We start from the raw sequence: 57,671 nt of genomic DNA on the forward strand, positions 1-57,671 counted from the left end.
CCGCTACGCACCCCGAAACCGGAAGAGCCGCTATGGCCTGCACGACCCCTCGCACCTCTCGCGCATCTTCAAGGCGGAGTACCACGAATCACCGAGTGCGTATCGTGCGGCGGCTAGCGGTTAGTCACGCAGCTTGTTGATGACCTCGCGAGCAGTGGAAATTCCGGTTTCAATGGCTCCATCGACAACCACTCCACGCCAACCGGAAGCCCAATCAGCTCCCGCGAAATGCAACGAAGAGGTAGAGATACGGAAGTGGTGCCAACCTTCGGTGAACTGTCCGCGGCGCAGCGTGGCCCAGGCCTGACCGGAGTACTCGTCAGCAACCCAGTCATGTCCGGTAACACCAACAACTTCGAGGTCTGGACGCCACTGGTCAACGACCTTTTGAGCATCCTCAATACTCTCTAAATCGATCTTCTCATGGTCGGAGCCGAAGGCCACACAAATGGTCGTGTCGTCATCTTCGAAGTACTCAGAGCGCAGCACAGACACAACGGCCGGTTGGGGCGCGTAGCCAAAGATATTGTGGTGACCCTTAATCTTGATCCAAGCCTTGAAACCAGTCGAATTCCATTTCTGCTCGACAGTTTTCTGCGCGCCCTCGGGCAGGCCTGGCGTGAACTTAATGTTTCCCAAGGCACCGACCGGGACCGTGACAATCACCGCGTCCGCCGTCTCGGAGGTTCCGTCCGCATAGGTAACCGTTGCGGAGTCATCACCGTGCTCGATTGCGGTCACAGCAGTGTTCAAACGAATCTCGCCGGTCAGGTCCTTCGCAATGTTGCCATAGATACCCCGCATACCATTGACGAGTTTGTACCGCAGCGTTTGCTCGTCCACCAAAGAAAGACGGTGATCACATAAGGCTGCCCACTGCTTAGCCATCAAAGAGGAGCCCTGCTCTGGGTACCCGATGTATCCGGCCGACCAGTATGCATTGCACAGGTCCTTTTCTTCCTGCGTAAAGTCACCGTCTTCCAAAGCATCAAGGACGCCTGCTTCATCAGCAGCCAAGAAGGCATCCTTGAGCTCCTGGGAGGCGCCGAATTTCTCATCCAAAACAAGAAGTGGCTTGTGTGGTTCTGGGAAAAACTCACGAGAGTTCTCAAAGATCTTCTCCATTGGCCGCGCCAGTTTGGCATCCATTTCAGCTTCTGTGCCGGACTTCAGCTCACCACCGGCATACCAATACGCAGTATCCACTACCGGCGAAGCGATAATGTCTTGGCCGTAACGGGTGATTTCGGACCAGACATGAGGCTGATGCCAGTGCACCCAGGTAGCACCAATTTCCAACGGACGTCCGAGCCTATCGTCTGTCCAGGCACGGCCGCCAATACGGTCACGCGCTTCTACGATGTGATAGTCAATTCCAGCGGTTTGCAGCTCACGCGCTGCCGTCAGTCCTGCGAATCCCGCACCAACGACGATTACCTGCTTCTTTTCCATGATTGCCTTTCCTATGATTTAGATTTGGTCAAGATTGTCGTGAAGACTTGCGTAGATGTAGGGCTTTTTGTGCTTTAAATACTCACCCCAAAACAACCCAAGAATTCCGGAAGCGATAATGATCCCGGGCATCACCCACACGAGAGCATCTGGGCCGGTTCCACCGATCATGAGCGGGAAATTCATCAGCACCAGTACGAAGACAGCCACGAGGCCGCACGCTGCAACAAACGGTGCGATGACCCGAGTGAAGAGGTTGTAGCTCTTCTCTTGCTTGTTGAGCCATGCCATGATGGACACGCTCACCACTGCGAGCAGGAAGACTAGGCCAAACGCCGCGGCGTTGGTCAACCACGTAAAGAGCGTGAGGACTGGGAACAGTTCGCCCATCTCGCTGCCATTTCCGGCCAGTGCAAAGCCTCCCACTACGACGAAAGCAATGGAAGTCTGAGTGAGGGACCCGGCTATAGGAGCCCCTTTGGACGATGACATCGCAAACTTCTCGGGAAGGACACGTGAGCGCCCGAGGGAGAAGAAGTATCGCGCTGCGGCGTTATGGAACGCGACAAGGGCAGCAATAAGAGAAGTTACAAACAAGCAGTTCGCTATGTTGGCAGCAATCACTGAATAGTCGCCCAACCACACGAAGACCAGATCGGGACCAAGCTCAGTCGCCTTATCGATGACGACGGACGGCCCTACCCCCTGAGCAAATGCCCACGCCGAAAAAGCGTAGAAGAGGGCGATGGTTCCCACGGCAATATAAGTAGCCTTCGGAACGGTCCGCTCTGGGTCACGAGCTTCTTCCGAATAGATTGCACCAGACTCAAAACCCATAAAGGCAGCAATTCCGAAGGCGAGGAGAACGCCAATACCATCGGTGAAAAACTGATTCGGCCGCATCGTCTCCACAGAGATCCCTTCAGGAGCAACACCAAGGGACAAGAGCGAAACTCCAGCTACGACGATGAATTCAAGGGCTACCAGAACTCCTAGGATCTTGGCCGAGAAGTCAACGTTGCTGACGCCCATGACAGCTACCAAGAGCCAGCCAGCCAAAGCCGCGATCCACCACGAAATGCTCGTGCCAAACCAACTATTGATCAGATTGGCGAGGGAGAAACCGAAGATTCCATACAGACCAACCTGCATCATGTTGTAGGAAACCAGGGCCAGAATTGCGGCTGCGATTCCTTGCCGGTTGCCCAGCCCCTCAGACACATAGGCGTAGAAGGCTCCTGAGTTCTGAATCTTCGAACTCATAATTCCGTACCCAACTGCAAAGAACACGAGGATGATCCCAAGCGCTAAGTAGCTCCAAGGGACCCCTAACAATCCGGATACCGCGAAGTTGGTCGGTACTCCTCCCGCGAGCACAGTAAGAGGTGCCGACGCCGCGATAATCATGAAGACCAGCGACGTTGTTCCTAGGCGCCCGGCGCCCAGGCCGCCCTTTGGTTTGGTGGGAGCCCGGTGCCCGGGCTGTACATTTCGAGCGGGTAGCACTGGTGACTGCGTCGATGTGTCCACGCCAACTCCTCCTTACTAGCTATGTCGGCCCGATAATCCACCGGACGTGTCCGGTGGCTTTCGGTGTATAGCTAGTAATTGTGTCGCACCACACATGCAAATAGTTGTTTGTGTGTGCTCACGATTTGACTATGAGTGCTGTCACATCACACCCTCGCGAATACTATGCATAAAAAGATAATGCTGGCACCTCCTGTAAAGGAGATGCCAGCATTATTAGCAGCGAATTTAATGCACTATTTATGCATTCGCATAAGGGTTAGGCATGGCAATGTACTGCAGCGACGTGTACTCTTCGATGCCCTCGGCACCGCCCTCGCGGCCCATGCCGGACTGCTTGACGCCGCCGAACGGGGCGGCGGCGTTGGAGATGACGCCAGCGTTGAAGCCCATGAGGCCGAACTCGAGGCCGTCGCCAACGCGCCACATACGGTTGGAATCCTCGGTGAACACGTAGGAGGCCAGGCCGTACTCCGTGTCATTCGCAAGCGCGATGGCTTCCTTCTCATCGGAGAAGGTCAGAATCGGAGCGATCGGTCCGAAGATCTCCTCCTGGGCCACGCGGGCATCACGGGAGACATTCGTGAGAACGGTAGGGGAGTAGAAGTAGCCCTTGCCCTCGCCCGGCTTGCCACCGATGAGGACCTTGGCGCCCTTGGCCACGGCGTCGTCGACAAGCGCGGTGATGTTATCCAGTGCCTTCTTCTCGACGAGCGGGCCGCAGGTAACGCCCTCATCGAGGCCGTTGCCCACCTTGAGCTCACCGATGCGCTTGGCGAACTTCTCCGCGAACTCGTCAGCGACGGACTCGTGGACGATGAATCGGTTAGCCGCGGTGCAGGCCTCACCGATGTTGCGCATCTTGGCGCCCATGGCGCCCTCGACGGCCTGGTCGATGTCGGCGTCCTCAAAGACGATGAACGGAGCGTTGCCGCCCAGCTCCATCGAGGTGCGCAGGACGTTGTCGGCGGCTGCCTTAAGCAGAGTCTTGCCCACCGGGGTAGAACCAGTGAAGGAAATCTTGCGCAGGCGGGAATCCGCCATGATCGGCTCGGAGATGGCAGAGGCCGACTTACCGGAGACCACGTTCACCACGCCTGCCGGAACGCCGGCATCAATCATGGTCTGTGCGAAGTACTGGGTGGTCAGCGGCGTCAGCTTGGCCGGCTTCACCACCATGGTGCAGCCAGCGGCGATGGCCGGGGCAATCTTGCGAGTAGCCATAGCCAGCGGGAAGTTCCACGGGGTAATAAGCAGGCACGGGCCCACGGGCTTACGGCGGGTAATCATGCGCAGGGTGCCCTCCGGCGCCGGCAAGGTGCGGCCGTAGTTGCGTACAGCTTCCTCACTAAACCAGCGCAGGTACTCAGCGCCGTAGGTGACCTCACCATAGGACTCCGCCAGCGGCTTGCCCATCTCAAGGGTCATCAGCGCAGCGAACTCATCCTTGCGCTCCTGCACCAGGTCAAAGGCGCGGCGTAGCAAGTCGGAGCGCTCACGCGTCGACGTGCGTGCCCACTCATCCTGCACGGCGCAGGCGGCATCCATAGCCTTCTTCGCGTCCTCAGAAGTAGCGGAAGCAAGGGTGGCAATAACCTCACCGGTTGCCGGGTTTTCTACATCGAAGGTGGAGCCATCGGAGGCGTCCACCCACTCACCGTTAATCAGCAAGCCGGTCGGAACCTTGGCCAGCAGCTCGTCAATATTGACCTTGTTGTTTTCACTCATGGTTCTTTTTTACCCTCCCAAATGGAATTTGTCTGCCAGTTGGCGCGCCGCACCTGAAAGAAGCTGAACATCAGCCCCAACCAGGGCAAATGATGCTCCAGATTCTAAATATTTCTGGGCCTGCTCAAGGTTGAAAGCGTTGACGCCTACCTTCTTTCCGGAAGCGCGGACTGCTTCAAATGTGTGATTGACCGCCTCGAGTACATCCGGATGGGTCTGCTGGCCCAGAAGCCCCATCGAGGCCGCTAGGTCCGAGGGCCCGACGAAGATGTTGTCCACACCTTCGACGGCCACGATGTCTTCCACGTTCTCCACTGCGGTCGCAGACTCGATCTGCACCGTGAGGCTCACCGTGTCCGAAGCGTTGGTGAGGTAGTCCTCCACGCCGTTCCACCGCGAGGAGCGGGCCAGAGCCGAGCCGACGCCGCGTACACCGCGGGGCGGGTAGTGCATAGCCGCGACTGCCGCCTCAGCTTCCTCGGCCGTATCAATCATGGGCACCATGAGGTTTTGTGCGCCCAGGTCCAGGTACTGCTTAATCAACGCCGTGTTGTTCACGGGTACGCGAACCACGCGCGTCAGGCCATAGGCATCGGTGGCGCGCAGCAAGGAGAGGATGGTTTCGAGGCCATAGGGCGAATGCTCACCGTCGATCAGCGTCCAGCTAAAGCCAGCTGAGGCGATGATCTCCGCCGCGGCCTCCGAGCCTGAACAAATCCATGCGCCGACGAGTGGCTCTTCGGCTTTTTCAAGGACATCCGTGAACGTGGGCGGCAATTTTACTGGAATCGGCATGTGATGGACCCCAACTTTCCATAGTCAGCGTGGACGGTATCGCCCGGTTCGACCCACATGGGCTTGGTGAAGGAACCGGCGAGGATGATGTCGCCGGCGGCGAGGCTATCGCCGTGCGCGTGGAGTTTGTTGGCAAGCCATGCCACGCCCATTGCCGGGTGGTTGAGCACGGCAGCCGCCACACCCGTATCTTCGATGGACTCGTTGCGATAGAGCAGCGCGGACACCCAGCGCAGGTCGACGTCCGCGGGATCCACCGGGTTGCCGCCGTAGATCATGGCGCCGAGGGCTGCGTTATCCGAAATGGTGTCGACAATGGTGCGTCCCTCCATCTCGATGCGGGAGGAGAGGATCTCCAGAGCTGGGACGACGTACTCCGTCGCGCGCAGCACGTCGAAAATGCTGCAATTCGGTCCCTTCAGCTCTTCCTTGAGCACGAAGGCCAGCTCGACCTCGATGCGGACGTTGGAGAACTGCGCGTGCTCGATAGTGGAGCCGTTCTCATAGACCTGGTCTTCAAAGATTGCGCCGTAGTCTGGCTCGGTGATTCCCGTGGCCTCCTGCATAACCTTTGAGGTCAGGCCAATTTTGCGGCCCACAAGGCGGCGCCCGCTTTCCTCACCGCGGCGTACCCATTCGCGCTGCACCGCGTAGGAGTCCTCGATGCTCATCTCCGGGAAACGGGCAGTCAGCAGCGGGACCATCGTGCGGTCCTTTTCGGCTTGCGCCAGTTCATCTGCGATAGCGATGTGCTGTTTCTCATCCAGCATGTACTTCGCTCCTTAAGGTGTTGTAGAACGTATTTGTTCTGTTTAACAGGTTTGTTGAACCTGAAGGTTTCACGTGAAACGACAACGCGGCCCCGCGTTATGTGCGCTTGCTTCTCGACGCCACGGGGCCACGTTCATCAACCTGAGTACTTAGGTCGTTTTAGAGCTGGTGTCCCAGCTTGTACTCGCCTTGCTTCCACTCCGGCATCTCCTCCGCATCTTCCTTGCGGGTGTAGGAGAAGCCATCCGCGCCAATGGTGGCCTCCAGCTCGGACTCATCCTCACGGGCAACCAGCGGCACCGGGTTGCCGTCCAAGTCGAGGACGGTGGAGCCATCGCGGTACCAAGAAGGAACAACCGGGGTTCCCCACCAGTCGCGGCGCTGGTTATCGTGGACATCCCAGGTCACGACCGGGTTATCCGGGTCGCCGGTGTAGTAGTCCTGGGTGTAGATCTCTACGCGGTGGCCGTCCGGGTCGCGCAGGTACAGGTAGTACGCATTGGAAACACCGTGGCGGCCCGGGCCGCGCTCAATACGGTCGGACTCGCGCAGCGCACCCAACTTGTCACAAATCGCGATGATGTTGTGCTTCTCGTGGGTAGCAAACGCGATGTGGTGCATACGCGGGCCATCGCCACCGGTCATGGCGGTGTCGTGCACCGTCGGCTTACGGCGCATCCATGCGGCGTAAACAGTTCCCTCCTCATCGCGGATGTCCTCGGTGGTGCGGAAGCCGAGCTCCTCCATGTACTTCACAGCGGAAGGAACGTCCGGGGTGATCTGGTTGAAGTGGTCGAGGCGTACCAGCGCACCAGGGATGTGGGCGTCGTATGCCCAGGCAAGACGCTCGACGTGCTCTACCTCGTAGAAGAACTCGTACGGGAAGCCCAGCGGGTCCTGGACGCGGACGGAATCACCGATGCCCTTGACAAAGCCATCCTTGTTGCGGCGCACCTCACAGCCGCGCGCCTTGTAGAATTCCTCCGCGAGGTCCAGGTCTTCCGGGGAACGGACGCGGAAGGAGAACGCAGCGACGGCAGCGACAGGGCCCTGACGCAGCACGAGGTTGTGGTGGATGAACTCCTCGTAAGTGCGGAGGTAGATTTCGTTCTCGTTCTCCTCGGTGACGACAAGACCGAGGGTGTCAACGTAGAACTTTCGGGATGCAGCGAGATCGGTAACGATGATCTCCATGTAGGCACAACGCAGAATGTCGGGGGCCTGAATGTCAGCCATGATGGCTCCTTAGTTAGCTAGTGGTGGGGGAGTAGAGAGTGGAAGGCTTAGTCCTGCTTGCCAAAGACCGGGTTGTGTACCTTGTCCAGGTTGATGTGAACGGCCTGCTGGTCGGTGTAGAAGTCGATCGAGCGGTAGCCGCCCTCGTGGCCCAGGCCGGAAGCCTTGACGCCGCCGAACGGGGTGCGCAGGTCACGGACATTGTTGGAGTTGAGCCACACCATGCCGGCCTCAACATTCTGAGCGAAGTTGTGGGCGCGCTTCAGATCCGAGGTCCACACATAGGCGGCAAGGCCGTACTTCGTGTTATTTGCCAGATCGAGTGCCTCTTCGTCGGTATCGAACGGGGTGATAGCAACGACGGGGCCGAAAATCTCTTCCTGGAAGATGCGTGCATCCGGCTTGACGTCAACGAAGACGGTCGGCTGAACAAAGTTGCCTTCCTCGAAGCCTTCTGGGCGCTCACCGCCGGCGGCCAGGGTGGCCTCCTGCTTGCCAATCTCGATGTAGGAGGTGACCTTCTCGTAGTGCTCCGGGTGCACCAGAGCACCAACCTCGGTGGTCGGATCGGAGGGCAGGCCCACCTTCACGCGCTTAGCCTGGGCGGCGTAGCGCTCCACGAACTCATCGTAGATATCGCGCTGAACCAGGATTCGGGAGCCGGCGGTGCAACGCTCGCCGTTGAGGGAGAAGACGCCGAAGATGCAGGCATCAATCGCGGTCTCCAGGTCGGCATCGCTGAAGACGATGGCGGGGGACTTGCCGCCCAGCTCCATCGACAGACCCTTGAGGTGCGGGGCCGCATTACCAAAGATGATCTGGCCAGTGCGGGACTCGCCGGTGAAGGAAATCAGCGGGACGTCCGGGTGCTTGACCAGCGGGTCACCGGCATAGCCTTCCTCACCGAAACCGTTGACCAGGTTGAAGACGCCCTTCGGCAGGCCAGCCTCCTCAAAGATTCCTGCCCACAGCTGTGCGGAAAGCGGAGTGAACTCGGCCGGCTTGAGGACGACGGAGTTGCCGGTAGCGATGGCCGGTGCGAGCTTCCAGGACTCCAGCATGAACGGGGTGTTCCACGGGGTGATCAGGCCCGCCACGCCAATCGGCTTGCGGTTGACGTAGTTGATCTGGCGGCCCGGTACCTTGTAGGCGTCGTCAGCCTGGGCGACGATTAGGTCAGCAAAGAAGCGGAAGTTCTCCGCTGCACGCTTAGCCTGGCCGTTGGCCTGGGTGATGGGTAGGCCGGAGTCGAAGGATTCCCACGCGGCAAGCTTGTCCGCGCGGCTCTCGACGATATCCGCAATTTTGTTGAGCACACGGGCGCGCTCACGCGGCAGTGCCTTGGACCATGGGCCGTTCTCGAAGGCCTCCTTCGCAGCAGCGACAGCCTTGTCAATGTCTTCCGGCTTGCCGGAGGCGGCCTTGATGTAGGTCTTATTGGTTACCGGATCCAAGACCTCGAATTCATCACCGTCGATCGACGGGACGAACTCGCCGTTGATGTAGTGAAGGATCTTCTCGGGGAGATCGGTGGGCTTAGCAGCATCGTTGTTGATAGCCATGGGTGATTTCGACTCCTTAGTCATTTTTCTTGCGATAGGTGCTGAGAGTGGTCAGTCGGTGTTGCCTGGCCACTTTTTCTATGTAGGCGGGTTCCGCACCAGCCTCGATGAGGCTGAGCAATTGCTCGTGCTCGCGCGTTGACTCTTGGGCTCTCTCGGGCACGTACCGAAAGGTGGAGACCCGGTGGTATTCCAATTGCTTCCATTGGTCCACCACCAAGTTCTTCAGCCTCTCGTTCGGGCACTTGGAGAAGAGAACGCTATGAAATTCTTTGTTGAGCTGGGTAAATACCTCTGGATCGTGGTGGATATCAAGCTCCCGCATGCGCTGATTAATCTCCCGCGCCTGGGCAATATCCTCTGGGCCAAGATGCGGAGCGGATTGCGCCGTGGCGTTGGCCTCCACGGTGGCAACGATGTCCATGGATTCGTAATAGGCCTCGCGGTTATACGTGGTAACGCTGGCACCGACGTTGCGCTCGTAGGTGACCATTCCTTCCGCCTCAAGCTGGCGAATAGCTTCGCGGACGGGGACCACGCTGATGCCCAGATCATCCGCGATTGCTGCCAGCACAAGACGGTAGCCAGGTTCATACTCGCGAGTACGAATCTTTTCACTTATCCAGTTATAGGCTTTCTGGGACTTGCTCTCCCCAGCTGGTGCCGCGGGTTCCGTCATTGACCACCCGCCTTTCCATCACGGAACGCGATGTAGGCTTCCTTGTTCGCTCCGGTCGGCGGGAAGAGGCCATCCAAGCTGGCGCCCGTCTCCACCTGGGTAGCAACCCACTCATCCTCGTGCTCCTTGGCCAGAGCGGCCTCGGCAACCTCGGCTGCGATGTCGCGGGGAATCACCACGACGCCGTCATCGTCGCCGACGATGATGTCACCGGGAAGGACGGTGGCGTTACCGCAGGAGACGGCGATGTCGCTATCCCACGGAACGTGTTTGCGTCCGAGAACGCAGGGGTGCGCGCCCTGGGTGAAGACGGGAAGGCCAATCTCCTTGACGGCCTCGTAGTCGCGCACGCCGCCATCGGTCACGACGCCGGCAGCACCGCGCACCTTGGCGCGCAGCGCCAGAATGTCACCGAGCGTTCCGGAACCGGATTCCTGGCGAGCCTCGATGACGATGACCTCACCCTCCTTGACCGTGTCGAAGACCTTCTTCTGCTCGTTGAGGCCGCCCCCGTGAGACTTGAACAGATCCTCACGGCCAGCCACGAAGCGCAAGGTGCGGGCGACGCCCACCATCTTGGTTCCCTTGGCTTGCGGGTACACGCCTTCGATCACGGATTGGTTGATTCCGCGCTTGCGCAGCTGAGCGGATAGGCCGGCGGTCGGGGCCTTCTCCAGAGCAGCCTTAAGCTCCGGGTCGAGGCCGCCCTCATCCTTGGGGGGAAGGCCAGCAGATTCGCGGTCACCGTAGGCATCCTCGCGCTGCTTATCGTCAACGTAGGGCAGATTGCCCAGCTGCGGATCGAAGGAGGCGGGGACTTCCTTCACGGTGGTCTTCAGCTTGCCGGAGCTCACGCCTCCTGGAACGTCGACCTCAACCTCCACGACGTCACCAGGCTCGATAACGGAAGATCCAGCAGGGGTGCCGGTGAGGATGATGTCACCGGTCTCCAGTGTCATGTGCTGGGAAAGGTCGGCAACAAACTGGGCGAGAGGGAAGATGAGGTCTTCATCGGACGAGGTTCCCTCCTGAACAACCTCGCCATTGACCCACGTGCGCAGGCGCAGGCCCTTGGGGTCGATCTCCTGGGCGTCGATAAGCTCCGGCCCAATGGGGGTGTACCCATCGCGCGACTTGGAACGGGTGTTGGAGCCCTTGTCCTGAACCTTGTAGTCATACAGGCCAATGTCGTTCGAGGCGGTCACGTAGGCAACGTGCTTCCACGCATCCTCGAGGGATACGTTGCGGGCCGGAGTGCCGATGATGAGTGCGATTTCGCCTTCGAAGGCCAACAGTTCGGTTCCTTCGGGGCGCTCGACTACCCCGTCCGACTCAGCCAGCGTGCTCGTCGCCTTGAGGAAGTAACTCGGGGTCTTGGGCCAGCGACCGCGCTGTGCCGCGCGGGACTCAAAGGCCACATGGACAGCGATCATTTTGCCCGGTTTAACCGGCAAGAACTCAGGTACAGCCATGAAGAATCCTTAATTGTGAACAAATCCTTGCCCAGATCGTATATTATCCTTGGCACCACCGCAAGTGGTTCAACTCACACGTTTTTCCGTATATGGCACACCCCATGCCGAAAGGAATCTCACTATGTCGCACGCAACTGTCACGCCGACAATTTCGACGGCCGAACGCCGCCGCGTCGTCGCCGCGACGACCATCGGTACCGCCATCGAGTGGTACGACTACTTCCTCTATGCAGCAGTGGCCGGACTCGTGTTCAACCACCTCATGTTCGGTCCGCTCGAAGGCGGCCTGGCCACCATCATCTCCTTCCTGACCGTTGGCTTGTCCTTCCTGTTCCGCCCGGTCGGCGCCTTCCTGGCCGGGCACTTTGCCGACCGCTTCGGACGCCGCGTGGTCCTCATGGTCACGCTCATCGCCATGGGCGGCGCAACCACCCTGATTGGCGTTCTGCCAACCTATGAAACCGCCGGCATCTGGGCGCCGATTCTCCTCATCACCTTGCGCATCATCCAGGGCATCTCTGCTGGTGGCGAATGGGGCTCCGCGGTGCTCATGGCAGTGGAACACGCCCCGACTGACAAGCGCGGCCTCTACGGCGCAGGCCCCCAGATCGGCGTGCCCGCCGGCCTGCTGCTCTCCTCCGGCGTGGTGTCCATCATGAACACCATCGCGCCTGGCGACGCCTTCATGGACTGGGGCTGGCGCGTTCCCTTCCTCCTCTCCTTCGTCCTCGTCTTGGTGGGCTACCTCATCCGCATGGGCGTCGACGAGTCCCCGGTGTTCGCGGAGATTGCGGAACGCGAAGAGGAAGAAGCCACCAACCCCATTGGCACGCTGTTTAAGAAGTTCACCCCGCTCGTCCTGGTCGCCGCGCTCGTCTTCGCAGGTAACGGCACCGTCGGGTACATGACTACGGGCGGCTACATCCAGCGCTACGCCACCGACCCCGAGGGCCCCGTCGCACTCGACCGCGGTGATGTCCTCAACGCCGTGACCGTGTCTGCCTTCTCTTGGGCCTTGACCACCTTGTTCGCCGGTTTTGTCTCGGATTACATCGGCCGCCGAAATACCTACCTCCTGGGATTCATCTTGCAGGGCATCGGCGCTGCCGCCCTCTTCCCGCTGGTCAATACCGGAAGCCTAGGCCTCCTCTACGGCGCACTCCTCTTCCTCACCGTGGGTCTGGGCCTGACCTACGGCGCGCAATCCGCGATGTACGCAGAACTATTCCCCGCCTCGATTCGCGCCACGGGTGTGTCCATCACCTATGCCCTCGGCTCGGTCCTGGGCGGCGCCTTCGCCCCCATGATTGCCGCTTCGCTCGTCGAGGCAACAGGTACCACTTTTGCGGTGTCGGGCTACCTCGTATCTGCTTCGATCGTCGGCTTCATCTGCACCTTCATCCTGCGTGAGCGCAAGGGAATCGCGCTCGGCGCGGAACACGAGGCCGAGCAATCCCGAGGACACTTCATTTTCAGCCCGCGCTAGACGACGCCCCTCCACATGAGCCCTCACAGTTTCGCAAGGGCCATTGTGCGAGGCGGGCATATCATATATGATTCCCTTCTAAGACCCAGCTCACATCTCAGAGACGCCTTGAACTGAGTCACCACCCACAAGAGCAAAGATCACATGGCAGTAGGGGAGTGGCCGCTACCCCCACCACCCCTTCGTTCTCGTTCATTACAACCGCTGACTAAGGAGTCCACAGTGCAGTTCCACCACAATGGCTACGTTTCGGAAGACCCCCGCGTGCACGAGCCCGCCGGGTACGGCGTCGATCGCGCTTCTGAACTTCCAGATGAAATGGACGTTCTCATTGTGGGCTCCGGGCCCGCAGGCATGATCGCTGCGGCACAGCTCGCGATGTTTCCCAACGTCAATACGCGCATCATTGAGCGTCGCCCGCATCGCCTTGAGCTCGGACAAGCTGATGGCATCCAGTCCCGCTCTGTAGAGACCTTCCAGGCCTTTGGCTTTGCTAAGGAAATCACGGAAGAGGCCTATGAAATTACGGAGATGGCCTTCTGGAACCCGGATCCGAATGATCGCTCCAAGATTGTCCGCGGTGCCTGCCCTGTTGATGACGAACAAGGAATCTCCGAATTCCCGCACCTCATTGTCAACCAGGCCCGTGTGTTGGACTACTTCGCCCGCTATGCACACCGCGCGCCCGGCCGCATCACCCCGGACTATGGCTGGAATTTTGTCTCCCTAGAGGTAGGGGAGGGCGAATACCCGGTGACGGTGCACCTCGAGGACGTCGACGGCAACCCGCGCGACGTTCGCGCTAAGTACGTCGTCGGTTGCGATGGCGCTAAGTCACGCGTCCGCAAGTCCATCGGCCGCTCGCTCAAGGGCGACCAGGCTAACCACGCGTGGGGTGTCATGGACGTTGTCGTTGACACCGATTTCCCGGACTGGCGCACCAAGTGCGCCATCCACTCCCAGGCCGGTTCTATCCTCCACATCCCGCGCGAGGGCGGCTACCTCTGCCGCGTGTACGTCGATCTCGGCGTGGTGCCAGAGGATGACAACCACAAGGTCCGCAACACGCCGATTGAGAAGATCATCGAGAAGGCGAACGAGATTTACGCCCCCTATTTCGTCGACGTCAAGATGGTGGCGTGGCATTCCGTCTACGAGGTGGGCCACCGCCTTGTCGACGCCTTCGACGATAACGACGACGACCCACGCGTCTTCCTCACCGGCGACGCCTGCCATACCCACTCGGCAAAGGCGGGACAGGGCATGAACGTCTCCATGCAGGATGGCTTCAACATTGGATGGAAGCTCGGCCACGTCCTCGACGGCCGCGCGCCGAAGGAGCTTCTCAGCACGTACCACGGTGAGCGCCAGCCGGCCGCCCAGAACCTCATCAACTTCGACCGCGAGTGGTCGACCCTCATGGCCACCCCGACGGAAGAGCTCGATGATCCGGAGGCAGTGGAGAAGTACTACGTCGCCGCGGAGGAGTTCGCCGCCGGCATGATGACGCAATACGAGGAAAACCTTATCGTCGGCACTATCCAGCACCAAGACCTTGCTACCGGCTTCCCGGTGGGCAAGCGCTTCAAGTCCTTTGAGGTCCTGCGCCGCTGCGACGCCTACCCTCAGCACCTGGGCCACCAGCACACCGCAGATGGCCGCTACCGCATCTACGCCTTCGCCGATGCCCCCAAGGCCGGCGAGGACTCCACGCTGAGCCAGTGGGCCGAGAAGGTCGGGCCCATCCTGGCCAAGTTCACCCCCGAAGGGGCTGACGAGAATACCTACTTCGATGTGAAGGCCATCTACCAGCAGACGAACCACCACGACTACGAGATTCTCGACGCCCCTCTTCTCTTCCGCCCCCGCAACGGCAAGTTCAATGTTCCGAATTGGGAGAACGTCTTCAACGCACTCCCCGGGGACAAGGACATCTTTGAAGGCCGCGGCATTTCCCGTTACGGAGCCGTCGTCATCGTTCGCCCGGACCAGTACGTCGGTGCCGTCCTCCCACTCGATGATCCATCAGCGGTCGAGGACTACTTCTCCTCCGCGCTCATCAAGCTCAAGTAGTTCCGCTCTCAAGCTCACGTAGCTTCACACGTGTCAGGGCCCGGCATCGTGCCGGGCCCTTTTTGCCGCCTTGCCGAAACCGCCCTCATGGACACAGGGGGTTGGGACCGCCAAGTACAGCACCTAGGTTTCACGTGAAACACTCACGCATCGGTCCCTTCAGCTCGTCCATCCGCTCACCACGGGGGTACCCGCCAGTGCATTATCTGTACGGCGGAAGGTATCGGTGTTAGAGTCAGTGATATGAAGAACACAGTTAACCTTTGGTGGTGGCGCGCGTAACCCGCGGGCCTCGTTGTTCTCCCATATTTAAGGCCCGCAGCTGCGGGCTTTTCGGCGTTTTGCTCTCTTGCGAAGCTCGCGGCAGCACACAAAACCGTTAAAGAAAGACAGAATATGCCGTACACAGCCACACGCGAGGTCAGGTACACATCCGACGCCAGCGCACTCTTTTATGCCCTCGCCACCCCACAGAACTCCCTGCTCTTAGAGTCCGCGGACATCGAGTCCAAGAAAAACCTCACGTGCATCGCCATCACCAAGGCCGCACTCAAGGTGGTGTGCCGGGGCCAGGAGGCCACCGCCACCGCGTTGACACCATCGGGTCACCTTCTTATCGACGAACTCCGCGCGGACTTCCAATCACGGATCATCCACAGCTCAGAAGGCAGCGTCACCTTCCGCTTCGCTCTCCCCACCGAGCACGACGAGCGCGCCCGCCTCCGCGCCACCTCCACCGCCGATATTCTGCGCACGTTGCAGTTCAGCCAGCTCTACTCCGGCGAGTCCCTCCCGTTCCTTGGTGGCGGATTCGCCTTCGACTACGTCGCGACGTTCGAAGAACTGCCACCGGTACCGGACGGCCCAAACGCGTATCCGGATTATGAGTTTCTCGTCGGCGAGCATGTCCTCACGGTGGACCACCTCACCAAGAGAGCAAAGATTGAGGGGTGGGGCGTCGACAAGCGCGCGCTCGAAGGGGAGCTCGACCGTGCCGCTGCCACCGAGCCCGTCACCCCAGAATCCCCGGCACCGCGCGAGACCATCAGCGCACGCGCCAGCATCGATGACGCTGCTTTCCGCCGCCACGTCGAGTGCCTCCAGGGCAACGTCCATGCCGGCGATATCTATCAGGTCGTTCCTTCCCGCGCCTTCAGCCTCGACTGCCCCGATGCCTTCGCTGCCTACCGCACGCTGCGCGAGACCAACCCCTCGCCGTACATGTTCTACCTGCGCGGGGAGGAACACGAGCTTTTTGGTGCATCCCCTGAGTCCAACCTGAAGTACACGGCCTCTGACCGAAAGGTTCAGCTCTACCCGGTTGCCGGCACTCGGCCGCGCGGTGCCACTCACGAGCTGGATATCCGCAATGAACTGGAGATGCGCACCGACTCCAAAGAAGTCTCGGAGCACATCATGCTCGTGGACTTAGCCCGCAACGACCTCGCTCGCGTCGCCGTCCCCGGCACCCGAAAGGTCGCCGACCTGCTCCAGGTGGACCGCTACTCTCGCGTCATGCACCTGGTTTCCCGGGTCGTCGCCACGCTGCACGAGGATTTCGACGCCCTCGACGCCTACCGAGCCTGCATGAATATGGGCACGCTCACCGGCGCTCCGAAGCTGCGCGCCATGGAGCTCATCCGCGAAACCGAAGGTACTCGCCGCGGCTCCTTCGGCGGCGCAATCGGCTACCTGCGCGGCGATGGCTCGATGGATAACTGCATCGTCATCCGCTCCGCCTACGTCAAGGATGGCACAGCCGTCGTCCAGGCCGGCGCGGGCGTCGTGCGCGATTCCGTCCCACAATCCGAGGCCGATGAAACGGTCCACAAGGCCTACGCGGTGCTCAGCGCCATTGCCCAGGCACACAACGCATCTCTGGAGGTCATCCGATGAATCCACACGTCGTCCTCATCGATAACCACGATTCCTTCGTCTACAACCTCGTCGACGCCCTCGCCGGCTATAACACCACCGTCTTCCGCAACACCGTGCCCGTGGAGGAGGTCCTCGCCGCCCAGCCCGATATCATCATCCTCTCGCCCGGCCCGGGTCATCCCCGCGACGCCGGATCGATGATGCAGCTTATCGACGCCTCCCTCGGCCGCATCCCCATCCTCGGTATCTGCTTGGGCTTCCAGGCACTCCTTGATCACTTCGGCGGTACCGTCGAGCCCTGCGGCCCAGTCCACGGTTCTTCCGTACCCATGACGCTGACCGACGCCGGCGCCAGCCACCCTCTCTTTCAGGGTCTCACCACCGATTCCGAGCCCGATAACCCGAACTATGTTGGCCGCCTCGTCCCCGTTGCGCGTTACCACTCCTTAGGCTGCGCGAACGTTCCCGCCCAAATGCGCAGTCTCGCCGAGACCAAGACCGCCATTGGTTCCGTCACCATGGCCGCAGAAACACTCGACGGCACGGCTCTCGGCCTCCAGTTCCACCCAGAATCACTTCTCACGCCGACGGGACCGATCATGATCGAGCGGTGTATTAATCAACTTTCTGTTTACCCCACCATTGAAGGATCCAAGTAATGACTGATAATAAGGCATTGACGACATTGCAAGCCTTCCTCGACATCCAGGAGCCGACCCTGGAGCAAGCCATCGAGGTCTTCACCCCACTGACGGTAGGGGAGTATGACGATATCCATATCGCCGCTCTCCTGACCCAAATCCGCACCCGCGGAGAGACCTTCGCTGATGTCGCCGGCGCGGCACGCGCTTTCATCAAGGCCGGCCGGCCATTCCCTGTCACCGGCAAGGGGCTCATGGACACCGCAGGAACCGGCGGCGATGGCGCTAACACCATCAACGTCACGACCGGCGCTTCCCTCGTCGCCTCCGCGGGCGGAGTCAAGATGGTCAAGCACGGCAACCGCTCTGTCTCCTCCAAGTCTGGCTCAGCCGACGTCCTGGAAGCCCTCGGCATCCCGCTTGATCTCGACCCAGACCGCGCAGTCCGCCAGCTCGAGGCATCCAATTTCACCTTCCTCTTTGCGCCGGCCTACAACCCGGCCGTCGCCCACGTGCAACCGGTGCGCAAGGGCCTCGGCGTCTCCACTCTCTTCAACACCATGGGCCCGCTCCTGAGCCCCGGCCGCCCGGAGTTCCAAATCATGGGCATAGCCAACCCCGAGCAAGGCCAGCTCATCGCTGAGGTCTTCAAGGACCTCGGCCGCACCCGCGCGCTCGTGGTCCACGGTGCTGGCACCGATGAGATTGCCGTTCACGGCACCACCCAGGTCTGGGAGCTTCGCGACGGCACCATTAGCCACTACGAGCTCACCCCCGAAGACCTCGGCATTTCCCGCCACGAGTTGACCGACCTTGCCGGCGGCAACGGGGAAGAAAACGCGAAGGCCCTCCGGGCGGTTTTTGCCGGTACGGGCAAGCCGGCCCATCACGACGCGATCGTCGCCACCGCCGGCGCCATGTTCTATCTCAACGGCACAACCGACACCATCCAAGACGGCGTCGCGCACGCCAACCAACTCATCCAGGACGGCACCGTGGCCGCATGGCTGAAGAAGCACGAGGAGGCGAACTATGGCTCTGCCGACCGTGCTTGAGGGGATCGTCGCCAAGCGCCGCACGCACCTACCAGCCATCCGTGAGCGCCTCGCCCACGTGGACCTCACGACTCTCCCGCGCTCTGAGCGTTCCTTCTACGACGCGCTCAACGGGACCAACCGTTTCATCATGGAATGCAAGTCCGCGTCCCCGTCGCTCGGCCTCATCCGTGAGCATTATGAACCGGGAGCCATCGCCCGCGTGTATTCGCGCTACGCCTCGGCCATCTCTGTCCTCTGTGAACCGGACCGTTTCGGTGGTGACTATGACCATTTGCAAACCGTGGCGCTGTCCACGCACCTGCCGGTCTTGTGCAAAGACTTCATTATCGATCCGATCCAGGTGTATGCCGCGCGTTACTTTGGCGCCGACGCCATTTTGCTCATGATGTCCAGCGTCGATGATGAGACTTATGCAGAGCTCAAACATCTAGCAGATTCCCTTGGGCTCGACGTGCTCACTGAGGCGATCACTGTGGACGAGGTTGACCGCGCCACTGCCTTTGGCGTGGACGTCATTGGCATTAACAACCGCAACCTTCACGACCTCAGCATCGATCTCACCCGGTCCGAGCGCCTGTCTCGCTTTGTACCCTCCGGCAAAGTTGTGGTTTCGGAATCCGGCATCCGCAACAACCAGACTGTGCGCCGCCTTGGGTCTCATGCCAACGCATTCCTTGTCGGCTCCCAACTCACGGGTACGCCTGATATCGATCGTGCTGCACGCGAGCTTGTCTATGGTCACAATAAGGTCTGCGGACTCACGGCGTGGTCTGCAGCTCAGGCCGCCCGCGCCGCCGGCGCAGTCTACGGCGGGCTTATCTTCGAAGAGGCATCGCCCCGCAATGTTTCACGTGAAACCGCGCTCGATATCATCGCCCACGAACCTGATCTCAGCTACGTCGCGGTCTCTCGCCGCACCACTGGCTGGGAAGAGCTCGCTTTCGACGGCATTGCCGCCCTCCAGATCCATGCCCCTTACCAAGGGAGCACGGACGCCGAACTCGAGCTCATCTCCGCCGTCCGCGCGGTAGCGGGGGAGCGGCAGGTATGGCGCGCCATCGATATGACAGCGCCGCACGGCCCGGAGCTCGCCTCTGCGCTTGCCGACGCCTCCGACATGCTCATCCTCGATGCTGGCGCCGGCGGCACGGGCAACTCCTTCGATTGGTCAACAATTCCCGACAACGTCAAAGAAAAGGCACTTCTCGCGGGTGGCCTTAAACCCGACAACCTTCACGATGCGCTACGCGTTGGCACAGCCGGACTGGACATCAACTCCGGCGTGGAAGTTAACGGCAGGAAGGACACCGCCCTCATCGCGACGGCCTTCAACACCATTCGTCACTTTACGTATTAACCCTTAACCCAAACCTACCCAAAAGGAACACCATGACTAACCCACAGGACGCCAGGGAGACCATCCTTCCCGCGTATTTCGGCGAGTTCGGCGGACAATTTGTTCCCGAGTCTCTCATTCCCGCACTCGACCAACTCGAGAAGGCCTTCGTCGATGCGCAAAACGATCCCGCCTTCCGCAAAGAACTATCAGGCTATCTTCGTGACTATCTTGGCCGTCCCACCCCTCTCACCGAGGCAACCAAGCTCGGTGGAAAGGCACGTATTTTCCTCAAGAGGGAGGACCTCGTCCACGGCGGCGCCCACAAGACCAACCAGGTGATTGGCCAAGCGCTCTTGGCCAAGCGCATGGGAAAGACCCGCATTATCGCTGAGACCGGTGCGGGCCAGCACGGGACCGCGACTGCGCTCGCCTGCGCGCTGCTCGATCTTGAGTGCGTCATCTACATGGGCGCTAAAGACGTCGAGAGGCAACAGCCCAATGTCTACCGCATGGAGCTCATGGGCGCGAAGGTCGTTCCGGTGGACTCCGGATCTGGCACTCTCAAAGATGCCGTTAATGAGGCGCTGCGCGATTGGACCGCAACGTTCCACGAATCCCACTACCTGCTCGGCACCGCTGCCGGCCCCCATCCTTTCCCCACGATTGTCCGCGAGTTCCACAGGGTGATTTCCGAGGAAGCCAAGGCCCAAATGCTTCAGCGCACGGGCGGGCTTCCCGACGTGGTCGTCGCCTGCGTCGGCGGCGGCTCCAATGCCATCGGCATGTTCGCGGATTTCATCGACGAGGAGTCGGTCGAGCTCGTCGGCGCCGAGCCTGGGGGAGAGGGCCTCGATTCCGGACACCACGGTGCCACGATCAACAATGGCACCATCGGAATTCTCCACGGCGCCCGCTCCTACCTCATGCGCAATGCCGACGGTCAAGTTGAGGAGTCCTATTCCATCTCCGCTGGCCTCGATTACCCCGGCGTCGGTCCACAGCATGCTCACCTGGCGCAGACGGGCCGCGCCACCTATGTCGGCATCACCGACGCGGAGGCACTTGAAGCGTTCCAAATCCTTAGCCGCCGCGAGGGCATCATTCCCGCCCTTGAATCCTCACACGCCCTGGCCTATGCGCTTAAGCGCAAAGATGAGGACATCACCATTATCGTTTCCCTTTCCGGGCGCGGCGACAAAGACATCGACCACGTCCGCCGCACCCTCGACGCGCACCCCGAATTCAAGATCACGGAGGACAAGTAATGAGCCGATACGAGAAACTCTTCTCCAACCTTGCCGCCCGCAATGAAGGGACCTTCGTTCCCTTCATCATGTTGAGCGACCCCGACCCGGACACTGCCCTCGACATCGTTCGCGCGGCCGTCGCCGGCGGGGCCGACGCACTCGAGCTCGGCGTCCCCTTTTCGGACCCTGTTGCCGATGGTCCCACCATTCAGGCCTCACACATCCGCGCGCTTGAAGGAGGGGCAACGGTTGATTCCGCCATCGCCCAAATCCGCCAGATTCGAGCCGAATTCCCAGACCTTCCGATTGGCATGCTCATCTATGGCAATGTTCCCTTCACTCGTGGGTTGGAGACCTTCTACTCCGAGTTTCAAGAAGCGGGTGCTGATAGCATCTTGCTTCCCGATGTCCCCGTCCGCGAAGGCGCACCTTTCGTCGCCGCCGCCGACAAGGCCGGCATTGACCCGATCTTCATCGCCCCGGCACAAGCCTCGGAGCAGACCCTCCAGGGCGTGGCTCAATACTCGAGGGGCTACATTTACGCAATCTCGCGCGATGGCGTCACCGGCACCGAGAAGGAATCGGAAACCCGCGGGCTCGTTGATGTAGTGAACAACGTGAAACGCTTCGGCGGGGCACCGATTCTCCTTGGCTTCGGAATCTCAACCCCTCAGCATGTCGCCGATGCCATCTCCGCTGGCGCAGCTGGGGCCATCACCGGATCTGCTTTAACGAAGATTGTCGACGCTCACCTCGACGAGAACAACAAGCCCACCGACGGACTCGCCTCTGCAGTCACCGACTTCGTATCCAAGATGAAGGCTGCTACCAAGCGTGCCGTTGGCTAAGCGCTTTCCCGAACAATCCTGACCCACCTCAGCCTCTTCCATCACGTCGTGCGCCACCACGCATCACGATGGAAGGGGTCGTTTCACGTGAAACAGCGCGTGTTCCATATGCACAAGCCCATCGGCTACCGTCGTTGTAGCCAGCAATCACTAATAATGCCGCCTTCTGTGCCTTCCAAAGCCTCCTTAATTCCCTAATCCCCAACAGCGATAGTCTCTTGGCCCTCAGAAGGGGACATCATCGGATGCGTTCGAGTAGCGATCCGCCGGGTCCGTCCTGTCGAAGACTTCGACCAACTCTCCGCCATCAAGCTCAACCTTCAAGGCTTTGGCCTCTTCGTGCATCTTCCGCCGGTGAGCAATGACATCTTCCGCGACGGTTCGTGCCCACACCTTAGACGCCGGGGCCAGAGGACCGGTTGCTTCAGTCACCGCCCAGGTGCCGTCCTCAAACAACCAGACAACATCACCAGTAACTGGGTCCAGGATATAGAAAGCCCGTCCGTCAGTTTTCATGTTGTGGTGGTGCTGGCAAAGGGCAACCAAATTAGACGGGTGCGTAGGGCCACCATCGGCATAGTTAATCCTGTGGTCCAATTGGCATGTCCACGCCGGTCGATTACAGCCAGGCGCCCGACAGGTCCCGTCGCGCCCCTCGACATACTTTCGCGTGACATCTGAGGGCTGGTAGCCTTCGCACGGTTCTGGTGCTTCACTAAAGTCTCTCGTCACAGTCCTCGACGCTGGGACTCCTTCACCGGTCCAGCCGTGTCCCTGAACAAAGACCGGCGCTCCCTCCACGTCAGTGGCTTTGAATTCATGCACAACGACTTTTCCAGCCTCCGGCTGAATCTTGCCCGTAATGAGGAGAACTAAGGCATCCGCCATTGAGACGTCATGCTCCTTTGCGGCCAGCTTGATTGTCTCGTGGATTACGACGCCGACGTTACTATCGACCTCTAACTCGATCGAGGCACGTTCTCCCCGGGTGAGGAGTGAATACCGATTCTTCTTCCGCTTATCCCGGAACGCGATTGAATCATCCAAGACCTTAGCAATGTCGCGTACCTTGCGCCGAATCTTTTCTGCGCTGGGAAAGACCTGGTTGGGTTTAGTCGGTGTTAGCCACGCCGCCAATTGACTATCGATCTCTGAGATAACTGAAGCAATAGGGTTGCCCAGCTTTGCCAGTACTTGATCAATAGCAACCAAGGCTTGCATATCGAGTACGTATTCAGAGTCTTGCATCGCCTTCACCTTCGGCAATTCACTGAGACGAATAAGCCCCATGACATTCCGCGCCACATGTGCCGGAGACTTTCCCGTCTTTTGACCAAGGGTCATAAATGCAGTGTCTGAATCTGCGTCGAGCGGTGGCTGGACACGTGACCAAAACTCATACTCTATTCTTCGCATGAGTTGACCCGCCATACATTCTGGATCATGCGGGTTTGAGTGAGAAAAATACGCAGTAGGTACCGAGGTTGAAGAATTTGTTGTGATTCCCATGGGGAGCTGCATCCCTAAATTAGCCGGATAATTGCTTCCCCCACTCCCACCTTTAGAATACATGTTCTAAGCTCGTCCCACAAGAGTCATCTCGGTTTTCGTCGGAGCTTTTGGGAGCTCCTTGCACGACCGAGCGGCCCGCGACGTCGGCAACCAGGCATACAAAAATCCCCCTCCCGCGGCCAACTTTCCAGTTGATTGGTCTAGACGTATAGACCAGAAATGGAACGCAAGCTAGGGGAGGGGGAAGCTTTCAGGGTTTCACGTGAAACCTAAGCTTGAAACCTAAGCTCTGCTGAGCTCCTCGTCGGCAGCAGAGGCGTCGGCCTCGGCCTCCAACCCATCAATTTTATTGCGAGCGAAACGGTCAACAATCATGGCGATAGCGCCGTCGCCAGTAACGTTCGCGGCCGTACCCACGGAATCGATAGCGATGTAAGCGGCAATCATCAGTGCCACCATCGAATCATCAAAGCCCATATTGGATTGCAACAGACCAACGGCAACCATCACGGCACCGCCCGGAACACCGGGGGCCGCGATCATCATGATTCCAAGAAGCAGGATGAAGCCCAAGGCCTTACCCAAATCTGCTTCCATACCATCAGCCATGTACACAATCGCGAAGGCGTACAACGTCAGCTTGATCATCGAACCAGAAAGGTGGATGGTCGCACAGAGGGGGATAACGAAGCCAGCAACGGGCTTGGAAATGCCGTTCTTCAACGCGGCGTCCAACGTCACCGGAATCGTCGCCGCCGAAGAGGAAGTACCCAACGCGGTGAAGTAGGCCGGTGTCATGTTCTTCAATGCGCGGAATGGATTCTTACCCGCAATTGCGCCGGCGATGATGTATTGAAGCACGAGGTAAACCAGCGTCATGAGGACCGCAAGCAAAAGAACCTTGGCGAAGGCAACCAGCACCGTCCCGATGTTGCCATTCATGCCCAAGGAGAGGAACATGCCAAAGATATAGAACGGCAGGAGGGGAATCACAAAGCCCCAGATCACCTTGATGACGACGTTCTCAAATTCTTTAGTAATCGCGTAAAGATTGTCGGATTTCACAGTGGTCATCGCCACGCCAACGCAGAAGGACAACAGCAGCGCCGTCATAACTTCGAATGGAGCCGGCATCTCAACGGTGAAGTAGGGCTCGAGCGCTCCGGCATCGATGTCAGCAACATCAGTGTTGAGCGTCTGCCCACCAAGCAACGTGGGGTACAGGACCTGGGTCAAACCGTAGGCAACGAGGCCTGCCACGATAGTGGAACCATATGCAATCCCGGCAGTAATACCCAGCCACTTGCCGGCGCCGCGCCCGAGGCCCGCGATTGCCGGTGCCACGAGAGCAAGAATGAGAATGGGGATGAAGAAGCCAAGGAAGTTCGAGAACAGTCCGTTGTATGTTGCGAAGGCCCTGCCGAACCACTCGGGGGCGAATTGGCTAACTATGATGCCCAAGACTATCGCTACGATAATCTTGAACAGCAGAGAGTTGAGAACACTCTTGAATGTCATGATTGAGTCTTTTCTATGGTTGATACCACTACGAGTTTCTCGCCCGGCGATAAACGCTTATTTATCTACCAAGCGACACGAAATGTATATTACAGCACGAAACGAATAAATTGAACCAGCTTTCTCGCTAGCTAGGAAGCGGGATAGACTTAGACGCATGCTCGTAGTCGGAATCATCTTCCTCATCCTTGCCGCGGTCCTCATCATCGTCGGCGGCCTTGCCACACTCCGTAAACTCCCCGGCAACAGTGTTGTTGGATTGCGTCTCGCGGAGATCCGCAAAACCCGGGAGGCATGGGACAACGCCCACGCTATTGCGGGCCCGTTCTGGTTCCTGGGAGGCATCGCTCTCGTTTTCGGTGGCGTTATCGCGCTTCGCGCCGAAGGTTGGATGTGGCTAATCCCCGCACTCACAGCCGTCGTAGCTGTCCTCGCGCTCTCCATCGGCTCCAACATGGGTGCCCGCGCGGCCTACCTGTGGGACCAAGCCCATAAAGACGACGATGGTTGCGGCGATTCCTGCAACTGTGGCGACGGCGGCTGCGGGGGAGAGGCGCCGGCTGTCGACGTCTCCGCGATCCGTGCCGCAGCACAACACGCCGACAAGACGGGCCGAGACTAGAGCGACTTTTTAAGCACAGTGACGTAATCTGGGCAGACAGAAGTCCCCATATTATTTCATCACAAACTATATTTTAGGTGGCCAGATCAACACCGGGTAGACCCGATGATTGATGTGGCCACCTTTCTTTGCGCTGTGTGAGCGCTGAGAGCTAAACATCAATTACTTGGGAACACGGCAGTGTGACGTGACAACAGGAGTCGGGCGGCGCACGATCGTGTTCATGACCACGAGCACCAAAACTAAAGCGCTACGGCTCGTCGCTGCAACAGCGCTCAGCCTCAGCATCCTCGGCGCGGGGGCCATGTATGCACTCGCCGGAGAACGTCGCGGAGCACACAACGAAGCTGGGACGATCTATAGCGATGTCGGCACATCATACGGTGCCTACGATTTCAGTGGCAGCAGGGAAGAGGAGCTTCCCGTGTGGGACGGCAAACTTAGCTAACAGGACATTGTCCTCTCCCTACACAGCCAATGAATCAGATAGAGTAAACCACATGACTACGTGTTCACGCCGCCTTTTCCTGCTCGGTACTGCGACCACCTTTGCTGGGGCCTACCTCGCCGCCTGCGGTAAGGAACCTTCCGCGGAAGTCGCAGCGACGGAAATCCCCGTTGGCTCCGCCATCATTGTGGACAAGGTGATCTTCGCTCAACCCACCGAGGGAGAGTTCAAGGCATATTCGCAGACCTGCCCGCACCAGGGATCCCTCATCACGAAGATTGAAGGCTTGACCGCCACATGCACGAGCCACTACTCAAGCTTTGACCTCAGCAGCGGCGAAGTCACCGGCGGCCCCAGCCCTAAACCGCTCACTGAGTACGGAGTGGAAAACAACGGGGGAACAGTCAAAAACGTCTCCGCCTAATGGATATCCCCGGAGACTCAGGGGGTTTGAAAAGATGTTTCACGTGAAACCGTGAGGGGCGTCTAGACTCTCTTCTATGATTGAGCGCCTCAAAAGACTCGACCCCCTCATCGTCCTCATCCTGTGCGCCGTCGCAATCGCTATTGTTTTTCCCGCGCGGGGAAGCTTTGCAGACAGCTTCGATGTCCTCACGAATATAGCGATCGCCCTTCTCTTCTTTCTCTACGGCGCCCGACTCTCCACTCGCGAAGCCATCAACGGGATCAAACACTGGAAACTCCACCTCACTATTCTGGCGTTTACCTTTGTGGTCTACCCGGTCATCGGCCTCGCACTCAGGCCGCTCACCGCGTTCATCCCAAACGATCTTTACTTGGGAATTCTCTACCTCACGCTTGTACCGTCCACAGTGCAATCGTCGGTAGCCTTTACCTCGATCGCCCGCGGAAATGTTCCCGGGGCAATCGTCTCTGCGTCTGCGTCAAACCTCGCGGGAGTTCTGCTTACGCCATTGCTCGTCATGGCGCTGATGGGCGCGGGAAACGGAATCCATATCGATAGCTCCGTATTCGTGGAGATCTCAACACTTTTGCTTTTGCCATTCCTACTCGGCCAGCTCACCAGAAAATGGGTGGGCAAACTCGCAGCAAGCAAAGCCACAAAGGTGGTGGACCGAGGATCCATCGCGATGGTCGTCTATGCGGCCTTTTCTAAGGGAATGGTGGACGGGATTTGGGCGTCGATTAGCGTATGGCAAATCCTATTCCAGATTGCCTTTTCCTCCGCGCTTGTCTTCTTCATGCTCTGGCTCACCAAGGTGGTCAGCCAGAAGCTGGGGTTCGACAGGGAAGACACCATTGCTATTCAGTTCTGCGGGTCAAAGAAATCCCTGGCCACCGGATTGCCCATGGCCTCGGTGATTTTTGCCTCCGGCGGCACCTCATTGGGGCTGCTCATCCTTCCCCTCATGATTTACCACCAGGTCCAATTAATGATCTGCGCGTCTATGGCGGCTCGCTACGCCCGGGTAGAGTGAGAGCACATGAAAAAGCTTTATGTTCGCACCACCATGACCATCCCGGAGGTCGGAACCGCCACACACATCGCGGAGCTTGAGGAAATCAACGCTGAGGCCTGCTCCATGCTGCGCATGATCGCCCTCGCCCCGAATGACTCTATCGTCGGCGCTGCAACACCGGAGACCTCAGTGGGCAATGCCGAGGTCCCACAGCGCGTGGTTCCACACCCCGACACCTACGACGCATTCCCCGACATCAACGCCGAGCTTATCGACGCCTTCCAGTTCCACTCCCTGTGGACAGAGGCCATCGCCCTGTACGGGGACTTTTAAAGCACCACGTTCACCAACAGCATGTACACGGCGGTGCCTCCGAAGATGGACAAGCCGGAGTTGCGGCGCCACAGGTGCAGCAGGGCAGTAGCCGCGGCGCCTACAAGGGGAGCCACAAAGCTTCCCGTGTCTTGGGTCTGGCTAAACAAGGTGTAAACCACCAGGACCGTCATCACGCCCACGGGCATAGTGAAGCCCAGCACGCTAATGAATTGGCTATCCTTTAGGGCCTTCACAAAGACGAAGGGAAGCCAGCGCAAAACAACCGTCACCACCCCGACGGGGATAAGCACGGCGAGGATGCTGAGCAGGGTTACTCCAGCTGGCATTAGGACTCCCTGCGTAGAATCATCGCGCTGTCGACACGAGGAGAGAGGTAGCGCACCACCAAGAGCAGAAAATAGGCGCTCAGCGCCACCATGAGTAGCTGCCCTGGAAACAGACAGCCCGCGAGGACACCCAGGACCGCAGCAGACAGCGGAAGCGAGTAATCCTTGTTGTTCTGGAAGGAATCAATCGCCAGGACGATGAACAAGGCGACGAGGGCGAAATCCAGACCCTTCACCGAGGGCGGAATGGCCTGGCCTGCCAGCGCACCAATGATGCCCGAGACAACCCACAGCACCTGGCAGAAAAGCTGCACGGTGAAGACAAATGCACCACTCGGGCGCGAAACACGGGGGAAGGCAGAAAGGACGGCATAGGATTCGTCGGTCAGCGCGTACGTGGAATAGGCGCGGCCGAAACGATTCCGAATCTCATCGCGCGGAAAGGTTAACCCGTAGAAGATGTGGCGGAAGTTCACCATGAAACCCGTCACCGCGGCAACGGCGGGCGTCACGCCGCCGGTCACCATGGAAATGGCGAGGAACTCCATCGAGCCAGCGTAAATAACGATGGAAAAGATGGGGGTCCACCACCAGTCGAAACCGGTCTGGACCATGAGCACGCCGAAGGCGAGGCCCAGCGGCACCACCCCCACGGCAATGGACATGCAGGTCCGTATTGCCTTGATGATCTCCGCACGCATGGCAGAGATGTTAGCGCAGAGGGTGGAGAGGAACTCTAATTATCTTCATCGATATAGCGCGGGAAGGTGGCAAACAACGGCAGGGGCATGGCTTGGCGGCGCATGACGTCTGACCACGTATCTGTCGATCCGGAGGAGACTACGTCCTGGGGCAGGGCAGGGGCCACGTACCACTCACCGCGATCAATTTCCTCATCGAGTTCGCCCGGTCCCCACTCGAAATGACCGGCGAAAAAACGCATACCTTCAACCAGTTCGGTGACGGCATCGGGACCCACGCGCAGATCGACGAGTGCCACCCGTGGGGCGAGGCGGCTCAGCGAAGGCTGCTTCTCGATGTCCACGCCCTGCTTGGTCAGCGCCACGCCGATGGCCGCCTGCTGGTCGTGCGGGCCGCCGATGTAGAGGGCCTGCGGCTTAGCCACCACGGGCAGCCACTCCGGCATGACGTTGAAGACCGCGACCTCGGAGCGCTTAGTCAGATCCACTCCATACGTGCGCCCGGCATGTTGCTCGGTGATGAGGATGACGGAGCGATTGTACTGGGGCGCGAGAACGTCGGGAGCCGCCACGAGGAGCTGGCCAGGGGCGGGATCATTGCGCTCAAGGGCGTTGAAAAGTCTGTCTGCGTACATCCCTATCTAGAATTCCACCACTCGCGCAGCTTCGCAATAGCAACCTCGCGCTCCAGCGGGCCTTCTTCGAGGCGCAGCTCCTTGAGGTAAGACCAGGCCTTGCCTACCTCCGGGCCGGGTTCAAGGCCGAGGATCTCCATGATCTCGTTGCCGTCGAGATCAGGGCGTACGCGAGCGAGGTCTTCCTTGGCCGCGATATCCGCGATGCGTTCCTCCAGCTGGTCATACGTGCGCTGGAGGCGGCGGGCCTTGCGCTCATTGCGGGTGGTGCAATCGGCGCGCACAAGTTTGTGCAGGCGCGGGAGAAGATCGCCGGCATCGGTGACATAGCGGCGCACGGCGGAATCGGTCCACTGGCCATCGCCGAAACCGTGGAAACGCATGTGCAGGTAGACCAGCTGGCCGATATCTTCGGTCGTGGCCTTGGGGAATTTCAGCTTGCGCAGGCGCTTGCGGGTGAGCTTCGCACCAACAACCTCGTGGTGGTGGAAGCTGACCTTGCCGTCAGTAGTGTCGCGGGTATCCGGCTTACCGATGTCATGGAGCAGGGCAGCCCACCGCAGGATCAGGTCGGGCCCGTCCTCTTCCTGTTCCATGGCCTGGCGCAACACGGTGAGCGAGTGAGCGTACACGTCCTTGTGCTGCGCGTGCTCGTCGGGGGCCATGCGCAATGCCGGGATCTCCGGAAACACATAGTCCGCAATACCTGAGTCAACGAGCAGGTCAATACCCTTCCACGGCGCGGTGCCGCAGATGAGCTTGTTGAGCTCCACCTGCACGCGCTCCACGGTGATGCGCTGGATTTCGCCCGCCATGTCGGTCATGGCATCGCGCACGCGCTGGGCGACGTCAAACTCTAACTGCGCCGCGAACCGCGCAGCGCGGAGCATGCGAAGAGGATCATCGTGGAAGGAAATCTCCGGCGCATCCGGGGTATCGAGGATGCGATTCGCCAGGTCATCGAGTCCGCCCATCGGATCGTGGAATTCGCGGGTACCGTCCGGACGCAGCTCGATGGCCATGGCATTGACCTTGAAATCGCGGCGCACGAGATCGCCCTCGAGGGTGTCGCCGTAGACCACCTCGGGGTTGCGGGAATCACCGTCGTAGCTATCAGAGCGGAACGTGGTGATCTCAATCTGCTGGCCCTTATAGGCCGCCGAGACCGTACCGAAGTCGATGCCGGTATCCCACACGGTTTCGGCCCACTCCTCCAGAATCGAATACACAACGTCGGGCCGGGCCGGGGTGGTGAAGTCGAGGTCATTGCCCAGGCGGCCGAGCAGGGCATCGCGGACAGAGCCGCCGACGAGGTAGAGGGGGGCGTCGTGAAGCGCAAAGCGTTCCACCAGGCCACTGAGGAGGCCACTGAGCTGGGCGACGGTGGCGTCCGCGCGAGCAAGAACGCCGATTAGCTGAGTGTCCTGAAAATTCACGGATCGAAGTCTACTACGATTAGCAGGGATGACTAAGAACACGCCAGGGTCCAAGCGCCGCCGCCGGCGGGGCGCGGGCCACCGGAACCACCGCACGGGACGCCCCCAGCGCACGTCCAACAACCGCATGACCACGCGGGATGAGACGTCCGCAGGCGGACTCGTCGTGTCCGGATTGGCGGAGGCCGTCGACGAAGACGGCAACGTCGACCTGTCCCAAATCTATGTGGCACTCATCGGCAGGTTGGACCGCCGCGGGCGCCTGCTGTGGTCCATGCCCAAGGGCCATGTGGAAAACGGCGAGGCCAAGGAACTCACCGCCGAGCGCGAAGTATGGGAGGAGACCGGAATTCACGGCAAGGTCTTCGCGGACCTGGGCATGATTGATTATTGGTTCGTCTCCGATGGCGTGCGCATTCACAAGACCGTGCACCACCACCTGCTGCGTTTCGTGGACGGCATCATGAATGACGAGGACCCGGAGGTCACCGAGGTCTCCTGGATCCCGGTCTCCGAGCTCATCGAGCACCTTGCCTATGCGGACGAGCGCAAGCTGGCCCGCATCGCCCACGACCTCCTCCCTGATCTCGCGCGAAAGGAAGCTGCCGCAGGAAAGGCGACTCCGCGGTGAGTTGGCGCGCAGCGGTTGCCATCACGGCGCTGGCGGTGGGCTGCGCCGTCCCCGTGGCCCAGGCACAAACTCCCGACGCCGAGAGCAACGACTCCCACTATTGGCTCGGCTCCCGCGGCCCCGATGAGCTCGAACTCAGCTTGCTCAGCGCGACGGAGGCGCGAGTAGGGGAGACGCTTAAAGTCCAGCTGCGCATCCACAACCCGACGGATAGCGCCGTTGATGACTTGCAGATAACCTCCCGGCGCAGCAATGCTGTGAACTCCACGACGGAGGCCCGCCAAGAGCTCGCTGCGGGATCCTTTCCTTATTATGGGACTTCGCTCGGCGCAGGAGCACTGGAGCCGGGGGAGAGCCGCGACGTAACCGTGGAGGTCCCCACCGCGTTGGGAGATGACTCCACGCTGGCCATCACCGATCCCGGCGCCTACCCACTGCTATTTACGCTCACCGGCACCCGCGACGGTCAGGCCACGAGCTTTGCGGAAGAGCGGACAATCCTGGATTTCAGGGGCGAAAATCAGGATCCGACGCCCGACGCAGAAGACGACAGCAAACACGAGTTCTCACTGATCTATCCCGTGACCGCCCAGGTCGACGTCGTGCCGGGAGATACCGGCGGCGAGGAGCTCATCTTAGAAAGCGAGCAGCTCGCTGAACAGCTCTCACCGGGCGGGCGCCTCGATCAGCTGCTCGACGCCTACCTGCAGCATGATCTGCACGGTTCAGGCTGCGTGGCCCTGGACCCCGCGCTTGTCGACGCCGCTGACCGCATGTCCGCCGGCTACACCGTCAACGAGACCCGCCCCTCTACTGCCAAACACCCCACGCGCCTGCGCGATTCCTGGTTTAGCAGCGCCGATTCCGATCGCGGCAAGCCGGGCGCGGGCGCCCAAGACGCCGCCGCGTGGCTGGAGAAACTGAAGAAGGTGGACTGCCGCATGCTCATGCCGTGGGCTAACGCAGACACCGATGCCGTGGCCCAGGTAGGAAACGAGTGGCTCACCCACGAGGCCGTCGAGCAGGGCGCTGACACCATCGAACGCGTCCTCGGCGCCCCGCTCAGCACGCCACTGACCGCGCCTGCCTCGGGGACAAGCGAGCACACGATGCCCGTCCCTCTGTTGCTGGCGGATAATTCCGAGTGGGCCGGCGAGGCCGCCACCTTTGATGCCTCCCTCGGAGCACTGTTGGCCCAGACCGGTTCTAAGCCGCAGACCACTGGGTACTCCAACCCGGAGCTGCGCTACGACTTTTCGATGGATTCGGAGCAGGCGAGGGCGCTGACGGCGGGGGCGTCGATAAGCGTGGCGTCCGCGCAAGAGGAGACCGTGGCCAAGCTGCCGAACTTCCAGGACCCTGCCGCCGCGCGCGCGGTGATGGAAGCAGCGCAGCGCCTGCTCAATTCCGGGCGCCTCGACCCCCGTCCCGTTTCCGCGCTGCCCATCGAGCCCGGCAACGGCAACCCCGGAAGTCCCTACCCAGATCCCGCAGCCTTCCACGACGCCGAGATCACACAGGTGACGCAGCAGGCGCGCTATACCGATGAGCTGATGTCCATCATGGTCAACGATCCCGGTATCGCCATGACGCGCTATAACTTCACGGCCCCCCTGCGCCGCGATCTCCTCACGGCGCTCAGCTCTACCGACCGCTCCAGCCTCCACGGTTTTCCATCCTCGGTGGAGCAGAGCCGCGCCCGGCTGGAGAAAAACGCGGATATGCTCCGCGAGCTTCGCGCCTCGGTGGCGCTCATCCCGCCGGGGAACGTCTTTACCCGCGTTTCGGAGTCATCACCGCTGCTCATCGTGGCAGAGAACGGCCTGCCGCTGCCTGTCGACGCCCACCTAGCCTACGACGCCCCCGACGGCGCCACGTTGAACACGCAGGACTTGATTCACATCCCGGCCAAGGGATCTATTACCGTGTCCATGACCGCTGACCTGCCCAGCAACGTTGACCAGATGTCGCTGCGCCTATGGCTTGCAACACCATCTGAGCACCTCATTTCGGATCCAATCGATATCACGGTGCAGACGCGTGCCGGTATCGTTAGCGTCTATGGAGTCGGCGCAATCGCCGCGCTCGCCCTCGTCCTTGCCGCATTGTTCCGGCTGGGTAAGCGGAAGAAAAAGAAGTCTCACGGATAGTTTTTCTCAATGACACATGAACCTAAGTCTGGTGCCCGTCGACGCATTGTCACGCCCTCGCCACCGGCACCGGTCCCGGAAAAGCGCGCGCCGAGTGGCGTCGTTGCTGTCGACGACGAACTCGAGGACCGCTCGGGACTGAAGGGCAAGGCCGCCGCTGCCTCGAGTGAGCCCTCCGGCGAAAAGAACTCCGACGGCGCCGTCGTTCGCGCGACCGGCTCCATGGCCATTGCGACGATGATTTCCCGCATCACGGGATTCATCCGCAACGTGCTCATCGGCTCGTCGCTCGGCCCGGCTATTTCCTCCGCCTTCACCACGGCGAACCAGCTGCCCAACCTCATCACGGAGATCGTGTTGGGCGCGGTGCTGACCTCGCTCGTGGTGCCCGTGCTGGTGCGCGCGGAAAAGGAAGACGCTGACCGTGGCGAGGACTTTGTCCGGCGCCTCTTCACGCTGGCCTTCTCCCTGCTGGCCACGATCACGGTGCTTTCCTGCATCTTTGCCCCGCAGTTAACGCGCATGATGTTGCCGGAGGACGGCGAGGTCAATGCCGTGCAGGCCACCTCCTTTGCCTACTTGCTGCTGCCGCAGATCTTCTTCTACGGGCTTTTCGCGCTCTTCCAAGCGGTGCTCAACACCAAGAGCATCTTTGGGCCAGGCGCGTGGGCACCGGTGGTCAATAACATCATCTCGATTACGGTGCTCGTGGCCTACCAGCTGCTCCCGGGCAGCTTGCATCCCGATGCGCCTTCGCCGATCACGGACCGGCACGTGCTGCTCCTAGCCCTAGGCACCACGGCGGGCGTGGTGGTGCAATGCCTCATCCTCTTCCCTTATCTCAAGAAGGCGGGCATTAACCTCAAGCCGCTGTGGGGCCTAGATGACCGCCTCAAGCAGTTCGGCGGCATGGCCATGGCCATCGTGGCCTACGTAGCGGTTTCCCAGCTGGGTTACGTCATCACTTCCCGCGTGGCGGCCCATGCTGACAAAGAAGCGCCGTTTATCTACCAGCAGGCATGGCTTCTCCTGCAGGTACCCTATGGCGTCATTGGCGTCACGCTGCTCACCGCAATTATGCCGCGCCTGTCCCGCAACGCCGCGGACGGTGACGTCAAGGCCGTGGTCCGGGATCTCACGCTGGGCACGAAGCTGACGTTTATCGCCCTGATTCCCATCGTCATCTTCATGACGGGATTCGGCATCCCGATCGCCCGCGGCCTTTTCCAATACGGCGCCTTCAACGCCAAGGCGGCCGAGGTACTCGGCCTCACGCTGAGCTTCTCTGCCTTTACCCTCATCCCATACGCCCTCGTGCTACTGCACCTGCGCGTGTTCTACGCCCGTGAGGAAGCGTGGACGCCGACGTTTATCATCGCCGGCATCACGCTCACCAAGTCGGTGCTCTCCCTGTTTGCCCCACACGTGGCGGATTCCCCCGACCGCGTGGTCGTCCTTCTGGGCACTGCCAACGGCTTCGGCTTCGTGGCCGGCGCGGTGATCGGCGGCTTCCTGCTCAAGCGAAAGCTGGGCAGCCTGGGCGGCCGCGCGGTTATCGCGACGACTATCTGGTCAGTGCTGGCCTCCCTCGTGGGCCTCGTGGTGGCCTTCGCCATCAATTACGTCATCAACCTCGTGCTCCCGGAGCAGGTGCCGCCATTCGTGTACCTGCTGAAGCTTGCCGTGGCGGGCCTCATCTTCGTGGCTGTTACCGGCATCGTGCTCTCGCGCTCGGGCTTGCCGGAAGTCATCAACCTTGGCCGCCAGCTGCAGCGCATCCCCGGCATGTCCCGCATCATCAAGATCGAGCATGCCGAGGCCATCGAGGTCGAGGCCCCAGAGCAGCTGGAGATCCAACCGATCTTCAGCGTGGATGCCTTCAACTCCTCGCCGGTACCGCCGCCGATGTCCGCCGGTATTGTCCGCGGGCCACGCTTGGTGCCGGGCGCACCGGTATCCGATGGCCGCTTCCGCCTCCTCAAGGACTACGGCTCTGCCGCAGGTACCCGCTTCTGGAAGGCCCGCGAGCAGGCCACCGGCCGCCTGGTATCGCTGACATTCGTGGACACCACGGGCGAGGCTCCGATGGCTCCCGCCACCCCGGCGGTAGCCGCCCGCCGCTCCGCGGAGGTCTCCCGCGCCACGCGCCGCCTGGCTGAGATGGAACTGGATGCCATGGCGGAGAACATCGACATCCTGTCCTACCGCCAGGGCTGCCTCGTCGTGGCGGACTGGGTGGAGGGCACCTCCCTGAAGACGGTGTCGGAGGATGAGGACCTCGATCCGCGCGCCGTCGCCCACGCCTTGGTCCCGCTGGTGCGCACCACGGCTGCCGCCCACGCGGCGGGCCTCGTGCTGGGAATTGAGAACCGCAACCGCATCCGCATTTCCACCGAGGGCATTGCCACCCTGGCCTTCCCCGCGGTGTTGCACAGCAACGATGAGGAGACTGACCGCTCGGCGCTGGCCTCCGCCATCTCGCTCCTCGTGGAGTCCACCAGTCCGACACCGGAGGTGCTACAGGAGATTGCTGCCGACGCTGAGGAGGGCCAAGACTCCGATCTCGAGGACATCGCCAACCGCTTGGCGGCCTTCGCCGGCGATGGCGACGAGGGCGAGGAGACCCTCCAGATTCCAGTCGAGGAGACCCCGCGCAAGGAGGACCCGAGCCCCGCACCGGGCTTCGGCGGCCGCGGCTATTCTGGCTCCGGCATCATCGTCCTAGGCGCGCTGGCCACCCTCTTCGTCGTGGCGATGGCCGCGCTCAGCGTGTGGATCCTATCCCATGTGGGTAATGAAAAGACTTCCCCCGTGGTGACGAAGAGCGAATCGACGACTGAAACCTCATTCCCCAACGTGCCGCCGGTGCTCCTGAAGGACGTCAAGACCACCTCCGTTCCGGAGGGCAAGGAAGTTTCTGGTTCATGGTCCACGAAGAAGGCAGACACTGGACTCCTGCTCAGCATTGACAAGCCCACGCAACTCCGAGCGCTTCCGCTTCAGCAGAGCAAGTCCACCGGCGCCAAGTACGAAGTCTATGGCGTTAATACCAAGGATTTTGACCCCACGGATCCTGACTCCGGCAAGCTCACCGAGCTCGCACACGGCACGCTAACCAACGCGCGCCAAGACATCGAGCTCAAGGAGAAGCCCGTGGCCTTCGACGGCGCCCTCATCGTCTTCACCGACATGCCCAAATCCGGCTCCGTGACACTGAAGGAGGCCACCCTGGTGGGCATCCCCACCAACTAACCCACCACCTCACGCATTTCCCCAGACCTCGATCCCGAAACTCCCTGCTCGCTGACTCAGACACACCACGCGCTTGACGACGCCCTGCAGGTTTCGGGTTGCAGGTCTGGGGCTTTAGTGTTCTTGCAATTTCTTCCCTTGACAGATAAGTGAAGGAGCGTATAATTCTTGTTGTCACGTCAACAATCTAGAGAAACCTAGAAGAAACGAGGAACCCATGACTATCACCGCAGGAACGTACGCACTGGACCCGGCACACACCACTATCGGCTTTGTTGCCCGCCACGCCATGATCACCAAGGTGCGCGGCAACTTCAACGAGTTCGAAGGCACCCTGACCGTAGGGGAGAACATTACTGACTCCGCCGCCACCGCCACGGTGAAGACGGCGTCCATCGATACCAAGAACGCTGATCGCGATGCACACGTAAAGAATGAGGACTTCTTCGACGTAGAGAAGTTCCCGGAGATGACCTTCACCGCGACCAAGTTCGACGTTAACGACGAGGGTGAGGGCACCGTCACCGGTGACCTCACCATCAAGGGCACCACCAAGTCCGTTGATTTCAAGGTAGAAGAGACCGGCGTGGCCGAGGATCCCTTCGGCAACACCCGCCTTGGCTTCGAGGCTAAGACCTCCATTAACCGCACCGACTTCGGCATCGACTTCAACGCTCCGCTGAAGACCGGCGGCGTGCTCGTCTCCGAGGAGATCAAGATCGAGCTCGAGGTTTCTGCCATCAAGCAGTAGGCCGTCAGGCGTGATACCTCGCCTTGAGAAGTAGTTTTTAGTTGTTGCCCGTAGTGCCCATTTCGGCACTACGGGCAACAACTTTTTGACGACTAAGGCGCCACAACCGAGTAATAAACAACTCCGGGCAGCTTACCTGTGATACGCACCGCAGCGACGTTTAAGATGTAGCGCATGACTACCGCAAACCTCACCCATGCAGAAGCCACCGCCCGCAGCACCGCGCTGCGTTTGAGCACCTACGATCTGCACCTCGACGTCACGAGCGCGCCAACCGACGCCGACTCCTACGAGGTCACCTCACGTATTACGTTCACCACCACTAAGCCCGAGACCTTCGTGGATTACTTGGGCAAGGCCGTGCACGCAGTGCGCGTCAACGACAAGGAGGTGGAGAACACCTTCGACGGTGGACGGGTCTACCTGAGCAACCTTCCAGTGGGGGAGGAACTCACCGTGGAGATCACCGGCTCCTCCTATTACTCCCGCACCGGCCAGGGCCTGCACCGCATGCACGACCAGGCCGATGACACCACCTACCTCTACTCGCACCTCGAGCCATCCGATGCCCGCCGCATCTTCCCCTGCTTTGACCAGCCGGATCTCAAGGCCAGCTACGAGGTGCACCTCACCGGCCCGGAAGGCTGGCAGCTGCTCAGCAATCAACCGGAGATCAGCCGCGAGAAGACGGATAGCGGGGAAGTGGCACACTTCGCGCCGACCCCTCTGCTGTCGACGTATTTGACGGCGTTTGCGGCGGGGCCGTACGTCGAGAAGCACAGCACCTGGACCGCCCCCGATGGCTCCTTGGAAGTGGAGCTGCGCGCCTTTGCCCGCGCCTCCATGGCCGAATACCTGGATGATGAAATCCTGCAGGTCACAGCACAAGGCATGGACTTCTTCCACAGCAGTTTTGGCTACCCGTACCCGTGGGGCAAGTATGATTCCATCTTCGTTCCGGAATACAACCTGGGCGCCATGGAGAACCCCGGCCTCGTGACCTTTACGGAGCATTACCTCTTCCGTTCTGCCGCCACCCGCGCGCAGCATGCCGGGCGCACGAACACCATCCTGCACGAGATGTCGCACATGTGGTTCGGTGATCTGGTCACCCCGCAGTGGTGGGATGACCTGTGGCTCAAGGAGTCCTTCGCGGAGTTCATGGGCGCGGATTCCTCGGTCCACGCCACCGAATACACCGAGGCGTGGGTGAACTTCGCCGGGCAACGAAAGAACTGGGCGTACCTGCAGGATCAGCTGCCCACCACGCACCCGATCAAGGCCGAGATCCCGGACGTCGATGCCGCGCGCCAGAACTTCGACGGCATTACTTATGCCAAGGGTGCAGCGGTGCTCAAGCAGCTGGTGCACTACGTGGGCCGGGAGAACTTCTACGCCGGCGCGCGCGACTACTTCCAGGAGCACGCCTTTGCTGCCGCCACCTTCGAGGACCTGCTCACGGCGCTGAAGAAGCACACCGACCGCGACCTGGACGCCTGGTCCACAGCCTGGCTGCGCACGTGGGGCCCGGACACGCTCACCCCGGAGCTGCACACGGACGGCGATAAGATCCACGAGCTCGCCATCGCGGTGGAAGCCGAGGACACCACGCGCCCGCACCGCCTCAACGTGGCACTCTTCGATGACTCCCTGAACAAGTACGCCACCCTCGACGTCGATCTGGAGGGCGAGCGCACCATCCTCGATGAGGCATCGGGGCTGCAGGCGCCGGCGTTGCTGCTGCTTAACGACGGCGACCACACCTACGCCAAGGTCCGCTTCGACGAGACCTCCTTGGAGACCATTCGCACGCGCCTGTCTGAAGTTCCGGATGAGCTTTCCCGCGCGGTCATCTGGACTTCCCTGTGGAATCTCACCCGCGATGGCGAGTGGCCAGTGCGTTCCTACCTGGACACGGTGCTCAACCACGCCCCGGCGGAGTCCAACCCGACGCTTCTGACCACAGCCTTTGCCAATGCCCGCTATGCCATCGACCACTTCGTGAGCGAGGATGACCGCGAAGAGATTCGCGCCGATTATGCCGAGCGCCTCTGGGAGGTTCTGCAGCAGGCGCCGGCAGGCTCCGATGCGCAGCTCACCGTCGCCCGCGCCGCCATCCAGGCCTTCGCGGCCAACCCAGCAGAATCCGGCACGCCACGTCTGCGCGCGCTTTACGACGGCTCCCTCGACGGCCTCGCCCTCGACCCGGACATCCGCTGGGCCATCCTCCGCGCCTTGGCCGCCCGCGATGCCGTGAACTCCGATGAGCTGGAGGCGGAGAAGGAGCGCGATAACACGCTCACCGGTGCCGCCGCCTACCTGGGCGCCTCCCACGCTTTCCCATCTGCCGAGCTCAAGCGCGAAGTCTTCGATCTCGTACGCACGCCGGGTAAGTACTCCAACGCGGAGGTGGATTCCCTGCTCGCGGCGTTTAACGCCCCGTGCTCGGCCCACCTCACCGAGGCCTTTGCCCAGGAGTATTTCGACTCTCTGGCGAAGCTCTGGGAGGAGCACCCCATCGAGATTGCTAACCGCCTCGTGCGCGGGCTTTACCCGGATCTCGCGATGGCCGACGCCGCCACCAGCGAGTTCCTGAGCAGCGAACGCCCTCGGGCGCTGCGCCGCGTGCTGCTGGAATGCCAGGATGCGCTGCGTCGCGCGCAACGCGTGCGTGCGGCGCAGTAGACGCGGCGCGTAGCGGACTGCAGAATCTTCCCGTAAACTCACAAGCACATTAACGGGGGACAATCACACACCATCGGCTTCGGCCAAGGGACTGTGTTGACCCATGTGTCATTGCTCAAGTTTCCGGGGGGATTCTTCTTGTCAGCTCAGCCGACCGATCGTGAACTCGTCGACGCCTTCATTGGCGGAGATACTAAGGCCTTTTCGGCAATCGTCGAGAAGCACCGTGCGCGCCTGACGGCCATGGCGCGGCGCTATACGCGCAACGATGATGATGCGCAGGACATCGTGCAGGAGGCACTGCTCAAGGCCAGCTGCAACATGGCCTCCTACCGGCACGATGCCACGCTGAGCACATGGCTGCACAGGCTGGTGATGAACTCCGGCTATGACTTCCTCAACCATCGCTCCAACCGGGAGAACGCCTCCCTGGATGCAGAGATCATTGAGGATGACCGCAACTACGCACTCGCGCACAATCCCAGTGAGAACTTGGCGGAACGCATCACGGTGGCCCAAGCGATGGAGACGTTGCGCCAGGACCAGCGAGAAGCGCTGTACCTGACCGACGTAGCAGGCTATCCCATCGATGCGGTGGCCAAAGTGCAGGGCGTTGCGCCAGGCACGGTGAAATCGCGGCGAGCCCGGGCTCGGCAAGTGCTGCGTGCGGCGATAGACTGAGGCCGAGTAGAATCTGATTCTTGATCGGAATTGTCGTCTCAAGGGAGTTTTTTGTGACCATCCACGATGTCGCCATCGTCGGCTCCGGCCCCGCCGGCTACACCGCAGCACTCTACGCAGCACGTGCCGAGCTCAATCCCATCGTCTTCGAGGGCTTTGAATACGGCGGCGAACTCATGAACACCACCGAGGTGGAGAACTACCCGGGCTTCCAGAAGGGCATCATGGGCCCCGAGCTCATGGAAGAAATGCGCGCCCAGGCCATCCGCTTCGGTGCGGACCTGCGCATGGAGGTTGTCGATTCCGTCGAGCTCGAGGGCGAGGTGAAGAAGCTGCACGTCGGTGACGAGGTCTTTGAGGCCCGCACCGTCATCCTCGCCACCGGTGCAGCGCCGCGCTACCTGGGCATTCCGGGTGAATCCGAGCTCGCTGGGCGCGGCGTGTCCGCCTGCGCCACCTGCGATGGCTTCTTCTTCAAGGGCCACAACATTGCCGTCGTCGGCGGCGGCGATTCCGCCATGGAGGAGGCCACCTTCCTCACCAAGTTCGCCGAAACCGTAACGATCATCCACCGCTCCGAGAACTTCCGCGCCTCCAAGATCATGCTGGAGCGCGCCAAGGAGAACCCACAGATCAAGTGGCTGACCAATACCACCGTTGAGCGCGTCCTGGATAAGGACGGCAAGGTTGGCGGCCTGGAGGTCAAGAACGCCCTAACCGGCGAAACCAGCGAACTCGATGTCACCGCCATGTTTGTGGCGATTGGCCATGACCCGCGCTCCGGCTTCCTCGAGGGCCAGGTGGCCACCAATGAGGCTGGCTACGTTGTCGTGGAGCAGCCTTCGACTAAGACCTCGCTGCCCGGTGTCTTCGCCTGCGGCGACTTGGTGGATGACCACTACCAGCAGGCCATCACCGCGGCTGGCTCCGGCTGCCGCGCGGCCATTGATGCGGAACATTTCCTCGCCGATAACCGTTAATAGTCACATGAGCAACATTAAGAACGTCACTACTGATTCCTTCCGCGCGGACGTCGTGGAGGCAGGCAAGCCCGTCGTCGTGGACTTCTGGGCTGAATGGTGTGGGCCGTGCAAGAAGTTGTCCCCGATTCTCGAAGAGGTCGCCGAAGAACTCGATGATGACGTCTCCGTGGTCAAGGTCAACGTGGACGAGGAGCGCACCCTGGGTGCCATGTTCCAGATCATGTCGATCCCATCCGTGCTGATTTTCAAGAATGGTGAGAAGGTCGACGAGTTCGTCGGCCTGCGTTCCAAGGCCGACATCGTGGCGCAGATAAAGAAACAGCTCTAACTGGTATTCTTTAACTCGTTGATGGCGCACTGCGGTGCGCCTCCTTGATCACGAAAGGGGTAGGTGTGAATCGCGTTTTACGTGTAGGTGACCAGAGCGTTCGGGTCGCCGAAGCACGCGCAACCCTTGCCCGCCTCGGCCTGATGACTGACTACCAGGGGACTTTGTCCGACTGGAAGAAGCAAAAGTACTCCGAAGCCGATAAGCACTTTGATAACAATTTGGCCGAGGTCCTCAAGGCCTTCCAGCAATCCCGCGGCATCGTGCCTAGCGGCGATATTGATGACCTCACTCTGCGCGAGCTGCGCCAGGCTTCCTACACGCTGGGCGCCCGCGTTCTGGCCTATGAACCGGGCAACGTGCAGGTGGGCGATGACGTAGCACAGCTCCAAGAACAACTGCAGGAGCTTGGCTTCTACCAAGAACGCATCGATGGCCATTTCGGTGCCCGCACCTACGCGGCGCTGGCGGAATACCAACTCAACTCTGGCCTGCGCAGTGACGGGATCTGTGGCCCTGCCACCATTAACGCCCTCAACCTGCTGGGTCGGCGTATCACTGGCGGCTCGGCGCACAATATCCAGGAACGCGAGCGCGTGCGCAATGCCGGGCCAAAGCTGGCCGGCAAGCGCGTTGTGATCGACCCCAGCCTGGGTGGCCTCAACAAGGGCCGCACGGTCAGGGGACGCTTCGGCAACATCACGGAAGAGGAGATCCTCTGGGACTTGGCCGAGCGTGTTGCCGGGCGCATGATCGCCGCCGGCATGGAGACCATCATCTCCCGCCCGCGCAACGATGACCCATCGATCCGTGACCGCGCAGACATGGCCAATGCATTCGACGCCAACCTGGTTATTTCACTGGCCTGCGATGAATACCCCACGGAGAAGGCCAACGGCGTAGCCACCTTCTACTTTGGGTCGGAATCCGGCAACTCTTCCCTCATCGGTGAGACGCTCTCCGGCTTCATCCAGCGTGAGATCGTTGCCCGTACCGAGCTGGGTAACTGCCGCAACCACGGCCGCACGTGGGCGTTGTTGCGCCTGACGCAGATGCCGGTGGTGCAGGTCGTGCTGGGTTACCTGACCAGCCCCAAGGACGTGGCTATCCTTACCAACCCGGACCGCCGCGATGACATCGCCGAGGCCATCGTCGTCTCCGTCAAGCGCCTCTACCTCTTGGACGAGGATACCGCCGTGACCGGCACCTACCGCTTCGACGAGCTGCTGCGCGCCGAGCGCTCTTCCTAAAGGGCTTAGGCCAAAGCGCGGGCGAGGAGGTCCTCCACCGCGGCTGCGGTCAGCAGGTCGAAAGCCGGTGGAAGCTCGAGGCGCAGGCGCGGGGTAATAGGGTGATCGCGCACCACCATGAAACCGGCGGACTCCAGCGTCTCCACAGGTAATAGGCCTATGCGAGCGGGTTTCTCGCGGAGGAGCTCTTCGGCCTGGCGGGCATCACGAAAGCCAAAGGCCTCAACGGCGCTAGCCTCGCGTGAGGTGAGGTGCATGATGGTGGCGTCGAGAAGCACTGCTTCCAAGCCCTTCGCCGCGCGGTGCGGCTTTACAAATAGCGAAGTCACCAGGACCGCATCCTCCGAGACGGGGGAAGTGGGCAGCTTGGCCACACCGGGGGCAAGCTCAGGCGGACAGAAGAGGAGCGTGGCCTCATCGCCCACGGTAAAACCGCACTCGCCGCAGCGCAGCAGGGTGGCGCTGATCCATGCCTCCTTTTCAAATGCAGGGTCAGCGACCGTGGTTTTCAGCTCCCAAAAAATAGATCGGGCCGCCAAGGGGTTGATAGCAACACCTTCCTTGACGGCCTGAACGAGCATGGCGAGCTAGCTGCCTTCTTTGCCCTCAATGAGCGCTAGGATGCGCTCGAAATCCTCCTGGTCACCGAATTCGACGACCATCTTGCCCTTGCGCTTGCCCATGGTGACGGTGACCTTGGTGTCGAAGCGATCAGCCAAGCGCTCGGCGGAGTCCGTAAAGAACTGCGGCTGCGGGGCAGCGGGCTTCTTGGTTGGCTCGGCTGGCTTGCCATCGCGCTTGTACAGGGTGACGGCTTCCTCGGTGGCTCGCACAGAAAGGCCCTCGGCCACGACGCGATTGGCAATGAGCTCCATGGCCTCTGCATCCGGCAAACCCAGCAACGCGCGGGCGTGACCGCCCGATAACGTACCCGCGGCAACGCGCTTCTGCACGTCCACCGGCAGCTTGAGCAGGCGGATCATGTTGGTCACCTGCGGGCGCGAGCGACCAATGCGGTCAGCCAACTCATTTTGGGTAACCCCAAATTCTTCAAGAAGCTGCTGATAGGCGTGTGCTTCTTCCAACGGGTTGAGCTGCACGCGGTGGATATTCTCCAGCAGAGCGTCCCGCAGGAGGTCATCATCCTTGGTATCGCGGACGATAGCCGGGATGGTGGCCAGGCCCGCCTTGGAAGAGGCGCGCCAGCGGCGCTCACCCATGATGAGCTCGAAGCCGCCCTCCTCGGAAGGCCGGACCACGACCGGCTGCAACAGACCGAATTCCTTGATGGAGTGGACCAGCTCGGCCAGGTCATCCTCGTCGAAGACAGTACGCGGCTGCTTCGGGTTGGGCATGATGTCACCGACGGAAATCTCGCGGTAAGTCGCACCAATCACCGAAGGCTTGGCCTGACGCTTCTTCGAACCCGAGGATTGCTGGATAGTGGGCGCACCCTGCACCCTTTTCGTGCCGGCATCCTTAGGAGCGCCGGTGGACGCACCGAGAATGATATCTGCGGCGGAATCTCCCAAGCGTGGCTTGCGGGAGGGCGCACCCGGGCCGGACGGGATGAGCGCGGCCAAGCCCTTGCCCAAACCGCCCTGGCGCTGCTCCGGCTTGTGGTCTGCCTTCTTATCTGCCACGGTGTCCTATCCTTCCAATTCCGCGAAAATCTCTGGGCTCACGCCAATGGCACCCGTGGTGGGGTGCGGCGTGTAGTCCCCGCGCTTATCCAACTCGCGTGCGGCGGCGGCGTAGGCGCGGGCGCCTGTCGACGACGGGTCATAAGCGATAACCGTCTTACCATAACCCGGCGCCTCCGAAACGCGAACGGAGCGCGGGATGACGTTGCCTAAGACGACGGCGCCGAACTGCTCGCGCACTTCATTGGCCACCTGCTCTGCCAGCTTGGTGCGGGCGTCGAACATGGTGAGCAGCACGCCGGAGATGTGCAGATCCTCGTTGAGGTGCTCACGGATCATGGAGATATTTCCCAGCAGCTGGCCCACGCCCTCCAGGGCGTAGTACTCACACTGGATGGGAATAATGACCTCTTCTGCGCACGTCATCGCATTGATGGTGAGCAAGCCTAGAGATGGTGGGCAGTCAATAAAAACGTACTCAAAGCCATGCTCTTCGAGGAAGCCGTTGTGCAGGGCGTCATACAGGCGAAACTCGCGGCGAACCAGGGAGACCATTTCAATCTCCGCGCCGGCGAGGTCGATGGTGGCGGGGATGCAGTAGAGGTTTTCATCGTCGGGGGAGTGCTGCATCGCATCCTCCGCGCTGCAGTCACCCAACAAAACCTCATAGCTGGATTTGGTGCCGGAGGTGTGCTCCGCGCCCACCGCGGTGGAGGCATTGCCCTGCGGGTCCAAGTCGATCACCAGGACCTTCTTGCCGGCCTCAGCGAGCGCGGCGGCAAGGTTGACGGCGGAGGTGGTTTTACCCACGCCACCCTTCTGGTTCGCGATGGTGATAAGACGAGGATGAGTCATGCCGTCTACTTTAGTTCACGCGCGGGACACGGATAATGGTGGTGCCGTGGATGGTCATGACCTCGGCTTTTCCGCCACCGGCGCGCTTGATGTCGGCTGCGTCGCGCTCCAGCTCCTCGTGCACCGAGGAACCCTTGAGAGCGATCATCTCTCCGCCCTTGCGAACCAGCGGCAGGGACCACTTGGCCAGCTTGCCCAACGGGGCCACCGCGCGGGAGGTCACGATGTCGGCACCCTTAACGGCCTTCTTCACCGGGCCTTCCTCGGCGCGGCCGCGGATGACGGTGACGTTATCGAGGCCCAGCAGGTCGACGACCTCGTTGAGGTAAGTGGAGCGCTTCAGCAGCGGCTCGATGAGGGTGATTGTCAGGTCAGGGCGCGCGATGGCGAGCGGGATGCCGGGCAAGCCGGCGCCACTGCCGACGTCGATAAGCGTGGCGCCCTGCGGCATTACCTCCGCGACCACGGCGCAGTTAATGAGGTGGCGCTCCCACAGGCGCGGGACCTCGCGGGGACCTATAAAACCACGGGTGGACCCGTCCGTAGCCAGCGAATCGTGGTATTTCTGCGCGAGCGGCAGACGCGATCCGAAGACGTCAGACGGGTCCAGTGGCACAGTGTCGGACACAGATTCAGTCACTGTGAAAACTCCTGGGTTACGTTCTAGTTGTTCTTGCGGCGCTGTTTCTTAGAGCGGTGATCCTTCTTGCGTGCGCCCGGCTTCGGGGCAGAAGTGCGCTTGAGCTCAGCCTTGGCAGCTGCCTCTTCTTCTTCCTCGCGGTCCATCTTGGCGTAGACGATGCGAGTTTGGAAGAAGGTCCACACGGTGTTGGCCAGCATGTAGAAGAGCAAGCCGATGGGCCAGATGAAGCCGGAGAACACCAGCATTGCCGGCATAAACCACAGCATCATCTTGTTCATCATGGCCATCTGCTGCTGCATCATCTCCGCGTTCTGACCCTGCGGGGTAGCGGTCTTGCCGGCCGCGCGGCGCGCCTCCTGACGGTTCAGCGTCATGCGGGCGTTGAAGTGGGTCAGCGTCGCAATGATGGCGATGAGCGGCACGATGATGAAGGCCGCCTGTGCGGTGGTGGTTTCCTTAACAATCTCCAGACCGGAGTTGAGGCTCAGGTTGGCCACGAGCGGGACACCGAAGATCTTGGCGTCTACGAACTGCTTCACCAGCTCAGGTTCGAAGATGTAGTTCGCAATGGAGGCGTTCATCTCCTCCGACATTGCTTCACCCGCCGGGTGGCCCACGCCACCGGCGACGGCAACGGTGCGGTCGAAGGAACGCAGCACGTGGAACAGACCAATGAACATGGGGATCTGCGCGAACATCGGCAGACAGCCCGCCACCGGACGAACGCCGGCTTCCTTGTAGATGCGCTGCATCTCTTGGGCAGCCTTGGTCTGGTCATTGGCGTACTTGGTGCGCAGTTCCTGAATTTGCGGCTGGATCTCCTGCATCTTGCGTGAAGAGCGCAGCTGCGTGATGGTCGGCTTGACCATGATGGCCTTGAGCGTCCATGTCAGAAGAACGATGGCGATGATCCAGGTTCCGCCCCATGCGGAATCAAGGACGAAGCTCAAGAGCCAATGCCAGAACCACAGGACGGCTGAAATTGGCCAATAAATGAAATTAAGCACGAGAGTTGTTTACCTCAGTTGTTGTTTGGTCGGTACCGGATCAAACCCGCCCGGGTGCCAGGGACCGCACTTGCATAACCTGGCGAGGGCCATGCCCGTCCCCTTGAAGGCTCCATGGATGGAGATGGCTTCGAGAGCATAGGCACTGCACGTCGGTTCAAAACGACAGGTGGAGACCATCTTAAGGCCTGACAAGTGCTTTTGGTAGAAGCGCACCCCGTGAACTAGGATTCTCCCGAACCCGCGGGCTTCAGGAATCTCCTCTCCTTGAGAGTTCAGATATCCCATGTGCTTAGTGCTTTGCGGATATCACGCTCAAGGCGCTCACTGGTGGCACTACCGCTAGCGGGCAAGGCGCGGATAACAATGTCAACATTGGCGGGCAATACTGTCCCGTTGACGCCATCGCGCATGAGGGACATGCACACATGACGAAGCCGCCGGGAGGTGCGGTGGCGAACCACGGCATTCCCGACGGCCTTCGACACGATGAGGCCGAACCGCGGCCCAGTGGCCGCGATGTCGTCTTCACCGTCGTTAAAGCGCAAATGCACGACGACAGTGCGCGTGCCCGCCCGGCGCCCGCCCTTGATGGTCCTCCGAAATTGCCTCGGGGACGTGAGCTTGTGCTGGGCTGGAAGCATGAATTAAGCGGTGAGCTTAGCGCGACCCTTCTTGCGACGAGCGGCGACGATGGCGCGGCCGGCGCGGGTGCTCATGCGGGTACGGAAGCCGTGCTTACGAGCGCGACGACGGTTGTTCGGCTGGAAGGTACGCTTACCCTTTGCCACGATTAACTCCTTGAAGTTGTTGGTGGATGGCACAGCCACACGCCGGTGAGGGCGGTGGGCATAAACATCCACTGATGAATGGTGTACGTGGGGATGTGGCTTCGCACGTGAAGCGCCGTGAGGCGTGGCGAGGCATTCCCACATGCAACATGTGCACCATGCACTGTTGCGATAGACCATCACAGGTTACGTGACAGATAGTGCGCGAAACAAATCGACACACTGGGTGTCCCCGAAATTACAAAGATGTTTTTATCCGCAGCTAGAACGCCACTTTTTGCCCACATGCTGCGCGACAAGTGCCCCCTCTCGCCGTTCTTGCGCCGCGCTTGGCGCCACCGTGCCGAGCGCGCATAAAAGTGCGTTAGACAGCGCCCCCATAACGCGGTACAACTGAGGAATCGAATTCCACAGTCACCCACAGGGTGTGGATAACTCTCAATGAAGACTTGAGACTTTTGCTGTTTATGCAGGTTAACTGCATTGAGGAGCCGATGTACAGTTATCCACAGCTATGAGATAGGCTGTGGATAAACCACCTATCCACACTTGTGGATAACTTTGTGGATTCCGAGGTTACACACCAAAACATCGTGTGGAATCTTCGGTGGAAATTACAACTTCATGTGATTTCTCATCCTGTATCTCTCCTCATCCATCCGTCCATCCCCGATCCCCAACCCACAGTCACGCAGTAAATACTCAGCTCCCAAAGCCTCTTCTTCAGGGAACCGAGTAGGTGTGGCCGGCCCCGGCCGATGACACCGCGTGAACTGTGACTACACAGAAGGTAGGCGTTTTGTCTGATCCGCAAGCAGCCCTCCGGGCCAGCTGGAAAGCTGTGGTCAGTGATTTACTGGCTCAGTCCGAACAACCAAGTTCGGACGTACCCAATTTCTCCCATAGCCAGCGCCTCAATCTTCAACTTGTAGAACCCATCATGATCGGTGATGGCTACGCGCTGATCGCCGCCCCGCACGAGAACGCCAAGAATGTCATCGAGGCCGAGCTGGGGGAGTACATCACCCGCACCTTGTCGCAGCATATGGGGCGCCCTTGTTCTTTGGCCGTGACCATTGCGGCGCCGCCGCAGCCGGCTCACGAAGAAGCGCCAGAAGCGCCCGCACCCCAGCGCCCCATCCAAACCGAGGCGCCCGAGCACGGCATGGGGCACCAGGCACAGGGTTTCCAGCAGCCCATGCCGCCCACTCCATCTGCCCAGCCAGAGACGCCAAGCCACCATCAACCGCGCTCCTGGGACACCGCGCATTCTCCGGCTAGCTTGGATGAGTTGGCACAGCACTACAGCGATCAGCAGAGCGGCGTTCCGAACGGCTACCCCGAGGCAACCGGGCCGCGCATCCCGCGCGAGGAACCGGCGCACAACCCGAACCGCGAAAAGTCCCTCAACCCGAAGCACACTTTTGAAAACTTCGTCATCGGGTCCTCCAACCGTTTTGCCAACGGCGCCGCCGTGGCCGTGGCCGAAAACCCCGCCCGCGCCTATAACCCTCTCTTCATTTGGGGCGGCTCCGGCTTGGGCAAAACCCACCTGCTGCACGCGGCCGGTAATTACGCCCAGGTCCTGCATCCGGGCCTGCGCGTGAAGTACGTCTCCTCGGAGGAATTTACCAACGACTACATCAATTCCCTGCGTGATGACCGCCAGGAATCCTTCAAGCGCCGCTACCGCAACCTGGACATCCTCATGGTCGATGACATCCAGTTTCTAGAGGGCAAGGAGTCCACGCAGGAGGAGTTCTTCCACACCTTCAATGCGCTGCACCAGGCCAATAAACAGATCATTTTGTCCTCCGATCGCCCTCCGAAACAGCTGACCACGCTGGAGGATCGCCTGCGCACACGCTTCGAGGGAGGACTGATTACGGATATTCAGCCGCCAGACCTGGAAACGCGCATCGCCATCCTCATGAAGAAGGCCTCCGCGGACGGCACCGACGTCGATCGCTCGGTCCTCGAGCTCATCGCCTCTCGCTTCGAATCCTCGATCCGCGAGCTGGAGGGCGCGCTCATCCGTGTTTCTGCGTATTCTTCCCTGGTCAATGAACCGATCAGTTTGGAGATGGCGGAGATTGCCCTGCATGATCTAGCCCCGGACTCTGCGGATCGCCAGATCACCGCGGCGGCCATCATCGAGGTCACAGCGGATTACTTCGACATCGACGTGGATACCCTGCGCGGTTCTGGTAAGAAGCGCGCCGTCGCCCACGCCCGCCAGCTGGCCATGTATCTGTGCCGCGAGCTCACAGAGCTTTCCCTGCCGAAGATTGGTGATCAATTCGGCGGCAAGGACCACACCACCGTCATCTATGCGGACCGCAAGATCCGTAAGGAGATGACTGAGAACCGCAACACGTACGACGAGATCCAGGCCCTAACCCAACGCGTGAAGAACCACAACCAGCGCTAGCACCACGCAGCGCTTGGCGACGCCCCTGCCCACCTCCCGCAATTTCCTCCCCGCGGGCGTGGGTAGGGGCGTCTTTGCTATCCACCCAAAAGTTATCCACACCGTTATTCACAGCTGTGTAATTTCATTGTTGTAATTTGTAGATCCTTATCACGTTTTCTTCTTCCACAGCAGATCAGAAGGGTCATCGCCCTTGTGATTAACTCTGTGATCAGCGCAGACAGATCTGGGGATGAATTGTGGATAACTTTGACCCCGACCCAGTTACTCACATTTCTTGTCATTTGATCACAGTGATCCCACACCCTGACTCACAGATCGTTTCACCGTGAAGAGCTTGGCTTTTAGCGGGTTGTCCACAGATCCCACAGCGCTTATTACTACTTCTATTTTGTTTTCTCCCTAACCAAGAAGAAAAAGGATGTGTGTGATTCGTCGGCGCCCTGCACGGTCGCGCGCTTGAATCGCAAAGCACGGAAGGTGAATGACAAAATCCTGTGCTTCGGCACCGATCCTGTAAGTTGGAGTGAGCTTGCAAGAATCTTCCATCCGCAACTAGAGGAGCGTCTCACCATCATGGAGCAGTCCGTGTCATTTCGCGTTGCCAAAGATGATCTCGCTAACGCCGTAGCGTGGGTCGCGCGCAGCCTTCCTTCGAAGGTCACCCAACCAGTACTGCGCGCCATGCTGATCACCGCGGATGACAATGGTTTGGAATTCACCGGCTTCGACTACGAGGTTTCCACCCGCGTGCGCATCGCCGGCATGGTGGATGAGCCGGGACGCATCGCAGTGGCCGGTAAGTTGCTCTCTGACATCGTTGCTTCCTTGCCCAACAAGGAAATCGAGATGACGCAGGAGGATAACAAGGTTCTGTTGACCTGTGGTTCTTCGCGCTTCGAGCTGCCGCTCATCCCGCTGGATGATTACCCCCAACTCCCTGTCCTGCCGGAGGTCACCGGCACCATTAACCCGCAGCTCTTCGTCGAAGCCATCAGCCAGGTCGTTGCCGCGGCCGGCAAGGATGACACGCTGCCGATGCTCACCGGCGTGCACATTGACATCAATGGTTCTCACGTGGAAATGACGGCAACGGACCGCTTCCGCCTGGCCATGCGCACCTTCGAGTGGGAGCCGGTATCTCCTGACGTCCAGGCCAAGCTCCTCGTCCCGGCCAAGACGTTGCAGGAGACCGGCCGTTCCTTGGACACGCACCTCAACATCCCGGTTGAAATCGCCGTGGGCACTGGTGAGAACATCGCTGCGGAAGGCCTGTTCGGCCTGCATGCGGATAACCGCGAGACCACCACCCGCATGCTGGACGCGGATTTCCCCAACGTTGCACCCTTGCTGCCCAAGACCCACAGCGCTATGGCCAGCATTGAGGTTGCTCCGCTCCAGGAAGCCATTCGCCGCGTCTCGTTGTTGACGGATCGCAATGCGCAGATCCGCATGGAATTCCGCGAGGGCGAGGTGACCTTGGCAGCCGGTGCTGATTCCGGCCGCGCCAGCGAGTCCTTGCCTTGTGCTTTCAACGGCCGTGAGGACTTCGTCATCGCCTTCAACCCGTCCTACCTTAAGGATGGTTTGGCCGTGGTCCACACGGACCGCGTGGTCTTTGGATTTACCGAACCTTCGCGCCCGGCAATCATGATTCCGGAGCCGGAAGAGCTGCCGGCGGCCAACGAAGACGGCTCTTTTCCTACCCCGGAGACTGACTTCACTTACCTCTTGATGCCGGTGCGCTTGCCAGGCTAGGCCATATGTATATTCGCGATCTCGATGTCAGGGACTTCCGCTCCTGGCCCGAGCTCACCCTCAACCTCAAGCCGGGGATCACCCTGTTTGTCGGCCGCAACGGTTTCGGAAAGACCAATATCGTCGAGGCCATCGGGTATACCGCGCATCTTTCTTCGCACCGTGTGGCCCACGATGCCCCCCTCGTGCGCCACGGCGCGCACAATGCCCGCATCTCCGCCACCGCGGTGAACCAGGGCAGAGAGCTCACCGCGCACTTGCTCATCAAACCCCACGCGGCCAACCAGGCGCAGATCAACCGCACGCGCCTGAAGTCCCCGCGCGAGTTACTTGGCGTGGTGAAAACCGTGTTGTTTTCCCCGGAGGATTTGTCCCTCGTGCGCGGCGAACCTGCAGCACGCCGCCAGTATTTGGATGACATCATTGCCTCCCGCACGCCACGCCTGGCGGGAGTGAAAGCTGATTATGACAAGGTCCTGAAGCAGCGCAATGCCTTGTTGAAGTCGGCGTCGCCAAGCTTGCGCCGGGGCTACAGCGACAGTGACGGTGCCTCGGCGCTGGCCACTCTCGACGTGTGGGATACGCAGCTGTCTTCCCTCGGCGCGCAGGTGATTCAGGCACGCCTAGCGCTTGTCGACGAACTCCGCGAGCACATTCCCGCCGCTTATGCCGGGCTCGCCCCGGAGTCGCGACCGGCCGCCATTGACTACAAATCCACCGTGGACATCTCAGACCGCGAGGTTATCGAGGCCATGATGCTCACCGAGCTTGCCACGAAGCGTCAACGAGAGATCGAACGCGGCATCTCGCTCGTTGGCCCGCACCGCGACGATCTGGTGCTCAACCTTGGCACGAGCCCCGCCAAGGGCTTTGCCAGCCACGGCGAGACCTGGTCCTATGCCATCTCCTTGCGGCTGGCGGAGTTCAACCTGCTGCGCCAAGACGGCACTGATCCGATTCTCATCCTTGATGATGTCTTCGCCGAGCTCGATGCGAAAAGGCGCGAAAAGCTCGTTCACCTCGCCGCGGGTGCGGAGCAGGTGCTCATTACTGCGGCGGTGGATGAGGATTTGCCTGGAAATTTGCAGCCCATTGAACGCTTTACGGTCACAGTGCGCGACACCGACGAGGGCCGAATCTCCGAGATCACTCCGTATACGGCGGGCGGTGACGAGGATGACTGAGCAGGACTTCGATCCGGTCAAGGCGCTCTTCGAGCGCACGCGAAGTAATTCCAAGAATCCGCCGAAGCTAAACAAGCCGGCTCCCAAGATGAACCTGACGCCGACTCCTTCGGAGCAACAGCCAACGCCGTATCGGCGTGGCCGGCCCAGCGGACCCGATGGCCGCCGCCGGCGCCGCAGCCTCGAGATCCCTAGCCTCGGCGCACAGATTCAACGAGAGATTGGCAAACGCGGCTGGGAACACGAATTGGCTCATGGTTGGGTCATGGGTAATTGGGAAAACCTCGTCGGCGAGCGCATCGCCGCGCACACGCAACCGCTCACCATCAAAGAGCAGGTTGTCTACGTGGCGTGTGATTCTTCCAGCTGGGCCACCGAGTTGCGCTACCTGCAGCGCCCCATTTTGCAGAAGATTGCAGATCGCCTCGGCCCGGACGTGGTGGTTAAGCTGCACATTCAGGGCCCCAAGCAGCACCGCAACTATGAGGGCCGCCAATGGGTCAAGCCGCAAGGTTCGCAAGATACGTACGGCTGATTTTGGGTGACCGCGAAATTCACGCAAATTTGGGGCTCTCACGGGCGTGCAGTGCCCTTGCGTGGGGGGACACAGTGTAGAATGGCTAGAGTCTTAGATTTAGCTCTAGCCAAAAGGAGAACACGAATCCGTGGCTGAACAACACGCATATGATGCGGGGTCAATCACAATTCTGGAGGGCCTCGAAGCCGTCCGTAAGCGCCCCGGCATGTACATCGGTTCCACTGGTGCCCGTGGCCTGCACCACCTGATCTGGGAGATCGTTGACAACTCCGTCGATGAGGCGATGGCGGGCTTTGCCGACAAGGTCATCGTCACCCTCCGCGAAGACGGCGGCATCGAAGTTATCGATAACGGCCGTGGTATCCCGGTGGAGATGCACGCCTCTGGCGTTCCCACCGTCCAGGTGGTCATGACCCAGCTGCATGCCGGCGGTAAGTTCGACTCCGAATCCTATGCCGTTTCCGGCGGCCTCCACGGCGTGGGTATCTCCGTGGTCAATGCTTTGTCCACCCGCGTCGAGGCAGATATCAAGCGCGACGGCAAGCACTGGTACCAGAACTTCAACAATGCCATCCCGGATGAACTCGTGGAAGGCGATAATGCTCGCGGTACCGGAACCACCATCCGCTTCTGGCCGGACCCGGAGATCTTTGAGACCGTCGAGTTTAATTACGACACGATCGCTCGCCGCCTGCAGGAGATGGCCTTCCTGAACAAGGGCCTGACCATCGTGCTGCGCGATGAGCGCGCCATCTCTAAGGAGCAGGCCGAACTAGAGGAGATCGCCGAGGCTGGCGATGCCCCAGTGAGCCTGAGCAGCCTGGATGAGAAGGGGGAGTCCACTGAGGCTGCCGACGGTGACGAAGACCAGGCGTCCAAGAAAAAGAAGAAGGAAGTCACCTACCACTACCCAAACGGTCTGCAGGACTATGTTGAGCACCTCAACAAGAACAAGACCGCCATCCACCCCACCATCGTTGCCTTCGACGTTAAGGGTGAGGACCATGAGGTGGAAATCGCGCTGCAGTGGAACCAGGGCTACAAGCAGTCCGTCCACACCTTCGCCAACACCATTAATACTCACGAAGGCGGAACGCACGAGGAAGGCTTCCGCGCGGCGCTGACCTCCCTGATGAACCGCTATGCCAAGGAGCACAAGCTCCTCAAGGAAAAGGATGGCAACCTTTCCGGCGAAGATTGCCGCGAAGGCCTTGCCGCCGTCATTTCCGTCAAGGTTGGGGATCCGCAGTTCGAAGGCCAGACCAAGACGAAGCTGGGTAACTCGGAGATTCGAGGATTTGTCCAGCGTTCCGTTAACGAGCACCTCAACGATTGGTTCGATGCCAACCCGGCTGAGGCCAAGGTCATCATCAACAAGGCCGTGTCCTCTGCGCACGCCCGCGTGGCGGCGCGAAAGGCGCGCGAATTGGTACGCCGTAAGTCCGCCGGTGACCTCGGTGGCCTTCCGGGTAAGTTGGCGGATTGCCGTTCCAAGGACTCGAAGCTTTCTGAGCTCTACATCGTGGAGGGTGACTCCGCAGGTGGTTCCGCCAAGGGCGGCCGCGATTCCATGTTCCAGGCCATCCTGCCGCTGCGCGGCAAGATCCTCAACGTGGAAAAGGCCCGCATGGACAAGGTGCTCAAGAACGCTGAGGTTCAGGCCATCATCACGGCCCTGGGCACCGGCATCCACGAAGAATTCGACATTTCCAAGCTGCGCTATGACAAGATCGTGCTCATGGCCGATGCTGACGTGGACGGCCAGCACATCGCTACGCTGCTGCTGACCCTGCTCTTCCGTTTCATGCCGCAGCTGGTTGAGGATGGCCACGTCTTCCTGGCTAACCCGCCGCTGTACAAGCTGAAGTGGGGCAAGGGCCAGCCGGGCTATGCCTTCTCTGACGCCGAGCGCGACAAGCTGCTTGCTGAGGGCTTGGAGCAGGGACGCAAGATCAACAAGGATGACGGCATTCAGCGCTACAAGGGTCTGGGTGAGATGAACGCCTCCGAGTTGTGGGAGACCACCCTGGATCCGACCACCCGCGTGCTTCGCCGTGTGGATCTGGAGGACGCCCAGCGCGCCGACGAGCTCTTCTCCATCCTCATGGGTGATGACGTGTCTGCTCGCCGCTCCTTCATTACCCGCCGCGCGAAGGACGTACGCTTCCTCGACGTCTAAACGCTAGCCCAAAACCCGCAAAGACCAGCACCTGATATGAGGTGCTGGTCTTATTTCGTCGCCAAGCAGGCGTTTAAACAGTACCCATATGGCGCTGCAGAACGCGGCCGATGGTCGCGACGTTGGGCTCCAGGATCGAGGAGGCCTTGCCGCGCAGTGACTTGTAGGTGCGGGCGATGCCAGGCGCGTTCACATTCTCCGCGGCCTTGTCCGCGGTTGCCATGATGGCGGCGGTAATCTCAGCGCTGCGCCCTTCCAGGTAGGTGCCGAAGTCGGACTGCTCAGAGCCTTCGAATTCCTTCCAGTAGGAATCCAGGCTATTGAGTAGTTCCGGAAGCATGTGGTTGATTCCCTTGGACAAGACCTTAGAATCTGCCTTCTTGGCAGCGCCTAAAGCGCCTTTGAAGGCCATTCCGGAAATGCCGGAGAGCGAAGAGACGGTGTCATCGGCGGCCGTGGCCAAGTCCGCCACTACGGCGTTGCGGGTAGGGGATTGGAGAAGCTGGGTGAGGTTTGTCATACAGGCGAGCTTACTGTGCCGGTGCGGTGGAGCCTGCCTTGAGTGCGGCGAGCTGGTCAGCAATCTCCGGGAAGCCGTTGGTGCGGGCCAGGCGCTCGAGGTCGAAGTCGAGGCCACCTTCGTAGAGGCGGCTGTTCTCAGAAGAACCGGAGGACCCGGCCATCCCGATCTGGGCGGCAAACTCATCTGCTTGGGCGCGCAGTGCTGGGACGTTATCCACCACTAGTTTGAGCAGTGCCGCTGCGGCGGCGATGCTACCGCCAATGATGAGCGTCATGTCGATCGGCGTGGAACCGGTCAGGGAGGAGCCGCCTTCGCCCTGCTCGAAGTCGGGGTTGAGGTTGTTCTGCCAGTCATTGTCGGCGGTCTTAGCGCTCGCAGCTGGCGTTGCTGCGGTGGCGAGGGTGGTAGCCACGACACCGGCGGCGAGGAACTTCTTCAAAGACTTCGAGGGCATAGGGGGATTCCTTCCTACAAGGGAATAGAGACTTCTTTATCATGTTTAACTTACATAACTTCTGCAACAGAAAGATAGACCTCGGCGCAAAATCGCGCGAATTCTTCATTCTTTCCGCTGAGCGCGGGGACAGAACGCAAGACTGTCTCCAGTGATTCCGCCGCCGCATCGCGGTTGCCA

General features: G+C 60.4%; 54 protein-coding genes (1 of these 54 running past the window's edge). 28 read left to right on the top strand and 26 right to left on the bottom strand.

Features of this window, described 5'->3' with window-relative positions:
- Window positions 1-37 precede the first annotated feature (37 nt).
- Complete coding sequence (locus tag HMPREF2822_RS13165) at window positions 38-124, top strand: helix-turn-helix domain-containing protein (protein WP_232755601.1); 87 nt, start codon at window positions 38-40, stop codon at window positions 122-124.
- Here the strand turns inward: HMPREF2822_RS13165 and HMPREF2822_RS05085 are convergent.
- From HMPREF2822_RS05085 to HMPREF2822_RS05125, 9 genes are all read right to left on the bottom strand, one after another.
- Complete coding sequence (locus HMPREF2822_RS05085) at window positions 121-1,452, bottom strand: NAD(P)/FAD-dependent oxidoreductase (RefSeq protein WP_070521813.1); 1,332 nt, start codon at window positions 1,450-1,452, stop codon at window positions 121-123. The two genes, HMPREF2822_RS13165 and HMPREF2822_RS05085, sit on opposite strands and share 4 nt — an antisense overlap.
- A gap of 18 nt (window positions 1,453-1,470) precedes the next feature.
- Window positions 1,471-2,982, bottom strand: a complete 1,512-nt coding sequence (locus HMPREF2822_RS05090; protein ID WP_070521816.1) for an APC family permease — start codon at window positions 2,980-2,982, stop codon at window positions 1,471-1,473.
- Between the two features lie 240 nt (window positions 2,983-3,222).
- Window positions 3,223-4,710, bottom strand: a complete 1,488-nt coding sequence (locus HMPREF2822_RS05095) for an NAD-dependent succinate-semialdehyde dehydrogenase (protein WP_070521819.1) — start codon at window positions 4,708-4,710, stop codon at window positions 3,223-3,225.
- A gap of 9 nt (window positions 4,711-4,719) precedes the next feature.
- Complete coding sequence (locus tag HMPREF2822_RS05100; protein WP_070521822.1) at window positions 4,720-5,505, bottom strand: HpcH/HpaI aldolase family protein; 786 nt, start codon at window positions 5,503-5,505, stop codon at window positions 4,720-4,722.
- On the bottom strand, window positions 5,490-6,275 hold the full coding sequence (gene hpaH, locus HMPREF2822_RS05105; RefSeq protein ID WP_070521825.1) for a 2-oxo-hept-4-ene-1,7-dioate hydratase: 786 nt from the start codon (window positions 6,273-6,275) through the stop codon (window positions 5,490-5,492). The genes HMPREF2822_RS05100 and hpaH overlap by 16 nt, the downstream gene beginning before the upstream one ends.
- A gap of 160 nt (window positions 6,276-6,435) precedes the next feature.
- The gene (gene hpaD, locus HMPREF2822_RS05110) at window positions 6,436-7,512 is read right to left on the bottom strand and encodes a 3,4-dihydroxyphenylacetate 2,3-dioxygenase (RefSeq protein WP_070521828.1); all 1,077 of its coding nucleotides are present in this window, start codon (window positions 7,510-7,512) and stop codon (window positions 6,436-6,438) included.
- A gap of 47 nt (window positions 7,513-7,559) precedes the next feature.
- Complete coding sequence (gene hpaE / locus HMPREF2822_RS05115) at window positions 7,560-9,074, bottom strand: 5-carboxymethyl-2-hydroxymuconate semialdehyde dehydrogenase (RefSeq protein WP_070521831.1); 1,515 nt, start codon at window positions 9,072-9,074, stop codon at window positions 7,560-7,562.
- A 16-nt stretch (window positions 9,075-9,090) separates the two neighbouring features.
- On the bottom strand, window positions 9,091-9,753 hold the full coding sequence (locus tag HMPREF2822_RS05120; protein WP_070521834.1) for a GntR family transcriptional regulator: 663 nt from the start codon (window positions 9,751-9,753) through the stop codon (window positions 9,091-9,093).
- Window positions 9,750-11,225, bottom strand: coding sequence for a fumarylacetoacetate hydrolase family protein (locus tag HMPREF2822_RS05125; RefSeq protein ID WP_070521837.1), 1,476 nt, complete (start codon window positions 11,223-11,225; stop codon window positions 9,750-9,752). The genes HMPREF2822_RS05120 and HMPREF2822_RS05125 overlap by 4 nt, the downstream gene beginning before the upstream one ends.
- Window positions 11,226-11,349: 124 nt before the next feature.
- Between HMPREF2822_RS05125 and HMPREF2822_RS05130 the strand changes: the two genes are divergently transcribed.
- The 8 genes from HMPREF2822_RS05130 (at window position 11,350) to trpA (ending at window position 21,798) form a co-directional block, all read left to right on the top strand.
- A complete protein-coding gene (locus tag HMPREF2822_RS05130) occupies window positions 11,350-12,714 on the top strand; it encodes an MFS transporter (RefSeq protein WP_070521840.1) in 1,365 nt (454 codons plus the stop codon).
- A gap of 222 nt (window positions 12,715-12,936) precedes the next feature.
- Window positions 12,937-14,787 carry an FAD-binding monooxygenase gene (locus HMPREF2822_RS05135; RefSeq protein ID WP_070521843.1) on the top strand — a complete coding sequence of 617 codons (1,851 nt, stop codon included), beginning with the start codon at window positions 12,937-12,939 and terminating at the stop codon, window positions 14,785-14,787.
- Between the two features lie 396 nt (window positions 14,788-15,183).
- On the top strand, window positions 15,184-16,683 hold the full coding sequence (locus HMPREF2822_RS05140) for an anthranilate synthase component 1 (protein WP_070521846.1): 1,500 nt from the start codon (window positions 15,184-15,186) through the stop codon (window positions 16,681-16,683).
- A complete protein-coding gene (locus HMPREF2822_RS05145) occupies window positions 16,680-17,324 on the top strand; it encodes an anthranilate synthase component II (RefSeq protein ID WP_070521849.1) in 645 nt (214 codons plus the stop codon). The genes HMPREF2822_RS05140 and HMPREF2822_RS05145 overlap by 4 nt, the downstream gene beginning before the upstream one ends.
- Window positions 17,324-18,361: an anthranilate phosphoribosyltransferase gene (gene trpD, locus HMPREF2822_RS05150; protein ID WP_070521852.1), complete on the top strand. Its 1,038-nt coding sequence runs from the start codon at window positions 17,324-17,326 to the stop codon at window positions 18,359-18,361. The genes HMPREF2822_RS05145 and trpD overlap by 1 nt, the downstream gene beginning before the upstream one ends.
- Complete coding sequence (gene trpCF, locus HMPREF2822_RS05155) at window positions 18,339-19,721, top strand: bifunctional indole-3-glycerol-phosphate synthase TrpC/phosphoribosylanthranilate isomerase TrpF (protein ID WP_070521855.1); 1,383 nt, start codon at window positions 18,339-18,341, stop codon at window positions 19,719-19,721. The genes trpD and trpCF overlap by 23 nt, the downstream gene beginning before the upstream one ends.
- Before the next feature lie 32 nt (window positions 19,722-19,753).
- Entirely contained in the window at window positions 19,754-20,968 is a 1,215-nt protein-coding gene (trpB, locus tag HMPREF2822_RS05160) for a tryptophan synthase subunit beta (RefSeq protein ID WP_070521858.1), read from the top strand.
- Window positions 20,968-21,798: a tryptophan synthase subunit alpha gene (gene trpA / locus HMPREF2822_RS05165; RefSeq protein WP_070521861.1), complete on the top strand. Its 831-nt coding sequence runs from the start codon at window positions 20,968-20,970 to the stop codon at window positions 21,796-21,798. Before trpB ends, trpA begins: the two co-directional genes overlap by 1 nt.
- A gap of 225 nt (window positions 21,799-22,023) precedes the next feature.
- Here the strand turns inward: trpA and HMPREF2822_RS05170 are convergent, their stop codons facing one another.
- Together HMPREF2822_RS05170 and HMPREF2822_RS05175 are read right to left on the bottom strand one after the other, a co-directional pair.
- Entirely contained in the window at window positions 22,024-23,046 is a 1,023-nt protein-coding gene (locus HMPREF2822_RS05170; protein ID WP_083306814.1) for an HNH endonuclease signature motif containing protein, read from the bottom strand.
- Between the two features lie 546 nt (window positions 23,047-23,592).
- The gene (locus tag HMPREF2822_RS05175; RefSeq protein ID WP_070521864.1) at window positions 23,593-24,828 is read right to left on the bottom strand and encodes a dicarboxylate/amino acid:cation symporter; all 1,236 of its coding nucleotides are present in this window, start codon (window positions 24,826-24,828) and stop codon (window positions 23,593-23,595) included.
- 157 nt (window positions 24,829-24,985) lie between these two features.
- Between HMPREF2822_RS05175 and HMPREF2822_RS05180 the strand changes: the two genes are divergently transcribed.
- The 5 genes from HMPREF2822_RS05180 (at window position 24,986) to HMPREF2822_RS05200 (ending at window position 27,673) form a co-directional block, all read left to right on the top strand.
- Complete coding sequence (locus HMPREF2822_RS05180; RefSeq protein ID WP_070521867.1) at window positions 24,986-25,450, top strand: SdpI family protein; 465 nt, start codon at window positions 24,986-24,988, stop codon at window positions 25,448-25,450.
- A 223-nt stretch (window positions 25,451-25,673) separates the two neighbouring features.
- Entirely contained in the window at window positions 25,674-25,898 is a 225-nt protein-coding gene (locus tag HMPREF2822_RS05185; RefSeq protein WP_070708077.1) for a hypothetical protein, read from the top strand.
- Between the two features lie 52 nt (window positions 25,899-25,950).
- Window positions 25,951-26,322, top strand: a complete 372-nt coding sequence (locus tag HMPREF2822_RS05190) for a Rieske (2Fe-2S) protein (RefSeq protein ID WP_070521874.1) — start codon at window positions 25,951-25,953, stop codon at window positions 26,320-26,322.
- 76 nt (window positions 26,323-26,398) lie between these two features.
- Window positions 26,399-27,358: a bile acid:sodium symporter family protein gene (locus HMPREF2822_RS05195; protein ID WP_070521877.1), complete on the top strand. Its 960-nt coding sequence runs from the start codon at window positions 26,399-26,401 to the stop codon at window positions 27,356-27,358.
- Between the two features lie 6 nt (window positions 27,359-27,364).
- On the top strand, window positions 27,365-27,673 hold the full coding sequence (locus HMPREF2822_RS05200; RefSeq protein ID WP_070521880.1) for a hypothetical protein: 309 nt from the start codon (window positions 27,365-27,367) through the stop codon (window positions 27,671-27,673).
- On the opposite strand, the gene HMPREF2822_RS05205 is transcribed toward HMPREF2822_RS05200, so the two are convergent.
- From HMPREF2822_RS05205 to HMPREF2822_RS05220, 4 genes are read right to left on the bottom strand one after another with little or no spacing between them, the layout of a single operon-like run.
- The gene (locus HMPREF2822_RS05205) at window positions 27,670-28,002 is read right to left on the bottom strand and encodes a branched-chain amino acid transporter permease (RefSeq protein ID WP_070521883.1); all 333 of its coding nucleotides are present in this window, start codon (window positions 28,000-28,002) and stop codon (window positions 27,670-27,672) included. The two genes, HMPREF2822_RS05200 and HMPREF2822_RS05205, sit on opposite strands and share 4 nt — an antisense overlap.
- On the bottom strand, window positions 28,002-28,703 hold the full coding sequence (locus HMPREF2822_RS05210; RefSeq protein WP_070521886.1) for an AzlC family ABC transporter permease: 702 nt from the start codon (window positions 28,701-28,703) through the stop codon (window positions 28,002-28,004). Before HMPREF2822_RS05210 ends, HMPREF2822_RS05205 begins: the two co-directional genes overlap by 1 nt.
- Before the next feature lie 35 nt (window positions 28,704-28,738).
- Window positions 28,739-29,338, bottom strand: coding sequence for a YqgE/AlgH family protein (locus tag HMPREF2822_RS05215; RefSeq protein ID WP_070521889.1), 600 nt, complete (start codon window positions 29,336-29,338; stop codon window positions 28,739-28,741).
- Window positions 29,339-29,340: 2 nt separating this feature from the next.
- Window positions 29,341-30,774 (bottom strand): CCA tRNA nucleotidyltransferase, encoded by a 1,434-nt coding sequence (locus HMPREF2822_RS05220; RefSeq protein WP_070521892.1) that lies wholly within the window; start codon window positions 30,772-30,774, stop codon window positions 29,341-29,343.
- Window positions 30,775-30,802: 28 nt separating this feature from the next.
- Here HMPREF2822_RS05220 and HMPREF2822_RS05225 point away from each other — a divergent pair, with 28 nt between their 5' ends.
- The 9 genes from HMPREF2822_RS05225 to HMPREF2822_RS05265 all read left to right on the top strand — a co-directional run bounded on the left by HMPREF2822_RS05225 (window position 30,803) and on the right by HMPREF2822_RS05265 (window position 43,485).
- Window positions 30,803-31,405: an NUDIX hydrolase gene (locus tag HMPREF2822_RS05225; protein WP_070521895.1), complete on the top strand. Its 603-nt coding sequence runs from the start codon at window positions 30,803-30,805 to the stop codon at window positions 31,403-31,405.
- The gene (locus HMPREF2822_RS05230) at window positions 31,402-33,555 is read left to right on the top strand and encodes a hypothetical protein (protein ID WP_070521898.1); all 2,154 of its coding nucleotides are present in this window, start codon (window positions 31,402-31,404) and stop codon (window positions 33,553-33,555) included. The genes HMPREF2822_RS05225 and HMPREF2822_RS05230 overlap by 4 nt, the downstream gene beginning before the upstream one ends.
- Window positions 33,556-33,564: 9 nt before the next feature.
- Window positions 33,565-36,807, top strand: coding sequence for a murein biosynthesis integral membrane protein MurJ (gene murJ, locus HMPREF2822_RS05235; RefSeq protein ID WP_070521901.1), 3,243 nt, complete (start codon window positions 33,565-33,567; stop codon window positions 36,805-36,807).
- 217 nt (window positions 36,808-37,024) lie between these two features.
- Complete coding sequence (locus HMPREF2822_RS05240; protein WP_070521904.1) at window positions 37,025-37,558, top strand: YceI family protein; 534 nt, start codon at window positions 37,025-37,027, stop codon at window positions 37,556-37,558.
- 174 nt (window positions 37,559-37,732) lie between these two features.
- On the top strand, window positions 37,733-40,243 hold the full coding sequence (pepN, locus tag HMPREF2822_RS05245) for an aminopeptidase N (protein ID WP_070521908.1): 2,511 nt from the start codon (window positions 37,733-37,735) through the stop codon (window positions 40,241-40,243).
- Between the two features lie 138 nt (window positions 40,244-40,381).
- Window positions 40,382-40,924 carry an RNA polymerase sigma factor gene (locus HMPREF2822_RS05250; protein WP_070521975.1) on the top strand — a complete coding sequence of 181 codons (543 nt, stop codon included), beginning with the start codon at window positions 40,382-40,384 and terminating at the stop codon, window positions 40,922-40,924.
- 53 nt (window positions 40,925-40,977) lie between these two features.
- Window positions 40,978-41,904 carry a thioredoxin-disulfide reductase gene (gene trxB / locus HMPREF2822_RS05255; protein WP_070521911.1) on the top strand — a complete coding sequence of 309 codons (927 nt, stop codon included), beginning with the start codon at window positions 40,978-40,980 and terminating at the stop codon, window positions 41,902-41,904.
- Between the two features lie 7 nt (window positions 41,905-41,911).
- Entirely contained in the window at window positions 41,912-42,235 is a 324-nt protein-coding gene (gene trxA, locus HMPREF2822_RS05260; RefSeq protein WP_070521914.1) for a thioredoxin, read from the top strand.
- Window positions 42,236-42,300: 65 nt separating this feature from the next.
- Window positions 42,301-43,485, top strand: a complete 1,185-nt coding sequence (locus HMPREF2822_RS05265; RefSeq protein ID WP_070521917.1) for an N-acetylmuramoyl-L-alanine amidase — start codon at window positions 42,301-42,303, stop codon at window positions 43,483-43,485.
- A 5-nt stretch (window positions 43,486-43,490) separates the two neighbouring features.
- On the opposite strand, the gene HMPREF2822_RS05270 is transcribed toward HMPREF2822_RS05265, so the two are convergent.
- The 8 genes from HMPREF2822_RS05270 to rpmH are packed head-to-tail and all read right to left on the bottom strand — an operon-like array spanning window position 43,491 to window position 48,424.
- Window positions 43,491-44,066: a hypothetical protein gene (locus HMPREF2822_RS05270; RefSeq protein WP_070521920.1), complete on the bottom strand. Its 576-nt coding sequence runs from the start codon at window positions 44,064-44,066 to the stop codon at window positions 43,491-43,493.
- Between the two features lie 6 nt (window positions 44,067-44,072).
- Window positions 44,073-45,128 (bottom strand): ParB/RepB/Spo0J family partition protein, encoded by a 1,056-nt coding sequence (locus HMPREF2822_RS05275; RefSeq protein WP_070521924.1) that lies wholly within the window; start codon window positions 45,126-45,128, stop codon window positions 44,073-44,075.
- A gap of 6 nt (window positions 45,129-45,134) precedes the next feature.
- The gene (locus tag HMPREF2822_RS05280; RefSeq protein ID WP_070521927.1) at window positions 45,135-45,983 is read right to left on the bottom strand and encodes a ParA family protein; all 849 of its coding nucleotides are present in this window, start codon (window positions 45,981-45,983) and stop codon (window positions 45,135-45,137) included.
- A 10-nt stretch (window positions 45,984-45,993) separates the two neighbouring features.
- Window positions 45,994-46,623, bottom strand: a complete 630-nt coding sequence (gene rsmG, locus HMPREF2822_RS05285) for a 16S rRNA (guanine(527)-N(7))-methyltransferase RsmG (protein ID WP_070521930.1) — start codon at window positions 46,621-46,623, stop codon at window positions 45,994-45,996.
- A gap of 23 nt (window positions 46,624-46,646) precedes the next feature.
- A complete protein-coding gene (gene yidC, locus HMPREF2822_RS05290; RefSeq protein WP_070521933.1) occupies window positions 46,647-47,633 on the bottom strand; it encodes a membrane protein insertase YidC in 987 nt (328 codons plus the stop codon).
- A gap of 9 nt (window positions 47,634-47,642) precedes the next feature.
- Window positions 47,643-47,921 (bottom strand): membrane protein insertion efficiency factor YidD, encoded by a 279-nt coding sequence (yidD, locus tag HMPREF2822_RS05295; protein ID WP_070521936.1) that lies wholly within the window; start codon window positions 47,919-47,921, stop codon window positions 47,643-47,645.
- Window positions 47,909-48,277, bottom strand: coding sequence for a ribonuclease P protein component (gene rnpA / locus HMPREF2822_RS05300; RefSeq protein WP_070521939.1), 369 nt, complete (start codon window positions 48,275-48,277; stop codon window positions 47,909-47,911). Before rnpA ends, yidD begins: the two co-directional genes overlap by 13 nt.
- Window positions 48,278-48,280: 3 nt before the next feature.
- Window positions 48,281-48,424 carry a 50S ribosomal protein L34 gene (gene rpmH / locus HMPREF2822_RS05305; protein ID WP_003847033.1) on the bottom strand — a complete coding sequence of 48 codons (144 nt, stop codon included), beginning with the start codon at window positions 48,422-48,424 and terminating at the stop codon, window positions 48,281-48,283.
- A gap of 799 nt (window positions 48,425-49,223) precedes the next feature.
- Here rpmH and dnaA point away from each other — a divergent pair.
- The 5 genes from dnaA (at window position 49,224) to gyrB (ending at window position 56,514) form a co-directional block, all read left to right on the top strand.
- A complete protein-coding gene (gene dnaA, locus HMPREF2822_RS05310; RefSeq protein ID WP_070521942.1) occupies window positions 49,224-50,855 on the top strand; it encodes a chromosomal replication initiator protein DnaA in 1,632 nt (543 codons plus the stop codon).
- A gap of 576 nt (window positions 50,856-51,431) precedes the next feature.
- A complete protein-coding gene (gene dnaN / locus HMPREF2822_RS05315; RefSeq protein WP_070521945.1) occupies window positions 51,432-52,613 on the top strand; it encodes a DNA polymerase III subunit beta in 1,182 nt (393 codons plus the stop codon).
- Between the two features lie 5 nt (window positions 52,614-52,618).
- Entirely contained in the window at window positions 52,619-53,797 is a 1,179-nt protein-coding gene (gene recF, locus HMPREF2822_RS05320) for a DNA replication/repair protein RecF (RefSeq protein ID WP_070521948.1), read from the top strand.
- Complete coding sequence (locus HMPREF2822_RS05325) at window positions 53,790-54,332, top strand: DciA family protein (RefSeq protein WP_070521951.1); 543 nt, start codon at window positions 53,790-53,792, stop codon at window positions 54,330-54,332. Before recF ends, HMPREF2822_RS05325 begins: the two co-directional genes overlap by 8 nt.
- Window positions 54,333-54,462: 130 nt before the next feature.
- The gene (gene gyrB, locus HMPREF2822_RS05330) at window positions 54,463-56,514 is read left to right on the top strand and encodes a DNA topoisomerase (ATP-hydrolyzing) subunit B (RefSeq protein ID WP_070521954.1); all 2,052 of its coding nucleotides are present in this window, start codon (window positions 54,463-54,465) and stop codon (window positions 56,512-56,514) included.
- Between the two features lie 73 nt (window positions 56,515-56,587).
- On the opposite strand, the gene HMPREF2822_RS05335 is transcribed toward gyrB, so the two are convergent.
- The 3 genes in view from HMPREF2822_RS05335 to HMPREF2822_RS05345 are tightly spaced (at most 50 nt apart) and all read right to left on the bottom strand, a layout consistent with a single transcriptional unit that may run on beyond the window.
- Window positions 56,588-57,034: a DUF6918 family protein gene (locus HMPREF2822_RS05335; RefSeq protein WP_070521957.1), complete on the bottom strand. Its 447-nt coding sequence runs from the start codon at window positions 57,032-57,034 to the stop codon at window positions 56,588-56,590.
- Between the two features lie 10 nt (window positions 57,035-57,044).
- The gene (locus HMPREF2822_RS05340) at window positions 57,045-57,491 is read right to left on the bottom strand and encodes a hypothetical protein (RefSeq protein ID WP_070521960.1); all 447 of its coding nucleotides are present in this window, start codon (window positions 57,489-57,491) and stop codon (window positions 57,045-57,047) included.
- Window positions 57,492-57,541: 50 nt separating this feature from the next.
- Window positions 57,542-57,671, bottom strand: partial view of a cell filamentation protein Fic gene (locus HMPREF2822_RS05345; RefSeq protein WP_070521964.1) — the end only. 131 nt of this gene lie beyond the right edge of the window; only the last 130 of its 261 coding nucleotides appear in the window; the start codon falls outside the window, past its right edge; the stop codon is at window positions 57,542-57,544.

Origin of the sequence: Corynebacterium sp. HMSC062E11, from assembly GCF_001811845.1 — a bacterium.
Classification (GTDB): Bacteria; Actinomycetota; Actinomycetes; order Mycobacteriales; family Mycobacteriaceae; genus Corynebacterium; species Corynebacterium hesseae.

Bases quoted from the DNA above. Each gene is read 5' to 3' on its own strand.
- HMPREF2822_RS05195 (WP_070521877.1), top strand. From the start codon at position 26,399: ATGATTGAGCGCCTCAAAAGACTCGACCCCCTCATCGTCCTCATCCTG.
- murJ (WP_070521901.1), top strand. From the start codon at position 33,565: ATGACACATGAACCTAAGTCTGGTGCCCGTCGACGCATTGTCACGCCC.
- HMPREF2822_RS05125 (WP_070521837.1), bottom strand. From the start codon at position 11,225: ATGGCTGTACCTGAGTTCTTGCCGGTTAAACCGGGCAAAATGATCGCT.
- pepN (WP_070521908.1), top strand. From the start codon at position 37,733: ATGACTACCGCAAACCTCACCCATGCAGAAGCCACCGCCCGCAGCACC.
- HMPREF2822_RS05130 (WP_070521840.1), top strand. From the start codon at position 11,350: ATGTCGCACGCAACTGTCACGCCGACAATTTCGACGGCCGAACGCCGC.
- HMPREF2822_RS05200 (WP_070521880.1), top strand. From the start codon at position 27,365: ATGAAAAAGCTTTATGTTCGCACCACCATGACCATCCCGGAGGTCGGA.
- trpD (WP_070521852.1), top strand. From the start codon at position 17,324: ATGACTGATAATAAGGCATTGACGACATTGCAAGCCTTCCTCGACATC.
- HMPREF2822_RS05280 (WP_070521927.1), bottom strand. From the start codon at position 45,983: ATGACTCATCCTCGTCTTATCACCATCGCGAACCAGAAGGGTGGCGTG.
- trxA (WP_070521914.1), top strand. From the start codon at position 41,912: ATGAGCAACATTAAGAACGTCACTACTGATTCCTTCCGCGCGGACGTC.
- HMPREF2822_RS05335 (WP_070521957.1), bottom strand. From the start codon at position 57,034: ATGACAAACCTCACCCAGCTTCTCCAATCCCCTACCCGCAACGCCGTA.
- HMPREF2822_RS05225 (WP_070521895.1), top strand. From the start codon at position 30,803: ATGACTAAGAACACGCCAGGGTCCAAGCGCCGCCGCCGGCGGGGCGCG.
- HMPREF2822_RS05240 (WP_070521904.1), top strand. From the start codon at position 37,025: ATGACTATCACCGCAGGAACGTACGCACTGGACCCGGCACACACCACT.
- HMPREF2822_RS05145 (WP_070521849.1), top strand. From the start codon at position 16,680: ATGAATCCACACGTCGTCCTCATCGATAACCACGATTCCTTCGTCTAC.
- hpaH (WP_070521825.1), bottom strand. From the start codon at position 6,275: ATGCTGGATGAGAAACAGCACATCGCTATCGCAGATGAACTGGCGCAA.
- HMPREF2822_RS05185 (WP_070708077.1), top strand. From the start codon at position 25,674: ATGACCACGAGCACCAAAACTAAAGCGCTACGGCTCGTCGCTGCAACA.
- recF (WP_070521948.1), top strand. From the start codon at position 52,619: ATGTATATTCGCGATCTCGATGTCAGGGACTTCCGCTCCTGGCCCGAG.
- rnpA (WP_070521939.1), bottom strand. From the start codon at position 48,277: ATGCTTCCAGCCCAGCACAAGCTCACGTCCCCGAGGCAATTTCGGAGG.
- dnaN (WP_070521945.1), top strand. From the start codon at position 51,432: ATGGAGCAGTCCGTGTCATTTCGCGTTGCCAAAGATGATCTCGCTAAC.
- yidD (WP_070521936.1), bottom strand. From the start codon at position 47,921: ATGGGATATCTGAACTCTCAAGGAGAGGAGATTCCTGAAGCCCGCGGG.
- HMPREF2822_RS05270 (WP_070521920.1), bottom strand. From the start codon at position 44,066: ATGCTCGTTCAGGCCGTCAAGGAAGGTGTTGCTATCAACCCCTTGGCG.
- HMPREF2822_RS05140 (WP_070521846.1), top strand. From the start codon at position 15,184: ATGCCGTACACAGCCACACGCGAGGTCAGGTACACATCCGACGCCAGC.
- trpB (WP_070521858.1), top strand. From the start codon at position 19,754: ATGACTAACCCACAGGACGCCAGGGAGACCATCCTTCCCGCGTATTTC.
- HMPREF2822_RS05215 (WP_070521889.1), bottom strand. From the start codon at position 29,338: ATGTACGCAGACAGACTTTTCAACGCCCTTGAGCGCAATGATCCCGCC.
- HMPREF2822_RS05085 (WP_070521813.1), bottom strand. From the start codon at position 1,452: ATGGAAAAGAAGCAGGTAATCGTCGTTGGTGCGGGATTCGCAGGACTG.
- hpaE (WP_070521831.1), bottom strand. From the start codon at position 9,074: ATGGCTATCAACAACGATGCTGCTAAGCCCACCGATCTCCCCGAGAAG.
- trpA (WP_070521861.1), top strand. From the start codon at position 20,968: ATGAGCCGATACGAGAAACTCTTCTCCAACCTTGCCGCCCGCAATGAA.
- HMPREF2822_RS05170 (WP_083306814.1), bottom strand. From the start codon at position 23,046: ATGCAAGACTCTGAATACGTACTCGATATGCAAGCCTTGGTTGCTATT.
- hpaD (WP_070521828.1), bottom strand. From the start codon at position 7,512: ATGGCTGACATTCAGGCCCCCGACATTCTGCGTTGTGCCTACATGGAG.
- HMPREF2822_RS05095 (WP_070521819.1), bottom strand. From the start codon at position 4,710: ATGAGTGAAAACAACAAGGTCAATATTGACGAGCTGCTGGCCAAGGTT.
- HMPREF2822_RS05175 (WP_070521864.1), bottom strand. From the start codon at position 24,828: ATGACATTCAAGAGTGTTCTCAACTCTCTGCTGTTCAAGATTATCGTA.
- HMPREF2822_RS05100 (WP_070521822.1), bottom strand. From the start codon at position 5,505: ATGCCGATTCCAGTAAAATTGCCGCCCACGTTCACGGATGTCCTTGAA.
- HMPREF2822_RS05190 (WP_070521874.1), top strand. From the start codon at position 25,951: ATGACTACGTGTTCACGCCGCCTTTTCCTGCTCGGTACTGCGACCACC.
- HMPREF2822_RS05325 (WP_070521951.1), top strand. From the start codon at position 53,790: ATGACTGAGCAGGACTTCGATCCGGTCAAGGCGCTCTTCGAGCGCACG.
- HMPREF2822_RS05340 (WP_070521960.1), bottom strand. From the start codon at position 57,491: ATGCCCTCGAAGTCTTTGAAGAAGTTCCTCGCCGCCGGTGTCGTGGCT.
- HMPREF2822_RS05210 (WP_070521886.1), bottom strand. From the start codon at position 28,703: ATGCGTGCGGAGATCATCAAGGCAATACGGACCTGCATGTCCATTGCC.
- trpCF (WP_070521855.1), top strand. From the start codon at position 18,339: ATGGCTCTGCCGACCGTGCTTGAGGGGATCGTCGCCAAGCGCCGCACG.
- HMPREF2822_RS05205 (WP_070521883.1), bottom strand. From the start codon at position 28,002: ATGCCAGCTGGAGTAACCCTGCTCAGCATCCTCGCCGTGCTTATCCCC.
- HMPREF2822_RS05120 (WP_070521834.1), bottom strand. From the start codon at position 9,753: ATGACGGAACCCGCGGCACCAGCTGGGGAGAGCAAGTCCCAGAAAGCC.
- HMPREF2822_RS05180 (WP_070521867.1), top strand. From the start codon at position 24,986: ATGCTCGTAGTCGGAATCATCTTCCTCATCCTTGCCGCGGTCCTCATC.